This is a genomic window from Nocardia sp. NPDC101769, from assembly GCF_044766925.1.
In the GTDB taxonomy this organism is placed as follows: domain Bacteria; phylum Actinomycetota; class Actinomycetes; order Mycobacteriales; family Mycobacteriaceae; genus Nocardia.
Map to the genome: position 1 here is coordinate 645,968 of NZ_JBIWMX010000001.1, position 46,231 is coordinate 692,198.

The following is a 46,231-nucleotide window of genomic DNA, read 5'->3' on the forward strand; positions in this document are numbered from 1 at the left end:
CTGGTCGAGCGGCATTCGCTCGGCATGGTCGATGACGCGCAGTTCCAGCGGTACGGACGCGGAATTCTCCGGTCCCTGCCCGATTGAGCGCCGGGCAGATCGAGTGAGGAGGTTTGGGGTCGAGCCCCCGAACCCGACCGGCTTATTCGTCCGGCTGCAGAGCGATGCGCCGCCACGGGCTGGTGGGACGCATCCACAGCCGCAGCAATTCCATCCGCCGGTCCACGCCACCGGATTTCAGTTCCGCGAGGTCCTCGCACGCCTGCCAGTAGGTCCACCCGGCCAGGTAGGCGTCGCCGAATTGCCGCCAGTTCCGGTATTTCCGCTGGGCCGGGGGCAGCGCGCGCATGAGGTAATCCCAGGCGACATCGGCGTCGAGGTAGCCCGCGGTGTAGGCCATGCGGGCGACGGCGACGACGCGGGCCAGATCCCAGGCCTGGATATCGGTGGGCAGCGGGCGGACCAGATGGTCGGTGAGCCCGAGTTTGATGGCCTGCGACCAGATGTCGTAATCGCGGACCAGCGCCTCCGGATTCTCCATGCCGCGGAATGAGCCGACCTGCCGCAGGAACGCGCGGTGCCGATCGGCGCGCTCGCCGAAGCGATCCCGTTCAGGGGAGTTGATTGCCGCCATGACAAGTGGATGCACGAGCGCGTACAGCGGGCCGTGCATGCCGTCCAGCAGTTGTTCCATCGAGGCCATGGCCTCGGTGCCGTCGGTGATGCCCCAGGCGCCGGTGAGGGTATCGATGGCAAGTTCGCGGCGATCACCGAGGGGATGGTCGCGTTCGGGGCCGAGCAGCAGGGCGTCGTGGAAGGCGTCCCAGCGGGAGGAGTAGAAGCCGCCGAGCGAGAGGGCGCGCAGTTCGTCGTCGGAGACCTGCGCACCGGACCAGTGATCGTCCTCGCGCTGGTCGAGCTCCGGGTATGGAAAAGTCGTCAGCGTGGGCACGTCGCGGGCAGACATACCCCGATTGTTCCCCATCGATCTTGGAGTGGCCCACTATTCGCCGATCACGTGTGCCGCACCGGCCGCGTCGGGCGCGAATAATCGGCAAACCATTCGGTTTGGAATTCCGGCGGCCACAGCGCGGCATTCCCGCCGGCGCCACGCGACGCACTCACGCAATTGTCTGAATTTTGCCCTGTCACAGCGGGTAATCGAGCGCTAACCTCTGGGGGCATGAGTGGGAACATCACCCTCCTCCGCGGGCTGAGTCCGGCCGCCACGGAGCAGGAAATCTACGCCGCCGCACAGGAATACGTGCGCAAAGTCGGCGGGGTGTCGGGATTGACGACGGCCACCAAGGCCGCGGTGGACAAGGCAGTGGCCGCCATTGCCGCGGCCACCACGCAATTGCTGGCGGAATTACCGGAGCGACGGGCCTCCGAAGGCGAGCCGCCCACCCGGCGACGCGCCGCCCGGGACACCGTCGCGGAGGAAGCGAGCTGACGCTCGCGAACTCATACGCCGTAGACCGCCACGCAGTCGAGCGCGACCTCCAGTCGCGTACCACGCTGGTCGAGAGAGTGACCGAGTAGTTCTTCTATGCGCTGAATCCGGTATCGCACCGTGTTCTTGTGCACACCGAGCAGTTTCGCGGCCGCGTCCGGGCTGCGGCGGGCTCGCAGGTAGGCATGCAAGGTTTGCCGCAGTCGCGCCGACTGCGCGTCGGGTCCTGCGAGTGCGCCCAGCTCCCGGTCGATGAGCGACCGCATGGCGGTCTCGTCGGATCCCGCCAGATAGGCGACCTCCACCTCCGAGTAGTGCACTGCCCCCGGCATGCCTGGGCGGGCGCGCTCGGCGACCTGCCGGGCGGCGACCGCCTCGCGGTGGCCGGCCCGGAAGCCGGCGGCGTGCGCGGCGGGCACACCGATCGCCACCCGCACGGGCGGGTCCACCGACCACACCGGATCGCCGGGCTCGGGCAGCGCGTCGTCCACGCCGATCCACGCCCACAGCGCGGTCGCACCCGAGGGCACGGTGAGCAGGCTGCCGTTGCCGAGCGCGCCCGCGTAGCGGGCCACGATCCGGTCGAGCCGGCCGACGGCCTCGCCGGTGCCGTCCGGCGGCAGCGGCGCGGCATCCTCGTCCGTCCACAGCACCAGCGCCAGATGCCGCTGCGACAGCCGGTATCCGAGCCTGCCCGAAGCGGTTTCGATATCCACCTCGGCGCCGTCCAGCAGAGCGCGCACGATCTCGGCACGCTGGGTGAGCGCGGCGCGCAAACCCCGTTCCCGCTCGGCCATGTAGGTGTCGGTGAGGGCCTCGACCGAGGTGCTGACCCAGCGCGTGGTGCGGTCGAAAAGCCGTAGCAGCACCGATCTTTCGATGTCCTGCGGCAGCTGCCGCTGTTCGAGCACCTCGGTCATGTAGTCGATGACCGCCTCCTGGCCGAGGTGGTAGACGCGCAGCAGCAGCCGCACGTCGTAGCCGCGGCGGGCGACGGTGCGGGCGAAGGCGTGCGCCTCCTGCGGGACCGGGTATTCGAACAGGTCCTGGGTGAGGCCGCTGAGTACGGCGACCGCGTGGGCCCGGCTGCTGGCGGCCAGGTCGCGGCGCATATCGCGGTCACGCATCTCCGGGATGCGGGCGATGATGGCGTCGTCGAGCCGGGTGACGACCTGTTCCAGGGTTTCGGCCGGGAGAGTTTCCGCGACGAAATCGGCGATCCAGAGCCGGATCTCCGCCGGGTTCGCGGGCGTCGCCACAGGCACTCCTCCGAGGTTGTACTCAGAGCACAAACCCGGCCGGAACAATTGACCTGATTTGCCAAGCATGGGCTCACGAAATTGTGTCACGATCATAGTCCAGTGAGCTGGGGCACAGCTCGCCGTCGCAACGTAGCGCACGTGGGGAGAGGCACATCGTGACCAATACCGAACCCGCCGCGGGCACCGCTCGCAAGACCGGGACCCGCAAGCCGGCCGGGACCGCCGTCAAGGCCACCCCGAAACCGGGAGCCACCTCGAAACCGGAGGCGGCCCCGGCACCCGCCACCGAACTCGAGGTCCGCAATCCGGCGACCGGTGTACTCGCGGGCACGGTGCCGATCGATTCGGCCGAGACGGTCGCCACCAAGGTCGCCGCCCTGCGCGCGCATCAGCCCGCCTGGGAGGCCCTGGGCCCCGACGGACGCAAGGAATGGCTGCTCAGGCTGCAGGACTGGCTGGTGGACAACACCGATCGCCTGGCCGACGTGCTGCAGTCCGAGACCGGTAAGGCCCGCGTGGACTCGCTCATCGACCCGGCGTTCTCGGTCGACCTGACCGGCTACTACGCCCGCCGCGCCGCGAAATTCCTTGCCGACGAACACCCTTCGCCGCACAGCCCGCTGGCCCGGGTCAAGCAGCTGACCACCGTGTTCCGGCCCTACCAGGTGGTCGGTGTGATCACGCCGTGGAATTTCCCGCTGGCCATGCCGGTCATCGATGTGATCCCGGCGCTGGCCGCGGGCGCTGCGGTCATCCTGAAACCCTCCGAGGTGACACCGCTTTCGGCGGTCGAGCTGGCGCGCGGCTGGCGCGAGATCGGCGCGCCGCCGGTGTTCGAGGTGGTCACCGGCGCGGGCGAGACGGGCGCGGCCGTGGTCGGCACCGCCGACTACATCCAGTTCACCGGTTCCACCGCCACCGGCCGCAAGATCGCCGCGGCCTGCACCGAGCGGATGATCCCGTACAGCCTGGAACTCGGCGGCAAGGACCCGGCTATCGTGCTGGCCGACGCCGACCTGGATCGCGCCGCGCACGGCATCGCCTTCGGCGGGCTGTTCAACGCCGGGCAGGTGTGCATCTCGGTCGAGCGCGTGTACGTGGAAGCGCCCGTCTACGACGAGTTCCTGGCGAAGCTGACCGCCGCCGTCAAGGAGGTCCGCCAGGGCGTGGACGGCCGCCGGCCCGAGTACGACATGGGCGCGCTCGCCAACGAGAATCAGGCGCAGATCGTGCAGCGGCACGTCGAGGAGGCCGTCAAGGCGGGTGCGCGCGTCACGACCGGCGGCAAGCGGACCGGCGTCGGCACCCTCTTCGAGCCGACCGTGCTCGCCGACGTGGACCACACCATGACCTGCATGACCGAGGAGACCTTCGGGCCGACGCTGCCGGTCATGAAGGTGGCCGACGAGGCCGAAGCGATTCGCATGGCCAATGATTCGATCTACGGCCTGTCCGCCTCGGTGTGGTCCGGCGACAAGGATCGCGCCGAACGCGTTGCGCGCCAGCTGAACGCGGGCGCGGTGAACATCAACGACGTATTCGCGAATATGTTCAGCTTCGCGCTACCCATGGGCGGCTGGGGCCTGTCCGGCACCGGCGCGCGCTGGGGCGGGGCCAACGGTGTGCGCAAGTACTGCCGTCAGCAGGCCATCACCAAGCCGATCCTGCCCACCCAGACCAAAGAGCCGCTGTGGTTCCCGTATTCGCCGGCCAAGCTGACCGTCGCCATGGGCGCCATGCGGGCCGCCGGCACCCGCGGACTGCGGCGGATCAACCTGCCCGCCATCATCAAGACCGTACGGGGGATGTGATGACCGACTTCGGAACGATCGCCGGCAAGGTCGTGGTGATCACCGGCGGTGCGCGCGGCATCGGCCTGGCCACCGCGACCGCCCTGCAGGCCCTCGGCGCCAAGATCGCCATCGGCGATATCGACGAGACCACAGTCAAGGAGTCCGGCGCCGCACGGGGTTTCGACGTCTACGACCGGCTGGACGTCACCGACCACCAGTCCTTCGACGCCTTCCTCGACGAGGTGGAGCGCCGCCTCGGCCCGATCGACGTGCTCGTCAACAATGCCGGGATCATGCCCACCGGCCGCGTGGTGGACGAACCGGATCAGATCACCCGCCGCATTCTCGACATCAATGTGTACGGCGTGATCCTCGGCTCCAAGCTGGCCATCGGGCGCATGCTGCCGCGCGGGCGCGGGCACGTCATCAATATTGCCTCGCTCGCCGGCGAGACCCACATTCCGGGCCTGGCCACCTACAACGCCAGCAAGCACGCGGTGCTGGGCTTCACCGACACCCTCCGCGAGGAGTACCGGGGCACCGGGCTGCGCTTCTCCTCAGTGCTGCCGACGCTCACCAAAACCGAACTGGGATCCGGGGTTACGGCGCCCAAGCTGCTGCGCCCGGCCGAACCGGAGGAGATCGCCGACGCCATCACCAAGCTGATCGTGGAGCCGCGCTCCAAGGTCCGGGTCACGGCGATGGCGGGCATCATCTCGCAGATGGTGGGTCTGCTGCCGCAGTCGGTGGGCGATGCCATCGGGCGCGCGCTGGGCGCGCAGAGCGCGTTCCTGGACGATGTCGACTCCGACGCGCGCAAGGCCTACGAGCACCGAGTGCGCGAGTAGTTCGCCGTAGGGTCGGCGGCATGGGTAGCAGGAGTGCGGTTTTCGCCGGATTGTCGACACTGGATCTCGCCTATGCCGTCGACCGGTACCCCGCCGAGGACTCCAAGATCCAGGCCGCCGACCTGTTTCTCGGCGCGGGCGGACCGGCCGCCAATGCGGCGGTGACCTACGCCTTCCTGTCCGGCGCGACACCGGCCCTGGTGACCGCGCTGGGCAAACATCCACTGGCGGAACTGATTCGCGGCGATCTGCAGCGACACGGGGTCACCGCCGTGGACCTCACGCCCGACGGCGATCAGCAGCCGCCGGTGTCCTCGATCATCGTCGCCACCGAAGCGGCCACCCGGACCATCGTGTCGCTGGACGGATCCCGGATCCACCCGGCCCTCGACGAGACGGCGGCCGAGGCACTCGACACGGCCACGGTACTGCTGGTGGACGGCCACTATCCCGAGCCCGCGTTACGGCTGGCGACGGCGGCGCGGGCGGCGGGCGTGCCGGTGGTGCTGGATGCCGGGCGCTGGCGTCCGGTGCACGGCGCGCTGCTGCCGGTCGTCGATATCGCCATCTGCTCGAGTGCCTTCACTCCGCCTGGGGTACAGGCCGATTCGGCCGGTGCGGTGTTCGACTACGTGCACGCGGCAGGACCGCGGCTGGTGGCGATCACCGGTGGCGGTGGCCCGATCCGATACTCGATGCCCGGCGGACGCGGAGAGATCCCCGTCCCCGCAACGTCAGCGGTGGACACCCTCGGGGCGGGCGACATCCTGCACGGCGCGTTCTGCCACTTTCACGAGCGTGGCGCGGGTTTCCCGGTCGCGCTGCGGCGCGCGGCCGCGGTGGCGACGGCCTCCTGTGGCTTCGCCGGCACCCGGGAGTGGATGCGGCACTTCGATATTCGGATGAATGGATAGCGCGTTCAGTCGATGCCGTAGCCGCGTCCGGCCTTGCGCAGCACCAGATCGGCACGGGTGCGGGTGGATTCGACGAGCGCGGCATTGCGGAGGTCGCTGTCCGCCACCTTGGTCCGCGCGGCCTCGGGGGTGCGACCGCCGCGAATGTGGCGGCGCAGCAGGCGCTGTTCGATGATCGGGCGCGGCACGTCCAGGTACCAGGTCTCGTCGAGCAGCGGGCGCACGGCCGCCCAGGCCGGGTGGGCGCGGTCGTCGAGCAACAGGTAGTTGCCCTCGGTCACCACGATGGATTGGCGGTCGAACACGACGCCGCCGGGGACCGGTTCGTGGATCTCGCGATCGTAGGTGGGCCAGGACACCGGCATGCCCGGCGCGGTGTCACGGATGGTGCGCAGCAAAGCCACATAGCCGTCGGTGTCGAAGGTATCGGGTTCGCCCTTGCGATCGAGGAATCCGGCGGCGCGCAGCTGGGCGTTGGTGAGATGGAATCCGTCCATGGGCGCGACTTCGGCGATCGTAGCGCCGGAGGCCAGATTCAGTTCGTCGCGAATGCCGCGGGCGAGGGTGGATTTGCCTGCACCGGGCGGACCCGTGATACCGAGCAGAAACCGACCGGACTGCCCGTCGGCTCGGCGGCGAACACCAGCCGCCAACTCCGCCAACGAGGTTTCGACACTGCCACGTATCGCCACCCCTACGAGCCTACGGGGAATCGATGCCCGCCTTCGGGAATGGCACGCACCAGCGCCTGCAGGTCCTCCTCCAACATCCGCGAGAGCCGGTAGGTGAGCACGAACGCCAGCACGCCGCCGACGCTGATCAGCCGCAGCGGCACGATCACCAGCGACAGATCGGCGGTCGAGACGAAGGTCACGCTGGCCACCGCCAACAGCGGCACCGACGCGGCCGCGGCGAGATAGAAATTGCTGCGCCGGGCCAGCGTCGACAGCTGCCGCCGATCGGCGGGCCCCACCGAACCACGCGCCAGCAACTGCGGATACAGCGACCGCACCGCGTACACCATGATCAGGAAGAACGGATAGGCCAGCGCGATGGTCGCGCACACCACCTGCGCGGTGAAGAAGTGCGCGAAGGCATTGTGCGGCAACTGCGCCCCCGTACGGGACAGGGCCAGCGGCCACGCCACCCCGGCGATCAGCCACATGGCGAACGGCACCCACACCGCCCGCTCCCCCATCAGCAGTGTGTCGGCGCGGGCGCGGGCCAGCTGGGCCGGGGTGTACCGATGCCCGCGGGCCAATCGGTAGGAGACGGTCAGCGGCCGCCGCGCCAGCCACAACAGCATCAGCGCGGCCAGCGGGAAGGCGACCAGATTGTTCACCAGCGCCACCTGCTCGAACCGCTGCTGATCCACCAGCGGCAGCTCATCCACGATGAGACTCTGGTTGATCCGGACGTTGTACCAGCTGGCCACGGCATTCGGCAGGCCCACGCACAGCATCGCGATCGGTACCGGCCAGCCGCGCAACCGGGCCCACAGCGTGTGCGGCGGCGGATCCACCAGGTCCCGCGCCCGCGGATCGAGGCACAGGTTCAGCTGCCCGGCCAGCTGGCCGCCGGTCTGCCAGCGGCGCGCCGGCTCGGGTCGCAGGCATTCCAGCAGCACCCGCCGCAGCGCGGCCGGGGTGTCGGCAGGCAGGGCGTCCAAGGCCGCCGTGGGCACGCCCGCCATCCGCCGGGTCAGCATGGCCTGCACCGCCGCGGCATCGGTTCCGGCGTCGGAATCGTCGAATGGCAGTGCGCCGGTGAGCATTTCCCACAGCACAAGTCCGAGCGAGTAGATGTCGCCGCGGGTGTCCGGCAGCGGCGCGGCCGGATCCAGCAGCGCGGCCAGCGCCTCGGGCGACCGATACCGCAGCGCCCCAGCATCATTCGCGCCCGCGCCGATGAACGACCCACTCCAGTACACCGGCCCCAGCGCGAAATCCGCGAGCTTGGGCACCCCTTCCGCCGTGAAGAGCACATTGCCGGGCCGGATGTCGCGATGCAGCACCCCCTGCCGCAACCCGTAGTCGAGCGCCTCCGCCAGCCGCCGCCCCACCCACGCCACGGTTTCCGGCCAGCTCAGCCCGGCGATCTCCGCCCGCACCCGGGACCCGGCCGGCCGGCTCTCACCCTTGGCCTCCATCGCCGCGTCGATGGCCCGCAGCAGCAGTCCGCCATCGGCGCTGTCGCGTCCGGCCGTCGCGGATTCCTGCCGCAGCCGGGCCAGGATGCCGTCGACGGTACCGCCGGGCAGATACTGCATGTACAGCAGCCGCAACGGTTTACCGGTGCTGCCGTCGGCGATCAGGCGCTGGTCGAAGACCCGGACGATGTGCTGGTGGTCGAGCTGCGCGACGGTGTCGCTGTCACTGTCCGCGCCCGCCTCCACCCGCACCGCGACCAGCCGCTGCATGGATCGCTGCCGGGCCAGGAACATACGGCTGTGTTCGCGGCCGCCGAGATCGGTGAGCAGGTCGAAATCCTCGAGGCGGCGGCCGATTCCGATGCCCTCGGGCAGCACGGGCGGCGGGGGCGGCAGGGCGTCGCCGGTGAAGCGGCGGCGGATCTCGGCGGCCGCCTCCGGGTACTCGGCGGTGAAGCTGTCCACGTCCACCGGCCGGAAGCGGCTGCGGGCCAGGTATTCCTGGCATACCAGGTCGGCGAAGTCCGGGCTGGTCCCCACCTCCGGGAATTCCCTGCGGTACTCCGCGAGCCGCTTCTCCATTCCGGCGCGCCGCCAGCGCTGCCGCATATCCACCCGCACCAGATCGGTGAGGACCGCGAGCCGCACCTCGTGCCCGTCGGGCAGGTAGCCGGCCAGGCTCGGCGGTTCGTGGCGGTCGCCGCGCAGGGTGGATTCCCAGTCGGCAGCGAAGCGCGCGAGAGCTTGCGCCGCGCGTTCGCTCACGGTTCGGTCCCCGCGCCGTTTCCGGGCGCCCGCGACGAAGGGGTCGACGACACCACCCGCTCCAGCGCCGCCAGGTCGGCCTCCAGCGCCCGGAACATGGCGTAGATCAGGACGAAGGCCGCGATCCCGCCGACGCTGAGCACCCGCACCGCGACGATCACCTGCGGAATGTCGTCCGGCGGGAGGAACGTCACGCCCGCCACCGCCAGCAACGGGACCGACGCCGCGACCGACAGATAGGTGGTGCAGCGGTGGCCCAGCCGGTGCAGCCATACCGCGTCCTCGGCGCTGATGTCGCCGTGCCGCAGGAACATCGGATAGATGCACCGCACCAGATAGAAGGCCACCAGGAAGAACGGATACGCCACGGCGATGGCCCCGCACACCACCAGCGACACTATGAAGTGCACCATGCCGCGGGCCGGTAGGTCGGTGGCCGTCATGCGCAGCACGAATGGGAAGGTGACGCCCGCGATCACCCACAGCGAGAACACCACCAGGGAGATGCGTTCCCCGGCCAGCAGCACGTCCGCGCGGGCTCTGCGGAGCGTCTCCGGGTCGTATTCGCGGCCCAGGCGCACCCCGCGCGGCACAAAGATCAGGGACCGGCACAGATAGGCGATGACGGCCGTCCCGAGCGGGAAGAACACCAGGTTCACCGTGGTCGTGGTGACCGTGAAGGTGTGCATGGCCGACTCGGTGAGGTGGTTGATGATGAAGGCCCGGTTGTGCGCGATGTTGTACAGCGACGCCAGCGCGTTCGGCACCACGATGGCCAGCGTGACCAGCGGAATCATCCACGGCCGCAACCGCATCCGCCAGCTGTGCGGGGGCGGGTCGACCAGGTCGCGGGCACGTTCGTCCAGGCACATGTCGAGCTGTTTGGCCAGGATCGCACCGCTGCTCCAGCGCTGTTCGCGAGCGGGCTCCAGACAGGTGAGCAGCACCCGGCGCAGCGCGGCGGGGCAGTCGGGCGGCACCCGGTCGATGGCGGCGTCATCGACGCCGCCGCGCCGCCGCGCCAGCATGCCCTCGAGGGTGGTGCGGTCGCCGTGGTCGCCGGGCCCGGCGGTGGTGTCGTCGAAGGGCTTCGCCCCCGTGAGCAGCTCCCACAGCACCACGCCGAGGGAAAAGATGTCAGCGCGGGTGTCCAGGTCGCCGGCGCCGGTGGCGGAGCCGGGATGGCACGCGTCCAGCTGTTCCGGGGACATGTAGGACAGCGAGCCGCCGAAGTACGCGACCGGGCTGGCGCTGTCGATATTCCGGCTGAAGCTGATGTTGAAGTCGGCCAGCTTCGGTACCGCCTCGGCGGTGAGCAGCACATTCGCGGGCTTCACGTCCCGGTGCAGGACCCCGTGCCCGTCCGCGTAGTCCAGTGCCTCGGCCAGTCGGCGGCCCAGCCATGCAACGGTTTCCGGCCAGGACAGCCCGGCCAGCTCGGCGCGCACACTGGAGTCGGTGGGCCGGATCTCGCCCTTTTCCTCCATCGCCGCGTCGACCGCGTCCAGCAGCAGTTGCCCGCTGCGTTGCTCGGGCGGGGTGGCCCGCACCCAGCGCAGCACGCCGAGCAAGGTGCCGCCGGGCAGGAACTGCATGTACAGCAGTCGCAGGCGCCGCCCGGATTCGGTGCGCAGGTCCGACATCAGCCGCTGGTCGAAGACGCGCACGATGTAGTCGTGGTCGAGCTGGGCCAGGGTCTGAGGTTCGGTGCCGTGGTCGGCGGAGATCTTCACCGCCACCAGCCGCTGCAGGGAGCGCTGCCGGGCCAGGAAGACCCGCGCGAACGCCCCGGAACCGAGACTGGTCAGCAGGTCGAAATCATCGATGCGCTGGCCGATTTCGATGCGATCGAGCAGTTCCCCGGTCTCGGGCGTGGTGATCCCGGCGGTGTCCCGAGTGTGCTCGATCGGTGCGCCGACCAGCTGCGAGGGATCCTCGTACAACGTCACCTCACCCGGTTCGGGCACCCGGGTGGTGTCGCCGTCCGCGGGAAGCCCGGCCCGGGCGGTCGCCTCGAGCTGCGTCCGGTCGGAGCGTTCGAGCCCGAAGTCAGCCCGCGTGGACTCGTCCAGCCCGGCCCGCCGCGTGCTCTGGTCCTCATCGTCGGCATTCAGCAGTTCCCGCAGCTCGGCCGCCTGATACGGATATTCGCGCAGGCAGTCGCGCGGATCCACACGCTCGCCGCTGTGCCGGCGGATGACGAACTCCTCGTACACCAGCCCGGCGGGCAGATCCCGGTCCGCGAGTTCGGGGAATTCGGCGCAGTACTCGCGCAGCCGTTTGGGCGGGGAGACCTCGGTCCCGGCGGGGCGGCGCAGCCAGCGGTGGCGGATGTCCACCCGGATGAGCTCGATCAGCGCACCCCGTCGCAGCGTGGTGGCGTCGGGCAGATAGTCGGAGATTCGGGGCGGCGCCGCAGCGGAGTCCCACGCCGCCGTGAAGGCGGCGACCGCACTCGATTCCGTTTTTGCCGAGTAACCACCGGAACGGTGGTCGGAACCAGAAGCCATGTCCGCACCCCTCTGGCTCGACACGGATGTCGTCGATCCGCACTGTCGATCCGAGGATGTCGTGGATTCTAGGATTGCGACAAAGAACCCGCCACACCCGACACCATCATCCCCGACCGCTAGCCGGAATGATAACTTGCGGCTCACGAGCGGATCACCCGATTTCGACACTAGGCGACGGGGGAAGACCAGCATGTACGACGAGGGCATGGACCTACCGGCTGAAATCGCCACAGCCGGCACCACCGAGGAGGTAGCGGTGGCACGCGCCACGGCCGATTCCGACACCCCATCCGACCGACCCCCCGTGGACCTGACCACGGCCACCGGCATCGCCGGGGCCGTCCAGAACGGCTCGATCTCCCCCGAGGACGCGGTCGCCGCGGCGCTGGACCGGATTCGCGCCCGCGATCGGAAATTGAACGCCTTCAGTCTCGTTCGCGAGGAAGCGGCCCGCGCCGAGGCCCGGGCGGTGGCCGAACGACCGGACCTGGACATGCTGCCGCTGGCCGGCGTGCCGATCGCGGTGAAGAACAATATCGACGTCGCCGGCGAGGTCACCCGGGGCGGCTCGCTGGCCGGTTCCGACACCCCCGCCACCGGCGATCACCCGGTGGTGCGACGGCTGCGGGGCGCGGGCGCGATCGTCGTGGGCCTCACCACGGTTCCCGAATTCGGGCTCTGGGGTGTCACCGACGGCCCGGGCAGCATCACCCGCAACCCGTGGAACACCCGCTACTCCGCAGGCGGCTCGTCGGGTGGTTCCGGCGCGGCGGTCGGCTCCGGCCTGGTCCCGATCGCGCACGGCAATGACGGGCTCGGCTCGGTCCGCATTCCGGCCGCCTGCTGCGGCGTCGTCGGCCTCAAGCCCGGCCGCGGCCTGGTGCCCGCCGAGGTAGGACTGGACTCGTGGGGCGGGATGACCGAGAACGGGGTCCTCGCAACGACGGTCGCGGATACCGCACTCATGCTCTCGGTGCTCGCGGACCGCCCCGACCTGGCCGATCTGGAGACACCCTCGACCCTGCGCATCGGCCTGGCCACCGGGGTTCCGACGCCACACGGCCGTATCGACCTGGCCTGGACCGCCGCCGCCGACAAGGCCGCCGCGGCCGCCTCCCGGGCGGGCCACATCATCGGCGTCGCCGAACTCCCATACCAGGGCTCGACTTTCGCGCTGCTGCTGCGCTGGCTCGGCAATGCCGCCCGCGAGGCCGCGACCGTCCCGCACCCGGATCGTCTGCAGCGCCGCACCCGCATACACATCGCCCTCGGCAGAGCGGTGCTGAAGTCCGGACTGCTGCGCCCCTCTCAGGTCGATCGCGTGGAGGCCCGGCTGCTCGACTACTTCGAGCGCTACGACGTGGTCATCACGCCCACCCTGGCGACCCCCGCCCCGCGCGCCCGCCGCTGGCATTCCCGCCCCTGGCTGGCGAATGTCCTTGCGAACACGAAGTTCTCGCCGTTCACGCCACTGTGGAACCTGGTCGGCTGGCCCGCGCTGTCGCTGCCCATGGGCCTGCACCCTCGCACCGGCACCCCGGTCGCGGCGCAGATCGCCGGCCCGCCCGGCAGCGAGTCGACCATCCTCCGGCTGGCCGCGCAGATCGAGGCCACCCACCCGTGGCAACGGGTCGCTCCCTGAGGACGTCCCGGCACAGGTCCCGGATACAGCACAGCGCCGCGTCACTGGGTGACGCGGCGCTGTTCGTCTGTCTCGTGTTCTGTCTCGATCCCGTACTCCCGGAAGGACCGCGGCAACCTCCGACCCTCTGCCGCCGCCCGCTTCGACCGGGCCGGGGGGCTGAGGCCTACTGGGCCGCGACCGGTTCCTTCTCGGCGAAGCCGCCGTCGAGCACCCGGACGGCGAACTCGAGGATGGTGGGGCGGTCGTCGTCGGCGCGCCAGGCCACCGCCAGTTCGCAGGGGGCCAGGCCGGTGACCGGGCGGGCGGTGAGGCCGGGCCAGCGGTACATGGGGACATTGTTCTCGGCCAGCAGGCACACGCCCAGGCCGAGGCTGACCGCTTCGAGGCGCTCCTCGGCGGTGGCCGCTTCCGCGCCGATCTTGGCCTGACGGCCGCCGCGGGCGTCCGCACCGAGCCAGAAGTCCCGTGCCGCACCGGCTTCGGCGGGCATGGCGATGAAGGGTTCGTCGATCAGGTCGGCAAAGTCGATATGCTCCTGGCCGGCCAGGGCGTGGTTCTCGGGCAGCAGCACCCAGCGCGGTTCGGTGCGCAGCACCTGCCAGCGGTAGCGGCTGGTGTCGGGCACCGGCAGCCACATGAGCGCGAGGTCGGCCTGGCGGCCGGCCAGCCCGCTGGACGGGTCAGTCCAGGACGCGGAGTGCAGGGCGAGCCGGTGGCCGCTGGCGCTCTCCAGGTCGGTGATCAGGCCGCGCCCGATGGAGGACTGGATGCCCACGCGCAGCACCTCACCGGCCTCCTGCAGGGCGACATTGGTGACTTCCCACAGTTCCAGAATCTTCCGCGCGCCTTCGAGGAGTTCCTTGCCGGCGACGGTCAGGGCCACGCTGCGCTGGTTGCGGTCGAACAGCACGACGTCGAGCTGGCGCTCCAGCTGACGGATCTGTCGTGACAGGGTGGGTTGTGCGATGTGCAGCCGCTGAGCGGCGTTGGTGAAATGCAGTTCCTCAGCGACGGCGACGAAATACCGCAGGTCGCGCAAATGCGGGTCCATAGCCCCTTGCTATCAGAATCGGTCTTGATTTTCCAGCCGTATCTGACCCAAAAGTTTGCAACTGGATCAGAAAACAGCCGTCAGGTTTGTTACAGACAGCATAGGACCCCGGCGAAACATTCTGTTAACCGGATCCGCGAATTCCTGGCCATTCACCGGCACTCCCCCGCCCGCCCCCGAGCGGACACTTGACCAGCAGTTACACATAACATCGGCCTCACGCCCGATTCCCGCCCGAGCCGAGCGCTGACATCCAGCAACGGACACCCTCCCCGGCCCGCGCCCCAAACCAGCCGACTGAGTGAATTTCGTCACATCAATGCCGAAAGCCGCTCCCAGTAACCGGTAGCGGCCTTGGTTTCGATCCTCGAAGGGGGTCCGGGGCGAAGCCCTGAAATCTCGAGGATTACGGGGCGAAGCCCCTGAGAGCTACGCGGGTTGTCACTCCCCGCCGTAGACCTTCGGGTCCAGGGTGCCGATGTACGGCAGATCGCGATAGCGCTCGGCGTAGTCGAGGCCGTAACCCACCACGAACTCGTTCGGGATGTCGAAGCCCACGGCCATCACATCCACCTGGGTGCGCAGCGCATCGGGCTTGCGCAGCAGCGTCACCACCTCGAGCGACGCCGGGTTGCGGCTGGACAGGTTGCGCAGCAGCCACGACAGCGTCAGCCCGGAGTCGATGATGTCCTCGACGATCAGCACATTGCGCCCGGCGATGTCCTTGTCCAGGTCCTTCATGATGCGCACCACGCCCGAGGACGAGGTGGAGGATCCGTAGGACGAGACGGCCATGAACTCCATCTGCGTCGGCACGGTGAGCTTCTTGGCCAGGTCGGTCATGAAGAAGATGGCGCCCTTGAGTACGCCCACCAGCAGCAGGTCGCCCTCGGGGGCATCGGCGGGATAGCGCTTGGCGACCAGTTCGGCCAGTTCCTCGACCTTGTCGGCGATCTGTTCCTCGCTGATCAGCACCGACGCGATGTCGTCCCCGTACACGTCCGCTGGTTTCCCTTCAGTGATGGCGACCCGAATCCGGGTTCACTCCGAACCGAGTATGAGCCTGCCATGTTCACGCGCGGCAACCAACCTCGTCCCACTGGGCGAACCGCCCACCGCGACCCCGCCCTGCCCCCGCCACCGCGTGACCAGCGCTTCGACCGCCCGTAAATTGCTGTCCGTCAATGATTTTGCGCCACGCTCGAGCAACCATTCGCGGATGACGCGACGGCGGACCGCGGGCGCGGCAGTGGCGAGCATCTCGATTCGCAGCCCGTCACCGTCCCGGGCGACTGCCAGCAACTCACCGGCGAGCGCGTCCAGCACCTCCCCGTCTTCCCGCAGGTGCGCTGCCGTGCGCGCGAGCGCGGCGGCCACGCCGCCGCCGAGCACGTCCTCGAGCAGAGGCAGCACTTCGTGTCGCAGGCGTACCCGGGTGAATTCCGGCGCGCTGTTGTGCGGGTCTTCCCAGGGCGTGATCCCGAGATCCGCGCACAGTTCGCGAGCGACACTCCGCCGAACCCCCAGGAGCGGCCGCCCCCACGGCGCATCGAATTCCGGCATCCCCCGAATGGACCGCGCCCCCGACCCACGCCCCAGCCCGAGCAGCACCGTCTCGGCCTGATCGTCCAGCGTGTGCCCGAGCAGCACCGGCAATCCCTGCCGCGCCTCGTCCAGCGCCGCGTACCGGGCGCGCCGGGCCGCCGCTTCCGGACCACCCGGGTACCTGGCCTTGCACGCGCGGTCGCTGAGGCCCGCAGGGCGGCCGATGTCCGAGTTGCGATCGGCGGTGTCGAGACCCGTCCCGGCGCGCTCGACCACCACGGTCAGTACCCGCGCCGACCGGCAGCCCAGCCGCGACGCCAGCGCGGCCGCCGCCGCGGCCACCTCCGCCGACCCCGGCTGCAAACCGTGATCGACCGTCAGGGCGTCCACCACATCCGCCTCCGCACAGGCGGCGGCCGTCAGCGCGACCGAATCCGCCCCACCGGACAGGGCCACGGCGACCACGCCGTCGGGTGCGTACCGTCCCAGCCATTCCCGCACGGCGCGCCGCATCTCCAGTGCGGCGGGCGTCTCGGGCAGCCGGGGCCGATCGTTCACGCCCTGATCGTCGCACGCGGGCCCGTGGACACGGTGCAGAGGCAACGGCTCAGCCGAGGACGCGGGCGACCCAGCGCTGCGGTTCGCCGATTTCGTCTGTGCGGGGCAGGGTTTCGGGATCGGTCCAGATGGTGTTGAACCGCGCCATGCCGACGGTGTCGACGACCTCGTCGACGAAGGCCTTGCCGCGCACGTACTGGGCGACCTTGGCGTCCATGCCGAGCAGTGCCCGCAGCAGCCGCTGGATGGGGTTGGCGGGGCGCTTGCGGCGCTGATCGAAGGCAGCGCGGATGCGGGCGACCGAGGGCACCACAGCGGGTCCGACGGCGTCCATGACGTGGTCCGCGTGGCCCTCCAGCAGCGTGCCGAGCATGAGCAGGCGGTCGAGGGCTTCGCGTTGCGGTGCGGCCTGGGTGGCGCGCAGCAGCCCGATGACGCCGCCGGCCGGGTCGTCGCTGCCGCGGCGGCGCTCCTTCACCGCGTCGGCGAGCCGGGCCAGCATGTCGGCGAGGGGCTCGTCGCCCGCCTCACCGAGCACCTCGACATTGCGGCGCATATAGCCGGCGATCCAAGGGGCGGAAGAGAATTGGACACGGTGGGTGACCTCGTGCAGGCACACCCAGAGCCGGAAGTCGCTGGGCTGCACGCCGAGTGCTCGTTCCACCGCCATAATGTTGGGCGCGACCAGCAGCAGCGTGCCCTCGGGCCCGGTGAACGGGTCGTACTGGCCGAGGATGGCCGTCGACAGGAACGCCAGCATGGCCCCGGCCTGCAGTCCGGCCGGTTTGCCGACGAGTTTGCCCTTCTCCCCGGGTTCCACGCCGCTGCCGGTGAGCTGGGCCATGGATTCGGCGGCGGCGTGGATCCAGCCGGGCCGGTCCACGATCAGCGCGTCCGGTACCACCGACCCGTCGTCGAGGCCGCTGACCTCGCGGACCGGGCCCTCGGCACGGACCGAGGCGGCGGCGAGTTCGGCGACCGCGTGTTCGGCCGAGTAGCGGGATGTCCGCGGCCCGGCGGGCACCAGCGCGGCGCCGGTGCGGGCGGCCACGTTCCAGTCCACGACACCGGTCAGGGTGGTCCGGGTGCGAGCAGGGGCCGCAGGGTTTTCCGATCCGGTCATGTTCATCCACCCGTCAGGAGCAGCCACAGTTGCGCAGTGCGTTGGCGACGGCATCCAGCGCGGGTCGGCTCGCCTCCGGCGGCCGATCGTTCGACATCAAGGCGAACGTCAGGACCCGTCCGTCGCGGTCCAGCACATAACCCACCAACGCACTCGAGACGGACAGAGTTCCGGTTTTGGCCCGGATCCACCCCGCTCCGTCGCGATCCCGGTCGACATAGCGGGTCGCCAGCGAGCCGGTGCCTCCCGCCACCGGCAGGAAGTCCAGCAGCGGCGCGAGCGGGGAGCCGGTGGTGGTGACCGCGGCCGGGTCGGCGGTCGAATTGCCTTGCGGACCAGCGCCGTTGGGCAGCGCGGCCACGGTCAGCACCCGGTTGAGCAGGCGCGGGGGAATGTGGTCGTCGGTAGAAAGTCCGCTGTTGTCGGCCATTTTCAGGCCGGTCAGATCGAATCCGGCGGCCTGCAGCACGGTCGTCATGGCGGTCACCGCGCCCGTGAACGAGGCTTCCTGCCCGCTCGCCACCGCGATCTCGCGGCCGATGGCCTCGGCCAGCACATTGTCGGAGTGCACCATGGCCTGCAGCATGCGTTCCCGCAGCGGCGCGGACTGCACGGCGGCCAGCTGGTTCGCGCCGGCCGGGGCGGTGCCCGGCTTCACCTTGGCGGGATCGACGCCCAGTTCGGCGGCCAGCTTCCGGCCCGCGTCGAGGGCGGGAGTCGGTGTGCGGGGCGAATATTCGACCAGCGGGTCCAGGCGGCCGCCGTCGATCATGACCGGGTCCAGCGGCGCGATGGAGCCGCCCGCGATATCGGCGTTGTCCCAGCCGGACGCGAAGTTCGGGCCCGCGTAGGCGGAGGTGTCGACCACGATGGAGTCCACCCGCTGCCCGGCGCTCTTGATCTGCGCGACCAGGTCCTGCAGCCGGGGCGCATCCGGGTAGTAGCCCTTGCCGTCCGGCTGCGCGGTGATGGTCGGGTCGCCGCCGCCGACCAGCACGATCTCACCGGGAGCCGAGCCGGTCACCACCTTCGTGGTGATCCGGTGATCATCGGGCAGGGCGAGCAGTCCGGCCGCGGTGGTGAGGATCTTGGCGGTGGAGGAGGGGATCATGCCCTTGTCCGGGTCCATGGTCCACAGCACCTTGCCGGTGTCCCCGTCGGAGACCGAGGCGGCGAAGATCCCGAGATCCGGATTGCCGACCACCGGTCCGAGCGCGGCGGCCAGCCCGTTCGCGGAGGCGGCGGGCGCGGTCACCGGGGCGGGCGCGACCTGCGGGATCGGCTTCACCGGCGCAGGCGGATCGGCGATCGTCAACCCCCCGTGCCGGAATTCCTCCGTCCACGGCTTCAGGATCACGGCCACCGCCCCGGCCGCCACCACGACGACGACCAGCAGCAATGACACCACGATCCAGGTTCTGCGCCGCCGCTTGGCCTCCAGACCACCGATGTTCTGCTTGTTCCGACCAAACACCTGCCGCTGTCTCCTGTATCTGATTGCGCCGCCCTCGGCGTCGCAGGTTCGCGGCCCGGCTCGGTTCCGCACTCCTCCGCTCAGTCGCTGCGCTCCGTCGCTCCAGAACCGAGCCGGGCCGCGAACTGCCCCGCATTCACACACTATCCTCGTTGCGCAGTCGTTCCCTTGAACGAGCTGGCGAGTCGGCAGCCATACCGCCCACCGAAAAAGGAGATGACGTGGAGTTCGACGTCACGATCGAGATCCCACGGGGTCAGCGCAACAAGTACGAGGTCGATCACGAGACCGGACGCGTTCGGCTGGACCGCTACCTGTACACGCCGATGATGTACCCGGCCGACTACGGCTACATCGAGAACACCCTCGGAGGCGACGGCGATCCGCTGGATTGCATGGTGTTGCTGCCCGAGCCCGTGTTCCCGGGTGTGCTGGTCGAGGCCCGCCCCGTCGGCGTGCTCATCATGAGCGACGAGGCCGGCACCGACGAGAAGCTCGTGGCGGTGCCCGCCGGCGACAAGCGCTGGGCCCACATCCAGGATGTCGAGGACATCCCGGAGTTCCAGCGCAAGGAGATCGCGCACTTCTTCGAGCGCTACAAGGACCTGGAGCCCGGCAAGTGGGTCAAGGTCGAGGGCTGGGAAGGCCGCGAGAAGGCCGAGAAGCTGGTCGACGAGGCCTACGCTCGCCTGAAGGAGCAGGGCGGCCACTGAGCTCCCGATGACGAGGGGCGGCGCGGATTCCGCGCCGCCCCTTTCGTTTTCCCGAATCCCCGTCCTACTCGGCAGTGGCCGCGAGCCCGGCGGTCGTGCGCAGCGGGACTTCCTTCCAGAAGACCACCAGCACGAACGCCAGCAAGGTGACGGCGGACGTGGTCAGGAAGACCGTCGACAGCGATTCCGCGAATCCGACCTTGAACGGGTGTGCGAGTACGGGATCGAGCTTCTGGATCACCGAGCTGTCGTTCAGTACCCCCTGCGCGGCAGAGGTGTCGTGGTTCAGAAACCCTTGCGACAGTGCCATATCCGCGGGATTCCCGTCGTGGGCGCCGGCGGCGACGGCGTCCTGGAACTTGCGGTCCCTGCCCGCTTCCATCAGCTGTGCGCGGATATCGGGCCCGAGTCGATCGAACAGGATCGACAGGAACACCGCGGCGCCGAGCGTGCCGCCGATCTGCCGGAAGAAGGTGGCGGCGGCCGTGGAGACACCCATGTCCTTGGGCGGCAACGCATTCTGCAGCGCCACGATGAGCGGCTGCATGAGATTGCCGAGCCCGAAGCCCACGCACAGCATGAACAGCATCACGATCCAGAACGCCGTATCGGCCTTCAGGTAGTGCAGCAGGAACAACCCGATGGTGATCATGGCCGAGCCCAGCAGCGTGTACACGCGGTAGTGCCCGGTGCGCGAGATCAATTGCCCCGACACCACCGAGCCGATCATCATGCCCAGCACCATGGGGATCATCTGCAGCCCGCCCAGCATCGGGCTCGCACCCCGGTCGGCCTGCAAATACTGTGGCAGCAGCAGGATTCCGCCGAACATGCCCGCGCCCACCACGAACGAGATGACCACGCCGAGCGCGAAGGTGCGGTTGGCGAAGATGCGCAGCGGGACGAGCGCGGCCTCCCCCAGCGTGGCTTCCACCAGGATGAAGGCGATCACCCCGAGCGCGCCGATCAGGTAGCAGGTGATGGATCGTGCACTGTTCCAACCCCATTCGCGCCCCTGCTGGGCCACGATGAGCAGCGGGCTCACGGCGATGATGAGGGCCAGCGCACCCCAGTAGTCCACGCGGTCACGGGATTTCTCGCGTGGCGGTAGGCGCAGCACCCGGGTCACCACGGCCAGGGTGAACAGGCCGATGGGCACGTTCACCAGGAACACCCAGCGCCAGCCCGCGATTCCGAGAATGCTGTGCTGTCCCGCGAACAGCCCGCCCAGCACCGGCCCGATCACACTCGAGGTACCGAACACGGCCAGGAAATACCCTTGGTACCTGGATCTTTCGCGCGGGCTCACGATATCGCCCACGATGGTCAGCGCCAGCGACATGAGCCCGCCCGCGCCCAGCCCCTGCAGCGCCCGGAAGGCGGCCAGCTCGTACATGGATTGCGCGAAGGTGCACAGCAGTGAGCCGGTCACGAAGATGGTGATCGAGGCGAGGTAGAAGGGCTTGCGCCCGTACATGTCCGAGAGCTTGCCGTACAGCGGGGTGGCCAGGGTGGCGGTGATCAGATACGCGGTGGTCGCCCAGGCCTGCAGCGAATACCCGTTCAGATCGTCGGCGATGGTGCGGATGGCGGTGGACACGATGGTCTGATCGAGCGCCGCGAGCAGGATGCCCAGCAGCAGGCCGCTGAGGATCACCAGTATTTCGCGATGAGTGAAGCCGCCCTCACCGGTCGACTCGCTCACCTCGGATGTAGCCATGGCCAAACCTCCGGTCCCCCGCCCAGAACGATAGGCCGGGAACCGGAGGCATGGAGTCCTTTTCCGGGACGGAACCCCTCGAGCCATACGGGGTTTCAGGGGCGCGGCCCCTGGTAGCTACGAGAGTTGTTATTTCCCCTTGAACTCCGGGGGGCGCTTCTCGAAGACCGCCTGGATGGCCTCGGTGAGGTCCTCGGACGGCAGGAACGCCGAGTTCCAGGCCGACACGTAGCGGAGGCCGTCGGCGATCTTGCCGCGCTTGGGCTGGTCGAGCACGTCCTTGATGCCCTGCACCACCAGCGGCGGGTTGGCGGCGATCTCGCGCGCCATGGCGTGGGCGGCGTCCAGCACGGCCTGCTGGTCGGCGTACACGTCGTTGATCAGGCCGATCTTCTCGGCGCGGGCCGCGTCGATGTCCTTGCCGGTGTAGGCGAGCTCGCGCACGTGCCCCTCGCCGATGATGCCCGGCAGCCGGTGCAGCGAGCCGATGTCGGCGACGATGGCCACCTTGGCCTCGCGCAGGCTGAACTTGGCGTCGGCACTGGCCAGGCGGACATCCGCGGCGGCGATGAGGTCCAGTCCGCCGCCGATGCACCAGCCGGAGATCGCCGCGATGACCGGCTTGACGCAGTCGGCGACCGCGGTGACCGAGTCCTGCATGCTGCGCACGTGCTTGAGGAAGTCGGTGCGCGGCCCGGCGAGCGCCTTGTCGGCCAGCAGCGGCCCGAACAGCGGGCTCATGGCCGGCAGGTCCAGGCCGTAGGAGAAGTGCTTGCCGGATCCGGTGAGCACGATGGCGCGGATGTCCGGGTCGGCGTCGAGTTCGCTGAAGATCAGCGGCAGCTCGCGCCAGAAGTCGGGGCCCATGGCATTGCCCTTGCCGGGACCGGTGAGCGTCACCTGGGCGATGTGGTCCTTGCTTTCGACCTCGAAAGCCATCCATTCGGTCATCGGTCCAGCGTATCGGGGGTGCCGGGGGTGTGTCGGGCCGGTGTAAATCCTGTGCTAAATCTGCTGCGTCCCAGTGTCTTCGGAGCGCTTTCCGGCGGACGATTAGCGGGTCCGCACAACTCGCCCGTCCCGTGTGTGAGGTCTGGATGTTGATGCATCACGGAATCGGCCTCGACCGCTTCAATACGCTCCCCCGCCGCCGCGCGATTCATGCCCTGTACGAATGCTGCTGCAATGTCACCTGGGCCCAGAAGATCGCCGACGGCCGCCCGTACCCGGGCCACGCCGCACTCCAGACGGCCGCCGCGGCGGAGCTGCACGCCCTGTCCGCGATCGACCTGGAAAGGGTCTTCGATTCCTGTGCGCACCAGCGGGTTTCGCAGCGCACCGTCGAGGAGCTGGCCCCGATCGTGCGCGACCGCCTCACCGAGCTGCTGGGCCCGGAGGAGGGCTATCCCGACTATTGATCCCCGGCGCATCCACTGCAATCGCTCTACCCTGGTTGCCATGCGCAGGTCCCTGCCACCGGTCGCGTCGAAGGTCTCCGACACCTTGATCGCGCGCGGCCATCACGGGGTGATCATCACCCAGCCCAGTCCCACCCACACCGCGCAGGAAGCCGCCGACGCGCTCGGCGTGACCGTCGGGGCGATCACCAAATCGCTGGTCTTCCTGCTCGACGACGATCCGGTGCTGCTGCTGGTGTCCGGTGCGCACCAGGTGCATCTGAGCCGCACCGGGGAGCGCCTCGAGGGCACGCTCTCCCGGGCGCCCGCGGCCATGGTCCGCGAGGTGACCGGGCAGCCCATCGGGGGTGTCGCCCCGCTCGGGCATCCCACCAATCTGCCGACCTACGTCGACACGGCATTGTCGCGGTATCAGGAGCTGTGGGCCGCGGGCGGGCATCCGAACACGCTGTTCCGCACCACCTTCGGGGAATTGGTCCGGATCACCGCGGGCCTGGCCATCGACGTGGACTGAGCACCGCCACCGGCGCGGACTGAGCGATTTCTTACAGGGTGGAATAACCGGGCGCTCGACCACGTAGTTTCGTGACGTGAGCGATTCCCCGACGCCCGGCACCGAGCTACACGTGCCCGACGATCTCAGCGGCATTACCGCGCAGCAGTACCGCGCGGCCATGCGGCACTATCCGGCCGGGGTCACCATCGTCACGCTCGAGTCCGGCCAGGGTCCGGTGGGTTTCACCGCCACCTCGTTCGCCTCGCTCTCCGCGCAGCCGCCGCTCATCTCGTTCAATATCGCCGAGACCTCCTCCAGCATCGAGGCCATACTGCGGGCCGAATCACTGGTCGTGCATTTCCTCGGCGAGCATCAGAAGCACCTGGCCCAGCGATTCAGCCGGACCGCCGAGGAGCGTTTTACCGACCGGTCCCTGTGGACGACGCTCGGCACCGGCGAACCCGTCCTGCACGGCACCCCCATCTGGGTCCGCGCCACGGTCCATCAACTCCTCCCGATCGGTGACCACACCCTGGTCATCGGCCTGGTCACCCAGGTGCACGACAACACCGAGAACTCACCCGCGGTCGGCCCACTGGTGTATTACAACGGCGCGTACCACCGCGCCGAGATCGCCGACTGACTCAGGCCGCGGCCGAGGCCGCTGTGCCGATGCCCAGCGCCGCCAGGATCGCCGCGCTCGCCTGCTCCAGTCGAACCCGGACGCGCGGCCGCCGCAGCAACTCCACCGCCCGCGCGGCCGCCACCGCCAGCAGGATCATTTCGATTGCCGCGACACTGGATTCGATGGCTCCGAGCGTGAGCGTGTTGAGGAATGTCACCTGGGTCAGGAACTGCGGCAGCACCGCGAGGTAGAACAACCCCACCTTCGGATTGAAGACACACGACAGCAATCCGGCAGCGAACGCCGAGCGAAGGGACGCCGGCCTACCCTGCGCCACCGCGACATCCGTCTCGCCGGTCGCCGCGCCCGGCCCGCTCCGATGCGCCAGCAGCGCCCGGACGCCCAGGTACACCAGGTAGATTCCGCCGATCACCTTGAGCGTGCGATATGCGGTCGCCGACTGCTCCAGCAGTGCCGCGACCCCGGCCGCGACCACGGTGGCCCATACGATCCCGCCGAACGCCGAGCCCACCGCGGCCGCGATTCCGGGTCGCGATCCGGTCATCGAGAATCGCAGTACCAGAAAGGTATCCGGCCCCGGCGTGAGTGCGAGCAGCACACACAACCCCACGAAACTCAGTAGCAGCGGAAAACTCATGCCCTCCATGGCAACCCATCACCGCAGCGGGCGCAAGGGTGAGATCGCTGACCCTGCCCCCCGACGAACAGGGCCGGCGACGCGGCGCGGGAATGACGAAGGTCGCCGCCCCTGTCGATCAACGGGGGTCGGCGACCTTCAGGGTTGCGAGTTTCAGTTCCGCGCGCTGAATTCCGCACCCAGCTCACGGAACAGATCGGTGTTCATCGTGAACGCCAGTCGCGCCTCGTCGAGTACGCGATCGACCTCGGGGCCGTCGAGGGGAAGCTGGTCGAGGGCCGCGCGATAGTCGCGCTTGAACGCGGCCGGGTTGGCGATGTCCTCGAAGACGTAGAACCGCACGCCGTCGCCCTTCTTGGGCAGGTTCCACAGCTTCTCGGCGGTCCCGCGAATGACCTGGCCGCCGGAGAGATCGCCCAGGTAGCGAGTGTAGTGGTGGACGACGTACCCGGCCGGCCAATCACCCGCGCACTCCTCGATGCGGGCGGCGTAGGAGGCGGTGGCGGGCAGTGCGGTCAGTTCATCGCGCCAGTTCGCGCCGCCGAGGTGGGCCAGATCGGCCTCCAGCGAGGCCAGCCGCGCCAGTTCGGGCTTGACGAACGGACCCGCAACCGGATCGGAAGCCAGTGCGGCGGAGTGCTTTTCGAGGGCGGCGTAGACGAACCAGAGCTGGGCGGTGTACCGGTAGAAGGCCTCAACCCCGAGCTGCCCGCCGAGCATGTCGCGCATGAACGTGGAGTGCTCCGCCTCGTTGTGCTGCTGCTCGGTCGCGGTGCGAATGAGCGTCGAGAACGGGGTGCTGGTCTCCAACATGGTCGGGCTCCTCGTGGTCAAGTCGGGGGCACCCCACTTTGGCTACCCTAACCTCGACTCCGAACCATACGCCCCAGCAACGATCGCGCGATTCGAACTTTGCGGCCCACCCGATCCAACTTTCGGACGATTTTTCCGAAACAGGTGTGCCGTTCGCCACATGCGCTCAGGGCCGTTGCAGCTGGTGCGCGGTCTCCCGCAGTGCGGTGGCGGCCCGGGCGAAGTAGTCGAACAGCACCTCGAGCTGCTGCGGCCCGTAATCGGCGAACATCTCCGCCATCCGCGTCCGCTGCGGCGCTAGAACGGCGTCGATCCGGCCGTCCGGATCCGGCGCGGGTTCGATCACCACCTTCCGCCGATCGGCCGGATCGGGCACCCGCCGGACATATCCGGCGCGCTCGAGCCGGTCCACGAGCCGGGTGACCGCGCCGGTGGACAGCCCGGTCCGATCGGCCAGCTCACCCGCGGTCATGGATCCGGCCAGCGCGATCAGGTTCAGCCCGAAGAAGTCGGTCGGGCCGAGCCCGAGCGCCTGCGCGGTGACGTGGGCGACCACGGCCTGCGCGGTCAGGTACTCACGAAAGGCGGCGCTGCCCTGTGACAGCGGCGTATATTTATCTGCATCCATGCAACTACTGTTCTTATTCAGATACTTGTCGGATGCAGAAAGAGTAGCGCCATCATGGCCGACAAAACCGCCGGCACCTCCCTGGCCCCCATCCTCATCGCCGCGACCGAGAACGCCGAACCCACGGAAAATCGTTTGCTCACAGACGATCTCGCCATCCGCATGCTGCCCGCCGGGCTGCGCCCGCCGGTGCGCCGACCACGCACCCGGCGCTGGCTGCGCGAGGCGATGAACAGGCAGGATCCCGGCATCTGGAACAGCCTGGCCTGCCGCAAGCGGTACTTCGACGAGCGGACCGCGGCCGTCCTCCGCGACGGCGCCGAAGCCCTGGTCGTGCTCGGCGCGGGCCTCGACACCCGCGCCTGCCGCCTGGCCGCTACATCCGGCAGGACTTTCTCGACGGTTCGAACCTCGACGGATGCGAGTCCGCCTACCGCAGATTCGTTGCCGGGCACGGTATCTGGCGCTTCGGCCGGCACCCCGGCGCGGTGGCCGGACTGCTCGCCGAATACGGCTGGCGCGAGCTCGAACAGGTCGGCGGCGCGGAATACACCGAACGCTTTCTCATGCCCGTCGGCCGGGGTGGCGAGCGGGTTCCGGACCTCGAACGATGCGTCTGGGCCGAGAAGGTCCGACCCCGCCACGCCGAGCCGGTCAAGGTTGACAAGCCCGCGACGCGTCTGCCAATCTCTGCAATCAGGTCATGAGTACCAGCGTGGAGCCCCGGCTTGCTGGTCGGCAACCCTCCGCCGCGGTGGGGTGCTCCGGGTGACGACCGGGCCGACGCCCGACCGGGCGCGGCAAGCGCGGGCTCTCGATCGATTCCGGTTTTCCGATCGCGTGTCCATGGACCCGACGGGACTTCGTGATGACTGCTTTCGCCAACCGGACATGTGCCGCCCTCGCCTCCGTCTCCGGCTGTGACCTGCGGGTTCCGCTGGTCCAGGGCGGGACGGCCGGCTACGCCAACTTCGACTACGCTGCCAGCGCACCCGCATTGCGGCAGGTCACCGACCGGGTCACGGACCTGCTGCCCTACTACGCCAGCGTGCACCGTGGCGCGGGTTACGCCTCCCGGGTCTCCACCGACTGCTACGAGTCGGCCCGAAGTTCGGTCGCCCGTTTCCTGAACGCGGCCGACGATCAGGTGGTGGTCTTCACCCGCAACACCACGGACTCACTGAACCTGCTCGCCGCCTGCGTGCCCGGGGACACCGTGGTGCTGGACGTCGAGCACCACGCCAACCTGCTGCCCTGGACCCGGCGCGGCCGCCGGGTGGTTCCGGTCGAGGACACCATCGAGGAGACCATCCAGCGCCTGGTCGCCGAGCTGTGCTCGAAACCCGCTGCGCTGCTGGCGGTTACGGGCGCCTCCAATGTGACCGGCGAACTGCTGCCCCTGGAGCGGCTGGCCTGGACCGCCCACCAGTGCGGCACCCGCATCCTGGTGGACGCCGCCCAGCTCGCCCCGCATCGCCGAATCGACCTGCGCACCACCGGCATCGACTACCTGGCCTTCTCCGGCCACAAGACCTACGCCCCGTTCGGCGCGGGCGTGCTGGTCGGCCGCCGGGACTGGCTGGACGCGGCCGCGCCCTACCTGGCGGGCGGCGGCGCGGTGCGCTCGGTGAGCACCGACAGCGTCGAATGGGCCCCCGCCCCGCAGCGCCACGAGGCCGGCTCCCCGAACGTACTGGGTGTGGCCGCGCTGGCCGCGGCCTGCGACGCGCTCGCCGAGCTGGACGAGACCACCGTGATCGAGCATGAGCAGTACCTCACCCACCGCCTGCGCTACGGCCTGAAAACCGTTCCGGGCGTGAACTTCCTGCGGATCTGGCGCGACAGCACCGACGCGGTCGGCATTGTCGCCTTCACCGTCGACGGCTTCGAGCCCGGCCAGGTGGCCGCCTACCTCTCCGCCGAGCACGGCATCGGGGTACGCGACGGCCGCTTCTGCGCCCACCCGCTGCTGTCCCGTCTCGGTGTCGATGCCGCCCTGCGCGCCAGCATCGGCCTGGGTACCACCGCCGCCGACGTCGACCGCCTCGTCGACGCCATCGCGACCCTGGTGGCGCACGGCCCGGCCTGGAATTACGCTCGCACCGAAGGACATTGGAACCCGGTCCCCGAGACCCGGCCCTTCGGCAGTTCGGCCGAGGGCGGGGCTGCCTGCGGTTTCTGAACCGGCCGGGAACCGGTCAGGGCACCATGTAGCGGGCCGCGAGCACTTCGACGAGTGGATCGTCCTCGGCCACCGCGTCGAGCGCATCGAGGTCGTCCTGGACGGAGAGCTGCCGGGTGTCCTCCTGATCGGGGTCCGGCGGCCCATCCTCCTCGAGCTGCCGGATCAGCTTCTGCCGCACACGTTCCTTCAGCGAATCGCTCATACCCTGAGCATGCTCCGCCTAAACGGGGGCGATCCAACTACCCCACGGTGTGTTCCGCACAACCGTGAAGACCAGGAGAAATGCCAGGGCCACCCACACCGCGTACCGGGGCAGCACCTGCGGTAGTCGCGGCGGCACCGGATTGCCCCGCCAGCCGCGCACCACCCAGGCGCCCCACCAGGCGATGAAGCCCAGTGTCAACGGGAGCAGCAGCACATTGCTGTGGATGGCGTCGAGGATCCGGCCATCGGTGAGGTTGTGCAGCCCGCGCAACCCTCCGCAGCCGGGGCACCAGTATCCGGTCAGTTCGTAGAACGGGCATACCCCGTAGGCCCCCTGCACATGCGGATCCCGGAAGTGCAGCAGCGCCAGCCCGCCGGCCACCGCCCCACCGGTCAGCAGCGGTAGCCCGACGCCGAGCCACCGCGGCCGGGCGGGCGTTTCCATGACTGCTGCTGCCGTGGTGTCCACGACCATCAACGGTAGCCGCACCGCCACCGCCCTGCCAGGTCGCACCGAACTTCGCACCCGGGAGAAGTCGAGCGTGCTTGGGTATGCTGCCCCGGCAATCGTTTTCGAGTTCGGGGGAATTCCAATCATGTCACAGCCACAAGGTGGCGGCAGGGCACGCGGCGCGATCGCCGTGGCCGGCGCCATCGTCGTGATCATTGCCATCAGAGTCAGCGTCAACCTCGTCGACCGGGCGTTCGGCCTCATCGGCCTGCTGGCCGTCATTCTCATCAGCGGCGGCGTCTGGTTCGCGCTCAAGAAGAAGCGGGAGAACGAGCAGGCCGCCCCGCCCATGTACGCACCCGCGTACACACCGGCGTCGAGCCCCTACGACCGGGCGAACACCCCGGTCCACGGCTACCCGGCACCGGTCGGCTCCTTCCCGCCGCCGACCGGCGCGCCCGATCAGGGCTACCTGCCGCCGAGTGGTCCGGCCGCGCCGGGCTACGTCGCGCCGGGCGGAGCCCAGGGGTTCGCGCCGCAGGGCTATCCGGCTCCGCAACCCCAGCAGGGCTACCCCGCGCCGAACCAGCCCGGCTATACCCCGCAGCCGTCGAATCCGTATGCGCCGCAGGGCTACCCGCCACCGTCCGGCGGCTACCAGCAGCCGGGCCGGCCGCAGCAGGGCAGCTACCAGCAGCCGCCGAACTACCCGCAGACCCACCAGCGCTAGTTCACCGCGCTCGGTTTCCGAACGGCCCGTACCGGATTCGATCCGGGGCGGGCCGTTCGCGTTCCGATGTCAGCGAATCGGCGCGCGCTCCACCACCGGCGCGGTAAGCACCCCTGCGAGCATATCCACGATCTCCCCCCACGCCGCCACGTCCCCGGAGGCCACCCGTCCGGCCTCCACGGCCCGCTCGTGGTCGGCCAGCAATGCGAACAGCACGGTCGGCAATGCGCGTAACCGCCTCAGCCGCAACGGTTTCGGCAGGTCGGTGAGTTCCCGGTCCAGCTGCTGCATGATCACCCGCACCGATGTGCGCCGCGCGGATTCCAGATTGGCCACGTCGGTGACGGCCCGATGGGTGTGGATCTGTTCGAGGAACCGCGCGTAGTGATTGATGCCGTGCCGGTCGCTCAGCTCGAGCATGGGAATCACCAGTGCCTCCAGCAGGTCGTGCACGCCGGTCGCGCCCGTTCCGGCCTGTTCGGCCAGCAGTTCCAGCCGCCGCACCTCCAGGGTGGCCAGCCGGTGTTCGACCACGGCCTCGATGAGCCCGTCGCGGGAGCCGAAGTGGTATTGGATCGCCGAGTTGTTCCGCTGTCCCGCGGCCGCCGCGATATCGCGCAGCGGCACCGCCTGCCCACGCTCGGCGATCAGCTGTTCCGCCGCGAGAATGATGCGCTCGCGCGCTTCTGTCACTGCCATTCGGACACCATCACTGCCACCTGTCGATCCTTGCCACAGTCTGCACCATAGCCGTTCACCAGCGGATAAAGAACTTGTCCTTGACGATTAAGAACAAATGCTTAAGGCTGCTTGTGACTGTCATCACCCCCAGAAGGGACTGAATTCGCGATGATCCTGGACACCTTCCGACTGGACGGCCGCGTCGCCGTCGTGACCGGCGCGGGCCGCGGCATCGGCGCCGCGACCGCGCTCGCCCTCGCCGAAGCCGGTGCGGACGTGGCCATCTCGGCCCGCACCGCCGCCCAGCTCGACGAGGTGGCGGGCAAGATCCACGCGCTCGGCCGCCGCGCCATCACGGTCCCCGCGGACCTGTCGGATCTTTCCGCCGTCACCGCGCTGGCCGAAACCGCCGCCGCCGAACTCGGCCGCATCGACATCGTGGTCAACAATGTCGGCGGCACCATGCCCAATACCTTCCTCACCACCACCCCCGAATTCCTCGAGGAGGCATTCCGTTTCAATGTCTCCACCGCGCACGCCCTCACCCAGGCCGCGGTGCCGCACATGCTGAAGAACGACGGCGGCTCGGTCGTCAATATTTCCTCGATGATGGGCCGCTCCCCCGGCCGCGGCTTCCTCGCCTACGGCACCGCCAAGGCCGCCCTCGCGCACTGGACCCGGCTGGCCGCCGCCGACCTGTCCCCCCGCATCCGGGTGAACGCCATCGCGGTCGGCTCGGTGCTCACCTCCGCTCTGGAAGTCGTTGCGCAGCAACCGGAGATCAAGAAGCAGATGGAGGACGCCACCCCGCTGCACCGGCTCGGCGAGCCCTGGGAGATCGCCGCCGCGATCGTGTACCTGAGCTCCCGCGCGGGCGGCTACATCACCGGCAAGGTGCTCGAGGTGGACGGCGGCATCGCCGCACCCAACCTGGACCTCCCCATCCCCGACCTGTAATCCGCCGCGCCGCAGGAGTTTTCCCATGAAATACCGCGTAGTCCAGTGGAGCACCGGCAATGTCGGCCGCCGTACCCTGCGCTCCATCATCGCCCGCCCCGAACTCGACCTGGTCGGCGTCTGGGTCTCCAGCGCTGCCAAGGCCGGCAAGGATGCGGGCGAGCTGGCCGGTCTCGACCGCGAGATCGGCGTCACCGCAACCCAGGACGCCGAGGCGCTCCTGGCCCTGAAGCCCGACTGCATCGTCCACACCGCCATGGCCGACGACCGCCTGATGGAGGCGGTGGAGGATCTGAAGACCTTCCTCCGCGCCGGCATCAATGTCGTCTCCAGCAGCCCTGTCTTCCTGCAGTTCCCCTACGGCACCCTCCCTGACGAGGCCATCGCCCCGATCGTGGAGGCGGCCAACGAGGGCGGCGCCTCCCTGTGGGTCAACGGCATCGACCCCGGCTGGGCCAATGACTGGTTACCGCTGTTGCTGTCCAGCGGCTCCGAGCGCATAGACAAGATCATCTGCTCGGAGATCATGGACTACTCCACCTACGACAATCCCAAGGTCCTGTTCGACATCATGGGCTTCGGCAGCGCGCTCGACGAGCTGCCCCTGCTGCTCCAGCCCGGCGTCCTCACCCTCGCCTGGGGCAGTGTCATCCGCCAGCTGGCCGCCGCCCTCGACATCGAACTCGATTCCGTCACACAGCATTTCGAGCGCCTCCCCGCACCCGGACCGCTTACGGTCGGCAGCCGCACCATCGCCGAGGGCACCGCGGCGGCCCTCCGATTCCAGGTGCACGGCATCAGCGCCGGCCGCGAGGTCCTCACCCTCGAACACGTCACCCGCCTGCACCCCGAACTCGCCCCCGACTGGCCCCAACCGGCCGGAAAGGGTTGCTACCGAGTCGAAGTAAAGGGCGAACCCGACTACCTCCTCGACCTCCAGCTCTACAGCAACGGCGATCACGCCGAGGCCGGCGTCGTCGGCACCGCGGCCCGCCTGGTCAGCGCCATCCCCGCCGTGGTCCAATCCCGCCCCGGCCTGTTGACCGCCATGGATCTCCCCCTGACCACCGGCCGCGGCCTGGTCTCCTGATCCCCAACGACTGAAGGTGAGGACCGACAACGGTCCTCACCTTTCCTTCGAGCCGCCCGGCGGGGATCATCGTGCACAGCCGGCCGCCGCTGTCATGACGGTCGATCGCCGCCGTTGCGTTCCCGAAAGAGCTTGTATACCGCGACGGCGTCATCGCGCGGCTGGTAGCGCATGGGCAGACGCCGCCGGTCCCAGGGCTTGGCAAGCTCAGCATAGAAAGTGCTGGGTTCGAAGTACTTGTCGTTCCCGCCGGCCAGATACGGCGCGCAATCCTCGCGGGTGGCCAGAAAGACAACCTGATCGGGCGCGCAGTGATACAGCGCCGCCAGACACATCGGGCACGGATGGGCGATGGCGTACACCGTGCATCCGGTCAGGTACTCCGTGCCCAGCTTCCGGCACGCCTCGCGGATGGCGCGAATCTCCGCGTGATCGGTCGGGTCGTGGGACGCCGCGACGCAATTCCTGCCTTCGGCGAGGATTTCACCGTCCTTGACTATGACGGTCCCGAACGGCAGCCCGCCCTCGGCGACGCTGGTGCGAGCGATCTCGATGGTGCGCTGCACGAAATCCCTCGTCGAATCCGGCATCAGCCGACCGATTCCGGGCGGATCACCGCGCCCGCCGCGACGTCTTCCATCCGCGCCGGGCCGGTCCCCTTGGCCGGGTCGGTCTTCCACGGCCAATCGTTGGAATGGAACGGCGCCAGGGTCGGCAGCAACGCTTCCTTGCCCCGTTCGGCCATCTCCCGCTCGATTGCCGCCCGGCCGCCGCCGCCGAGCAGCTCGACGTCCATGAGAAAGTAGTCGCGGAAGAAGACCATGCCCAGAGAACGGTCGGCGACGATGCGGCCGAGCACGTCGAGCATCTTCTCGGGTGTGGTCTCGAATTCCGGTGTCTCGACGAGCAGCAACCGATCACCCATCGTCTCGGTGCCCATGAACTGGACGAGAATGCTGTACAGGATGTTGTTCTGCCGTGCGATGTACAGCGAATTACTGACCGCGTAGGTGCGCTCCCAGTCCGCGCCGAGCTGCTCCTTCCACCCTTCGATGACGTTCATCCAGTGGCCCACCTGGGCGCCCGAGCCGATGCCGATCGACTTGGCCGAATACGGTACGACACCGCGGATGTACGTTTCGACCTCGTCGTAGCTGTAACCGCCCTGTGCCAGGCACTCGTCCATGAAGGTCAGATTGCGTTGCAGAATCGCGCGGAGGACGCAGCGGTCGTCATCGGAGATATCCAGGGCATCGAGGCCTTCGAGGGCCGGCCGATGCTGCGCCCGGTACATCTCGAGCGGGGCTCGCCACAGCTGATTCGCGTACGCATCGGACAGGTACGGTGAGACGATCTCGTAGATGGCCATGGTGCTGTGGCCCACCGACTTGGCCAGCTGGTACACGATCGGCACCGGCGGCGCGTATTCGGGCTCCCGTCCAGGCCGGTAGAGGATCATCTGCCCGCCTTCGCCGGTGAACAGCGCCAGAATGATGGGCACCTGGTCGCGCATGTTCTGCTTGAATTTCGTCAGGGATGTTTCGTAGAGCTGCAGCATGGACTCGTTCAGCGCGAGGACCGCGTGCTCGGCGACGGTACGCGCACTCGCGGGCGGCTCGTCGGCGACGACCGGGCGCATGAATTCCGGGACTGCGCGGCCATTGGATTCGGCCATAATGATCACTCCTCCTTCTCACGGCAACTTCCAGAACACGACGGTCACCAGCCAGAACACCACCGCCCAGAACACCATCACCGCGGCGATCAACAGGGCGCCCCGCATATTGGTCGCGGTGATCGGCGCATCAGGGTCCGGGTGCAGCCAGCGTTCGAGCAACGGATTCACATAGAACGGCATCGTCACGAAGGTCATGACGAAGCTGGACAACAGGTTTCCGATCGCCATGCCCAGCCACAGCGGGAGCCTCGCCGACGCCAGCGCCAAGGTGAGAAGCACGACCGTCGGATACAGGCCGACCCACACCGCGATCGACGTCTTCGTCCGCGACGGCGCCCGGCCCCCATGCTCGTCGAACGCGAACCAGCTGCCGAACGAGTTGTCGATCGTGCGCAATCGAAAGTCGCTGAACCGCTTTCCTTCGTCGAGCAGTTGCCGGCGCTCGGCCGAGGTCAGCCATCCGTCCAGGTCAGCGGCGGTGTCGTAGCGGTAGAGCATGGTCCACTCGTCCTGCACGCCCTCGATCGGCCGGAAGATCTCGGCACCCCGGAAGCCCGGAAACTTGTTCTCCGCCAGCCGAAGTCGCTCCTGCCAGGCCAGGAACTCGTCGATGTGCTCAGGCGGGACCCGATGGGTCACCACGGCCGTGACGAGGGTGTCGGGGGACGCGGCACCGCCCGTCACGATCTGCTGCGTGGGTGCGCCGTCGAGGTAGCGCCGCCCTTCGGCGAGCCGGTCCTGACGCGTGGCGCTATTGATCCACGCGCGCAGATTCGGGATCGAGTCGAAGCGGTAGATCACCGACCATTGCGGCTGCAGGGCTGTCGGCGGGTCGACCTCGGCGGCGATGAATCCCGGATAGCGCGACGCCATGCTGTTCAGCCGGTGCTGCCAGGACAGGAAAGCCTTTTCACAGCCGGGCCGGACCGTTTCGCCGATGATGACGGTGGCGGCGTTGATGGCCGACTGCTCGCGGGTCATCGATATCTCCGGCACTCAGCCGGTCGAGGTCAACCGGACCGGCCACAGGGACCTGACGATTCGGTCGGGAGTGAGCGGCAGCTCGCGACATCGGATGCCGGTCGCGTCATATACCGCGTTCGCCAGCGCCGGTGCGACCGGGTTGATGCAGCACTCGGCAATCCCCTTGGACCGCACCGGGCCCACCGAGTCGGTCGAGCCGACCAGGATCACCTCGGTGCGCGGAGCGTCGGCGTAGGTCGGTATGCGGTAGTTGCGCAGCGTCGGATTGGTCATGACGCCGTTTCCGTCGACGAGATAGTTCTCGGTCAGCACGAAGCCGAGGCCTTGGGTCACACCGCCTTCGATCTGACCGCGCACCTGTGCGGGATTGATGACCACCCCGGCGTCGGTGGCCTGCACGCTGTAGAGGATGCGGATCTCACCGGTCACCCGATGCACCGCGACTCGGAAAGCCTGCGTGTTGTACGTAAGGCTGCGCGGCGAGCCGTACGCCTTGCGCGATTCGGTCAACCGCGCACCCCGGCGGCGGGCGGCCACTGCCAATTCGGTCAATGCGACGCGGGTGTCGCCACAGCGCACAGCATCGTCATCCATGGCGCACGATGCCAGGTCCACCCCGGTATGCGTGGCGGCGAAGCGCAGAATCCGGTCGCGCAACGCGGCGGCCGTCCGCTGCACCGCATTACCGGCGACGAACAGCCCCGCGCTCGCGAATGCTCCGGTGTCGAAACCGGTGCGGTCGGTGTCGGACTGCACGAGCCGGATCCGTGCCGGAGTGGTGCCCAGCTCGGCCGCGGCGATCTGAACGTGGGCCGTCGGTGTCCCCTCACCGAATTCCACAGTGCCCACGGCGATCTCATAGATTCCGTCGTCGCCGAGGGTGGCCAGCCCGACCGATGCGTGTTCGGTCGGCGGTGCGGTTTCGTGCATCGACGTGGCTGTGCCGGTACCGATCTGCCAGTCCTCCCCCAGCGCCTGCCCGTCGGGATGGGCACGCAGAGCGGCGTCGACACGGTCGATGCACGCGGCCAGTCCGTCCTCCGTGAACGCTACGTCGTTGGCCTCGTCCTCGATCGACAGCAACGCGTCACCGGGCCGAACGATGTTGCGGCGGCGCAACTCCAGCGGATCCATGCCGAGGGCGACGGCCAGCTCATGCATTGCCGACTCCACCGCGAATACCGGCTGAGTCATGCCGTAGCCGCGCAGTGCGCCACTGGGCACGGTGTTGGTGTAGACCGAATAGCCGTCGAATTTCTTGTTGGGACAACGGTACATCGCAATCGCGCCGCCTCCGGCGAACAACGTCTCGCCGGCGTGGTTGCCGTAGGCGCCGGTATTGGAGATGTTCCGGAACTCGAAGGCAGTCAGTGTTCCGTCGGACCGTGCCCCCAGTTTCACCGTGATCTTCATCGGATGTCTCGGTGAAGCAGTGGTGAACTCCTCCTCGCGAGTGTATTCCAGACACGTCGGGCGGCCGGTGTCCAGCGTTGCCAGCGCCACGAGATCTTCGCTGATCACTTCCTGCTTACCGCCGAAGGCGCCGCCGACGCGCTTGCAGAACACCCGAATCTGATCGGGACGCAGGTCGAACAGGTGGGCCAGCTTCCCCTTGGCGATCCATGGCGATTGCGAACTGGTTCGCACATGCAGCCGGCCCGCTTCCATCCAGGCGATCGATCCGTGCGTCTCCAAATGGGCGTGCTGCACCCGCGGTGAGAAGTACGTACCTTCGTGAACGACGTCGGCTTCGGCGAATCCCTCTGCGACATCACCTATTTCGCCGTGCAACTCGACGAGGATGTTGTGCACCGGATCCCGCACGAACGGGTCGTCGGATCCATGCAGCTGCGGCGCACCGGATTGCATCGCCTGCTCGGGATCGAACACCGCCCGCAGCACCTCGTACTCGACGGCGACCTTGCGGCAGCCCTCTTCTGCGGCGCCGATCGATTCGGCAAGCACCGCGACCACCCGTTGGCCGACGAAGCGCACCACGTTGTCCAGGATGTAGGTGTCGTCGGGGTCGACGAGATGATCCGTGTGGATCGCGGTGGAGAACAGCCTCCGGGGCACGTCTTCCCACGTGTACACGCGGTGCACCCCGGGCACGGCCAGCGCCGCCGACTTGTCGACGGAGACGATGCGCGCATGCGCATGGGGTGAATGCAGCACCTTCAGGTGGAGCATGCCGGGCAGCTCGGTGTCCATCGTGTACTCGGCGCGCCCGGTCACCACGTCGGCCCCGGCCGGCGTACCGACACTGGTTCCGATCGCCCGGCCCGGTGCGGCGACTTCGATGGCAGCCACGCCGTTGATCGCATCCTCGATTGCCCGATAGCCGGTGCAGCGGCACAGGTTTCCTTTCAACGCGCGCGGCAGGTCCTGCTTCTGTTCGTCGGTCAGGGCGGATGCCGTCATGATCATGCCGGCTGTGCAGAAGCCGCACTGGAATCCCGGGGCCTCGAGAAACTGCCGCTGCATCGGGTGCATGTCCTCGGGCGAACCGAGCCCCTCGATTGTCGTGACCTCATGCCCGTCGGCACGGAACGCCGGCGTGATGCAACTGTGCACAGGACGACCGTCGAGCCAGACCGTGCATGCGCCACAATCACCGGCGTCGCACCCCTTTTTCACGCTGAACCAGCCCAGGTGACGCAGAAAGGTCCGCAGGCACTGACCGGGTCGCGGCTCTTGGGAGAACGTCTTCCCGTTGACGATATAGCTCATCGCAAGCCTCCGAATTTCACCGCAAGCCTCCGAGGTCGATCCGGATTTCTTCGGCGTAGTGCTTCGCCAGGTGCTTGCGATGACCCGGTGTGCCATTGGGGTCGGCGAACCAGACATCGGCGCGTATCGCATCGATGCGGTCCTGCAGGGTGTCGCCGTCGGGCACGGTGTCGAACCGCAGCACAACCGGGTGCGTGGTACCGGCCGTGATGGTGAGCAACAGATCATGGGTGCCCAGCGTCTGGGTCCCGACCATGAATATTGTGGAGCGGCCGAGCTTGGTCAGCGTGAATCGCCGGTGCGTGTGGCGCTTGCGCAGAGCATCACCGGGTATGTGCACGCTACGCAGGATTTCCCCGGGCCACAACGCATTTCGATGGTTGCCGAGGACGAAATCCCTCGCCGCGATCGTTCTCTCGGTTCCGTCCGCGGCCCACACGCGATAGGTCGCCCCCAGCGCCACGGTCAGGGTGATCATCGGTCCGGCCGGCAGGGACATGCAGATATTGCCGCCCACCGTCGCGGCATTCCATATCTTGAACGACGCCAGAAAGGCCTCGCAGCTGGTGCGCAGCAAGCTACCGGCCGGCCAGCCGCCCGGCGGTACGAACTCGGACAGCTCCCCGATCGTGCACGTCGCGCCGATCTCGAGGCCCTCGCCATCGGCCACCAGGTGGGGCCAGCCGAGTTCGGTGAGGTCGAGCAGCCGGTGGACGTTCGGCTGCGGCTCGGAGAACAGCCACGTGCCACCGGCCAGCCACGCGTCTCCGCTGTGCCAATCCGCACCCGGCCGACCGGAGGGCGGGCGGATGACGTCGACGACGGTGTTCAGATCCATACGAGTCCTCCGCCGACACGCCGTTAGGCGCCGCTGAACAGACTGACCGTAGAGTTCCGGTTCGATTCTGGGAACGTTCCTACATCGGGTTCACCGATTGATTTGTACGCCAACGAATCATGATCGCGTTTTCCTCAGACTGCATTCAGCGCGAGTTATTGTCAATATGCATGGATGGTCGGTTACCGGGCGACCTCCGCTGCCCAACGATGTGCGGCGCGGATGATGACGAGCCGGCCCGTGCATTCGGGATCAGAGCGGTGTGGGGCCAGTTGTCAGCTCGGCCGCCCAGGCACCGGCGCGGACTTTCGCGTCAGCGTCATAGGGTTCGGGCCATGCCTGGTCAGGGATGAGATCCACTGCGGTGGAGGTGGTTTCGGTGAATCCATGGGTGCCGTCGCCGGAGTCGTTACGCACCAGCGCAGCTGGTGACTAATACCCGGCGTCCACTTTCCGCCGGAAGGCCGCAGTTCGGCGCCGACCGTCCGGCTACACAAGGTCGAGACGATCACCGGCGTATCCGCCCGAGTCACCGCAGACGTACTCGGCCACGCCTACCCGTCGATGACCCGAACACGCGCTATCCGGCCCGCGGTCGAGTCCACCCGACAGCAGCCGATGCGCTGCACCAGGCCGCCAGCGCGAGTGAACAGGTTGGGACATCCATGGGATTCGGATCCCGAAACGACAGCAGGTGGAGAGCGGGAATCGCTCTCCACCTGCTTGTTCGGAGCCGCCTGGGGGAATCGAACCCCCGACCTTTTCATTACGAGTGAGCCCGGAAACGTATTCGGGCGTCCGTACAGGTTCGGCGAATCCAGGTCAGAGGCATTTTCATGTCCAGCCAGTGCCGCGCCGTCCGGCGAATGCATGCGGGTCTTGGCACACTGTCGGCACGCTGAAAATATGCCCTGAACTGCGCACAGGCGGCCATGCTTGTCGCCTGCCAGTGTGAAGGGACCACCACGTTGCCAGTCATGGGACCACCGGCAACAGGTGATGCTCCCAGGGAACATGTTCCAGATTTGCTGTGCGAGCCGAGCATGGCGACAGCAGCCGGACATCCTGTAATGCCGAATGCAGCGCAGTTCTCGTGGCGGCATCGGAAGATCGACTGGTCGTGACCTTCTGACGCAGACCGCCGTGCCGCACGAACCCTATGCTGTGGCGGCCCGACCATTTCATGGGGGTCAGGCCGGATCGGCTTCGGAGAGGTAAGCGGCGAAGGCTTCGGTCACTCGGGGCATTCGGAGCCAGGTGTTGAATGTGGTGAGGCCGGTGATGGCGGCACGGCATTTCCGAAGGTCGGCCGTTGGCCGATCTTCGCTGTACATGCGGGCGATAATGGCCGCGAGTTGCGGGTCCTGCGCTCTGATCTCTTCGATGGGGATGTTCTGGTAGCGCACTGCCCGGCCGGTGGCGGCTGCGATTGCGTCCGCGATCTCGGGTGTGGTCAATTCGTCCGCAGTGATGTCCATCGCACGACCGATCCAGTCCGCCGGCGTGGTGAACGCACGCGCGGCGAACGAGCCGATATCTGCGACCGCGATGAGCTGCTCGGTGGCGTCCGGCGGGGCCGTGGAGGCGAGCATGCCATTGGGTTGAAGGCCCCGCAACGGGCCGAGATAGTTCTCCATGAACCCGACGGGGCGCAGGACGGTGGCAGGTATCTGCGTGCTGCGCAGGTATTCCTCGAGCTGAGCTTTGGGGCGCGCCAACGCATTCACGTCGGGTCGGTCCGCACCCAGGGCCGAGGAGTAGACGACGTGCCTGATGCCCGCTCGCACCGCCGCGTCGACGATCGCCCGCCCGCGACGCGTCTCGTCGTCGGGGCCGATACCCGGGGTTACTTGCGGCGACACGAAGTTGGGTTGGAACAGGAACATGCCTGCCGCTCCGCGCAACGCCTGCTCGATGCCGTCGATGTCGTCGAGTGATCCAGGGACAACCTCGGCGCCCGCGTCTGCGAGGTGGCGTGCATCGTCGCGGTCCGGGTCTCGCACCACCGCTCGCACCGGCCGGTCGGCCGTCAGCAGTGCGTGCACCACGGCGCGGCCCTGACGGCCTGATGCTGCCAATACCGTGACCAGTTCAGACATTTCGGCTCCTGGCTGTTGTAAGCTTTATCCGGGTTCCCGAACCCGGATAAACGATACGGGTTCCGAAACCCGGTTACAAGGAGGGGGTGCGATGGCCACGGCAAGGGCCCCACGTGCCGATGCTCAACGCAACCGTCAACGCGTGCTCGACACCGCGAAACAGATCTTCGCCTCCGAGGGCAAGAGTGCGAGCCTGCTGGACATCGCCGCTCGGGCCGGGGTCGGTGCCGGAACTGTCCATCGGCACTTCCCGACGAAGGAATCCCTGTACGCGGCCGTGCTCACCGCCCGACTCACCGAACTGCTCGATCTGGTGCCGAACCTGCCCAACGACCCTCCAGGTACGCGACTTATGGAGTTCTGGCGCTTAGCGGTTCAGCAGGCGCGTGAGAACGTCGCACTGTGCGAGCTCATCTCAGCTACCGGCGAACACATCGACCTCGCCCCGGACGTCGCACACCGATATCAAGCCACCCTCGACGACCTCGTCAGCCAGGCGCGAGACGCTGACCGACTCCGTGAAAACCTGACCGCAGCAGATATCGCCTCGTTGCTCGCCGCGGCCGCCACCGCCGAATCGCGAGATCACGACGCGCCACCCGGCCATCTAGCCAGTCTGATCGCGGCATCGATCTTCCTCTGACCGTCCCGAGTGATCCCACCGCCTCGTCCTGTCAAACATCCACGACACGACACCCCAAGGATTCGTGCAACGTCCAACTCGGTGAACGCACTAATCTGCCGCATACCGGTCGTTCAGTAACACGGCGTCGACCGATCGACAGTGCGACAACCTGTTCCACTTCTGCGCTGTCGTCGGTGGTCCCACAACTGGCAACGCTGCGGTCCCTCGGCGGTGGCAATCGACACATGCTTCCTCACCAGGACAGCGCCCCGGTGCCACGCTCGACAGACGATCGTTGATTCCGGAACCCGTACACACAGCCCGGCTGTATGCCGTTGCGGTGTTCCGCTGGCCAATCGGGGTTCACCCCCCAGGGGGGCGGGACCACTTGTGAACCGCATGCAGTCGGGTCGCTTAGCACCTCGGCGAATGCGTGCAACACCTCCGGGTTTTCGGGCGGGCTCCCACGATGCACGCAGCGTTTCGGAGTCCGTAAATCCCGGGCCGATCGGGTAGCGGTCCGGCCGCTCCGGGACGGTTCCTGACTGTTGAACGGGGTCAGGAGGGGGCCGGCCCGAATTTTCTGCCGCTCACCGGCCCGGCCTAGCCGCGCTTCTCTACCGCTCCTCGGATCAGACTCCGGGCATCCCCGCCGGAGACAGACTGTGCAGCAAGTATTTTGAATGCCCGGCCGTAGGTGGCTATCTCACGCGGTTGAGTGATGGTCAGCTCTGCGGCTGTCCCTTCGACCATGACGAGGCGGTTGTCGAACATCGCGAAGTTCGTGGAGACCACCAGCGCCTCGGCCGTGGCCGGGATGACTCCGAGGGTGACCCGAGGCATACCGAAGATGGCAGCTAACCGGTCGAGTTGGCCACGCATCACTGCATCGCTTCCAACGGTGGTGTAGAGCGCCTGCTCAGCGATGAGGAAGTGGAACCGGTGGTCACGCTGGTAGAGGATGCGTTGCCGCTCCATACGCTTGCCAACCGCTGCGTCCAGGTCGTTGGGGGCCTGGTGAAACTCCATGCCGCGCCGTAGTTTCGCCTCGGCGTATTCAGCGGTTTGCAGCAAGCCGGGAATGATCTGCGGCTGATAGTCGCGGATCACTGTTGCCTCAGCTTCCAGCTTCAGCGCCTTCTGTTGCCGCCGATGGAGGCCGGTGCCGAGAATGCGCCGCCACTCGACGTACGCGGCGTCGATGGTGTGCAGCGTGGCCAGAAGGTCCGCCAGTTGATCGGCCGCCCCGGTGTGTTCGCAGTAGGCCCGGATGTCGGCGTCGGTGGGCGTGATCCGCCCGTATTCGATTTTCGAGACCTTCGATTCGTGCCAGCCGGCCAAACCCGCGAGCGCACGGCCGGTAAGCCCTGACCTGCGGCGAAGCTCTCGGAGCCGTGCCCCGAGAGCCTCTCGCGCGTCGTAGACGCTGTTCGTCACCGCTGGGCGTACTCGGCGAACGGTGTTGCCAGAGCCCAGAGCCGTTCGCGTACGCCTCGGCTGTAGGCGACCACGCCCGGATCTGTCGTGACTGCCAGCCCGGCTGGCTTCCCTGCGTCGTTCACGAGGTTGTAAGCAACCCGATCGTTGTCGAGCAACCACCAATCATCCGGCGGGACGTCCCCGGCGAGATGCCGGGGAACGTACCGGATGTCTTCCCCTGCTTCGGTGTTCGAGTCGGTGACCGACAGCAACCAACGGTGGTAGTCGGTGAGTGGCACCGTGACCACTCGGACTCTGGTCACTGCCACACCCCGGCCGATTGTCTCCCGGATAAGGTCGTTCCAACGGTTCTTGTGTTCGTCCGGCAACGCAGGCTCTCCGTCGAGGAACCGGCGGAACCGTTCGGACTCCTGCGGCACCGTGTAGGCATCCCTGACCTCCAGGTGAAACGCTTCGCGCTTGCACTCGGCGAACAGACTCACCCAGTCCGGCGGATCAGTGTGCAGGTAGAGCACCGTAGAACGTCCTTTCAGCCCTCGGAACTTCGACGGCCATCTCGTTGGCAGCTAGGTCGAGCTGACCGAGCGTTTCGGTGTCGGTCACCGGCAGCCCGGTCAACGTGAACGTGCCCCGTCCGGTGTCGGACATCGTGGCACCGATGAACGTATCCGGTTCGGCGAATCCCGTAATCAGGTGCGGTATTTCGATGGTTTCAGGCTCGCCTGTCTGCCACCCCTGCACCAAGTAGGTACCGCGATCGGTGAGGTACAGCGACGGGCACTGTCCTATGTCTGACCCGCCTTTGCCGAGGAATGTAAGGCGCATCGTGTTGCCCCCTATCTAGCGATGTGCGCGAGTTTTCCCGCGCAGAACCCATAGTCCCTCGGCCTGTCCAAGTTGGGGCTCAGGTGAAAGATTTTCGGCAAACTCGAGCACACTCGTAGCCGGTGACCTGCCCAGAAACCTAGCGTCAGCTCAGGCGCTCGGGTCCGGGCCTGTAGCGGGTCCGAGCTGCCGCACCAACGGCGGACAGGGGTCGAAATGAACCGGCGGACAAGGCTCTACAGGTTCCCTGGTGGCCTGTTCGAACTCCAGAGCACCGGTGATGAGACCGAGGACTACGCGGGGTTCTACCTCGAGTCCCTCGGATTCGGCGAGGTCGAAAGCAGCCCAGAGGACGAACTACCGCGAGGGGCGGACATGCGCTACAAGCCAACGGCTCTCGGCTACGTCCGGACCGATGTGTCCGGAATAGGCCAGCTCTGGGACGAATCGCAGATTCGGAAGCTCGCGACTCGGCTCGGCTACGACTTCTCCGGCATGGTCGTCTACGACCCGATATCCGGCCGACCACCGCTGGCCCGGCTGAAGGCCCAAGCGACACGGCTCGATGCCGAAGCCGTGATCGTCCCCAGCCCCGCGCATTTCGAGGGCGGGCAAGTGCCTACCTCGCTGGTGCAGCAGGTGGACGTGATCACTGTCGGTCCGGAGGAAACCTACGCCCGCCGCGCGATACCTCCCGCCCGAGACCTCCCACCCATGCGGGCCGACTGGGCGTGAGCGGTGGAGGCGAATACCGGCGCGTGCCTGTACACCGCCTACTACCCTGCACCCGCAGTTCAGGCATTCACTCGGCGTGACCGTGCTGGCCGACCGCCCCGCCGATGTGTCAACCCTCGCCGCGAGCATCTTGGAAACCTTGGTGACCACCACGGGCGCGTGGCGGTTGGAATACATCGAATCCGAGCAACTCGGCCACCCGATCACCCCACCCGGTGACGACCGCACAAGCCACACCGATGCTCGGAAAGCCCACGGAAGGTGGTGATGCGATGGCCGCGCCGTGAATTCAGGACACGGTGACCGTACGTGCGTTACCCACGCACGAGACGACACCCCGGGACGATCGGATGAGAGCAACCGCAAAAACTCACATCCCAACGCCCGCAAGGTGGTTGGTGCTTGCACCCCGGCGGTGTCGTCAACCCCCGAAGGTTCCCCCAGTCGCAGGAGAGGGCTGGGGGAACCTTCGAGGGCAGCAACACAATCGAAGACAGGAGACATCGTGAGATCTGCTGCCGCCCTCGGGGAGCACGCCCGGTGATGCACGCGATCGGCGACCTCGTCCGCGCCCTCTCCCGCACCGGCGCCGACACCGACGAGCGGGCGATGATCGCCGAGGCCCGACGCCTCGGGTTCGCCTGGTCGGCCACCTTGTTCGAGGACGACACCGGCGATCGCTTCCAGGCTTGGCTGGCCGGGCTGATCGTCAGGCAAGAAGTGGACGCGGTGTTCCTGCCCAGCGCCGCACACGCACCGGCCACCCAGATCGAGGCTGTCAGTATCGAGTACTGCGACGTGTGCTGCATGGCCGAACAGCAACGCCACACCATCTGCACCGAGGACGGCCCTGGACCAGAATCCACGCCGCTGATTGTGGCCTACCGGCGGTGAGCCCTTCGCCGCCCGGTGGCCGATCGCCGAACCCATCACCGGTGCGCGAGTGCCTCCCGCGCGACCGCGGACGATCAGCCCCGCAACTACTGCCAATCTCACTGTTTTCGCTGTTCAGGCACCGGAAAGAGCGGTTTCTCGGCGAAAAAACGGCCCGGAGATAAAAAGCCTGACTGGGCCGGGGTCAGGGAGGGCGGGGGGTCGAAGATTCTGGACAATCCACCCCGGGTTCCGGGTCTCTACCCGGACAGGTGACCGCCCTCGCTGACCGATCACGCGATGCCGGGACCCGGTGCGGCTTGTCCGAAACATGCGGAGTCCATCTGCGCACGTCCGGTACTCGCAGCCAACCACCCAGTGCGTTGCACCAGGGTTCGAGACATGTGCCGCTGACGATCTGGTGGGGTGGGGGGCCGACAACCTCTCCCCGGGGGTGTCAGCAGTCTTCGGGAAGCTCTGCCGATTTCGCTTCGTACGGGTTCCACACCATCGGCCGAGATCACCACGCGCCGATCGACTACCCGGTGTCGGTCAGGAAGCTTTCCCTGCTGAACGGCAGGCGTGATGGCGGTCGAACCCGAAGCGGCGCGGCAACGCCCGCGAACACACTGCACACGCCGTCATGAAACGACCGGCCACACGGCACGGCTTGCACAAGGCAGTGGAATCCAACCCCAGATCCGTATGCGGGCTCGCACACGCCGGACACATCGGCACGATCCTTGCGTCAGCGCGAGCCTGCCACTCGGCCACAGTCACCGCGGTCAAGCCGACCCCGCCACCACCGGGGTCAGCACTCACGCCGGTCTCCTGACCAGCCGGTAGCGGTCAAGTCCCGGGGAGTGGTGTAGCTGGGGTGGTCACCGCGTGATCCGAAATATCGGTCAGGCGGTGAGTTCTGCTGGTGCGGTCTCCTCCTGT

46 protein-coding genes, 1 pseudogene and 1 riboswitch (1 of these 48 only partly in view) are annotated in these 46,231 nt (G+C 67.9%); of the genes and pseudogenes, 19 read left to right on the forward strand and 28 right to left on the reverse strand.

Annotated features, from left to right (window positions below; genetic code table 11):
* Positions 1-87, forward strand: the final stretch of a protein-coding gene (locus ACIRRA_RS02715) for a hypothetical protein (protein ID WP_402762106.1). It extends 780 nt beyond the left edge of the window; the window shows 87 of its 867 coding nt (coding positions 781-867); the start codon falls outside the window, past its left edge; its stop codon occupies positions 85-87.
* Between the two features lie 55 nt (positions 88-142).
* On the opposite strand, the gene ACIRRA_RS02720 is transcribed toward ACIRRA_RS02715, so the two are convergent.
* On the reverse strand, positions 143-967 hold the full coding sequence (locus ACIRRA_RS02720; RefSeq protein WP_402762109.1) for a DUF1266 domain-containing protein: 825 nt from the start codon (positions 965-967) through the stop codon (positions 143-145).
* A 216-nt stretch (positions 968-1,183) separates the two neighbouring features.
* Here ACIRRA_RS02720 and ACIRRA_RS02725 point away from each other — a divergent pair, with 216 nt between their 5' ends.
* A complete protein-coding gene (locus ACIRRA_RS02725) occupies positions 1,184-1,453 on the forward strand; it encodes a DUF2277 family protein (protein WP_356998658.1) in 270 nt (89 codons plus the stop codon).
* Between the two features lie 11 nt (positions 1,454-1,464).
* Here ACIRRA_RS02725 and ACIRRA_RS02730 read toward each other — a convergent pair whose 3' ends face one another.
* Entirely contained in the window at positions 1,465-2,712 is a 1,248-nt protein-coding gene (locus ACIRRA_RS02730; RefSeq protein WP_402762112.1) for a PucR family transcriptional regulator, read from the reverse strand.
* 158 nt (positions 2,713-2,870) lie between these two features.
* Here ACIRRA_RS02730 and ACIRRA_RS02735 point away from each other — a divergent pair, with 158 nt between their 5' ends.
* The 3 genes from ACIRRA_RS02735 to ACIRRA_RS02745 are packed head-to-tail and all read left to right on the forward strand — an operon-like array spanning position 2,871 to position 6,270.
* Complete coding sequence (locus ACIRRA_RS02735; protein WP_402762115.1) at positions 2,871-4,526, forward strand: aldehyde dehydrogenase family protein; 1,656 nt, start codon at positions 2,871-2,873, stop codon at positions 4,524-4,526.
* A complete protein-coding gene (locus ACIRRA_RS02740; RefSeq protein WP_402762118.1) occupies positions 4,526-5,356 on the forward strand; it encodes an SDR family oxidoreductase in 831 nt (276 codons plus the stop codon). The genes ACIRRA_RS02735 and ACIRRA_RS02740 overlap by 1 nt, the downstream gene beginning before the upstream one ends.
* Before the next feature lie 20 nt (positions 5,357-5,376).
* On the forward strand, positions 5,377-6,270 hold the full coding sequence (locus ACIRRA_RS02745; protein ID WP_402762121.1) for a PfkB family carbohydrate kinase: 894 nt from the start codon (positions 5,377-5,379) through the stop codon (positions 6,268-6,270).
* A gap of 5 nt (positions 6,271-6,275) precedes the next feature.
* Here ACIRRA_RS02745 and ACIRRA_RS02750 read toward each other — a convergent pair whose 3' ends face one another.
* The 3 genes from ACIRRA_RS02750 to ACIRRA_RS02760 are packed head-to-tail and all read right to left on the reverse strand — an operon-like array spanning position 6,276 to position 11,694.
* Positions 6,276-6,962 (reverse strand): nucleoside/nucleotide kinase family protein, encoded by a 687-nt coding sequence (locus ACIRRA_RS02750; protein WP_402762124.1) that lies wholly within the window; start codon positions 6,960-6,962, stop codon positions 6,276-6,278.
* A gap of 2 nt (positions 6,963-6,964) precedes the next feature.
* Positions 6,965-9,184: a protein kinase gene (locus ACIRRA_RS02755; RefSeq protein ID WP_402762126.1), complete on the reverse strand. Its 2,220-nt coding sequence runs from the start codon at positions 9,182-9,184 to the stop codon at positions 6,965-6,967.
* Positions 9,181-11,694 (reverse strand): serine/threonine-protein kinase, encoded by a 2,514-nt coding sequence (locus ACIRRA_RS02760; RefSeq protein WP_402762128.1) that lies wholly within the window; start codon positions 11,692-11,694, stop codon positions 9,181-9,183. Before ACIRRA_RS02760 ends, ACIRRA_RS02755 begins: the two co-directional genes overlap by 4 nt.
* A 193-nt stretch (positions 11,695-11,887) precedes the next feature.
* Here ACIRRA_RS02760 and ACIRRA_RS02765 point away from each other — a divergent pair, with 193 nt between their 5' ends.
* Positions 11,888-13,339 carry an amidase gene (locus ACIRRA_RS02765; RefSeq protein ID WP_402762130.1) on the forward strand — a complete coding sequence of 484 codons (1,452 nt, stop codon included), beginning with the start codon at positions 11,888-11,890 and terminating at the stop codon, positions 13,337-13,339.
* A 166-nt stretch (positions 13,340-13,505) separates the two neighbouring features.
* Here ACIRRA_RS02765 and ACIRRA_RS02770 read toward each other — a convergent pair whose 3' ends face one another.
* The 5 genes from ACIRRA_RS02770 to dacB all read right to left on the reverse strand — a co-directional run bounded on the left by ACIRRA_RS02770 (position 13,506) and on the right by dacB (position 19,093).
* Positions 13,506-14,393: a LysR family transcriptional regulator gene (locus ACIRRA_RS02770; RefSeq protein ID WP_402762132.1), complete on the reverse strand. Its 888-nt coding sequence runs from the start codon at positions 14,391-14,393 to the stop codon at positions 13,506-13,508.
* 441 nt (positions 14,394-14,834) lie between these two features.
* Entirely contained in the window at positions 14,835-15,392 is a 558-nt protein-coding gene (gene hpt / locus ACIRRA_RS02775) for a hypoxanthine phosphoribosyltransferase (protein ID WP_354831477.1), read from the reverse strand.
* Between the two features lie 42 nt (positions 15,393-15,434).
* A complete protein-coding gene (locus ACIRRA_RS02780; RefSeq protein WP_402762275.1) occupies positions 15,435-16,451 on the reverse strand; it encodes an ATP-binding protein in 1,017 nt (338 codons plus the stop codon).
* Positions 16,452-16,545: 94 nt separating this feature from the next.
* Positions 16,546-17,619: a zinc-dependent metalloprotease gene (locus ACIRRA_RS02785; RefSeq protein ID WP_402762135.1), complete on the reverse strand. Its 1,074-nt coding sequence runs from the start codon at positions 17,617-17,619 to the stop codon at positions 16,546-16,548.
* Between the two features lie 13 nt (positions 17,620-17,632).
* Positions 17,633-19,093: a D-alanyl-D-alanine carboxypeptidase/D-alanyl-D-alanine-endopeptidase gene (gene dacB / locus ACIRRA_RS02790; RefSeq protein ID WP_402762138.1), complete on the reverse strand. Its 1,461-nt coding sequence runs from the start codon at positions 19,091-19,093 to the stop codon at positions 17,633-17,635.
* Positions 19,094-19,314: 221 nt separating this feature from the next.
* Here dacB and ppa point away from each other — a divergent pair, with 221 nt between their 5' ends.
* Positions 19,315-19,806, forward strand: coding sequence for an inorganic diphosphatase (ppa, locus tag ACIRRA_RS02795; protein WP_356998626.1), 492 nt, complete (start codon positions 19,315-19,317; stop codon positions 19,804-19,806).
* Positions 19,807-19,870: 64 nt separating this feature from the next.
* Here the strand turns inward: ppa and ACIRRA_RS02800 are convergent, their stop codons facing one another.
* Together ACIRRA_RS02800 and ACIRRA_RS02805 are read right to left on the reverse strand one after the other, a co-directional pair.
* Entirely contained in the window at positions 19,871-21,526 is a 1,656-nt protein-coding gene (locus tag ACIRRA_RS02800; protein ID WP_402762142.1) for an MDR family MFS transporter, read from the reverse strand.
* A 129-nt stretch (positions 21,527-21,655) separates the two neighbouring features.
* Positions 21,656-22,477 carry a crotonase/enoyl-CoA hydratase family protein gene (locus ACIRRA_RS02805; protein ID WP_402762145.1) on the reverse strand — a complete coding sequence of 274 codons (822 nt, stop codon included), beginning with the start codon at positions 22,475-22,477 and terminating at the stop codon, positions 21,656-21,658.
* Positions 22,478-22,623: 146 nt separating this feature from the next.
* On the opposite strand from ACIRRA_RS02805, the gene ACIRRA_RS02810 reads away from it, so the two are divergent.
* The 3 genes from ACIRRA_RS02810 (at position 22,624) to ACIRRA_RS02820 (ending at position 24,083) form a co-directional block, all read left to right on the forward strand.
* Positions 22,624-22,944, forward strand: coding sequence for a 2-oxo-4-hydroxy-4-carboxy-5-ureidoimidazoline decarboxylase (locus ACIRRA_RS02810; RefSeq protein ID WP_402762147.1), 321 nt, complete (start codon positions 22,624-22,626; stop codon positions 22,942-22,944).
* A gap of 40 nt (positions 22,945-22,984) precedes the next feature.
* Entirely contained in the window at positions 22,985-23,458 is a 474-nt protein-coding gene (locus ACIRRA_RS02815) for a YbaK/EbsC family protein (protein ID WP_356998617.1), read from the forward strand.
* A 76-nt stretch (positions 23,459-23,534) separates the two neighbouring features.
* A complete protein-coding gene (locus tag ACIRRA_RS02820; RefSeq protein WP_402762149.1) occupies positions 23,535-24,083 on the forward strand; it encodes a flavin reductase family protein in 549 nt (182 codons plus the stop codon).
* A 1-nt stretch (position 24,084) separates the two neighbouring features.
* Here the strand turns inward: ACIRRA_RS02820 and ACIRRA_RS02825 are convergent, their stop codons facing one another.
* From ACIRRA_RS02825 to ACIRRA_RS02835, 3 genes are all read right to left on the reverse strand, one after another.
* Entirely contained in the window at positions 24,085-24,723 is a 639-nt protein-coding gene (locus ACIRRA_RS02825; RefSeq protein WP_402762152.1) for a LysE family translocator, read from the reverse strand.
* Between the two features lie 153 nt (positions 24,724-24,876).
* On the reverse strand, positions 24,877-25,536 hold the full coding sequence (locus ACIRRA_RS02830; protein ID WP_402762155.1) for a heme oxygenase (biliverdin-producing): 660 nt from the start codon (positions 25,534-25,536) through the stop codon (positions 24,877-24,879).
* A 166-nt stretch (positions 25,537-25,702) separates the two neighbouring features.
* Complete coding sequence (locus ACIRRA_RS02835; protein WP_402762158.1) at positions 25,703-26,164, reverse strand: MarR family winged helix-turn-helix transcriptional regulator; 462 nt, start codon at positions 26,162-26,164, stop codon at positions 25,703-25,705.
* Positions 26,165-26,218: 54 nt separating this feature from the next.
* Between ACIRRA_RS02835 and ACIRRA_RS02840 the strand changes: the two are divergent.
* Together ACIRRA_RS02840 and ACIRRA_RS02845 are read left to right on the forward strand one after the other, a co-directional pair.
* Positions 26,219-26,491, forward strand: a pseudogene (locus tag ACIRRA_RS02840) (class I SAM-dependent methyltransferase); the annotation flags it as partial.
* A gap of 372 nt (positions 26,492-26,863) precedes the next feature.
* Positions 26,864-26,977: riboswitch (SAM riboswitch) on the forward strand.
* A 55-nt stretch (positions 26,978-27,032) separates the two neighbouring features.
* Entirely contained in the window at positions 27,033-28,346 is a 1,314-nt protein-coding gene (locus tag ACIRRA_RS02845; protein WP_402762161.1) for an aminotransferase class V-fold PLP-dependent enzyme, read from the forward strand.
* A gap of 16 nt (positions 28,347-28,362) precedes the next feature.
* Here the strand turns inward: ACIRRA_RS02845 and ACIRRA_RS02850 are convergent, their stop codons facing one another.
* Both ACIRRA_RS02850 and ACIRRA_RS02855 read right to left on the reverse strand, forming a co-directional pair.
* Positions 28,363-28,551 carry a hypothetical protein gene (locus ACIRRA_RS02850; protein WP_356998604.1) on the reverse strand — a complete coding sequence of 63 codons (189 nt, stop codon included), beginning with the start codon at positions 28,549-28,551 and terminating at the stop codon, positions 28,363-28,365.
* A gap of 18 nt (positions 28,552-28,569) precedes the next feature.
* Positions 28,570-29,022: a DUF2752 domain-containing protein gene (locus ACIRRA_RS02855; RefSeq protein ID WP_402762164.1), complete on the reverse strand. Its 453-nt coding sequence runs from the start codon at positions 29,020-29,022 to the stop codon at positions 28,570-28,572.
* 127 nt (positions 29,023-29,149) lie between these two features.
* On the opposite strand from ACIRRA_RS02855, the gene ACIRRA_RS02860 reads away from it, so the two are divergent.
* A complete protein-coding gene (locus ACIRRA_RS02860) occupies positions 29,150-29,734 on the forward strand; it encodes a hypothetical protein (protein WP_402762167.1) in 585 nt (194 codons plus the stop codon).
* A gap of 69 nt (positions 29,735-29,803) precedes the next feature.
* Here ACIRRA_RS02860 and ACIRRA_RS02865 read toward each other — a convergent pair whose 3' ends face one another.
* Entirely contained in the window at positions 29,804-30,433 is a 630-nt protein-coding gene (locus ACIRRA_RS02865; protein ID WP_402762170.1) for a TetR family transcriptional regulator, read from the reverse strand.
* Positions 30,434-30,583: 150 nt separating this feature from the next.
* Between ACIRRA_RS02865 and ACIRRA_RS02870 the strand changes: the two genes are divergently transcribed.
* Together ACIRRA_RS02870 and ACIRRA_RS02875 are read left to right on the forward strand one after the other, a co-directional pair.
* Positions 30,584-31,372, forward strand: a complete 789-nt coding sequence (locus ACIRRA_RS02870) for an SDR family oxidoreductase (RefSeq protein WP_356998596.1) — start codon at positions 30,584-30,586, stop codon at positions 31,370-31,372.
* A gap of 25 nt (positions 31,373-31,397) precedes the next feature.
* Positions 31,398-32,462 carry a diacylglycerol kinase gene (locus ACIRRA_RS02875; protein WP_402762172.1) on the forward strand — a complete coding sequence of 355 codons (1,065 nt, stop codon included), beginning with the start codon at positions 31,398-31,400 and terminating at the stop codon, positions 32,460-32,462.
* Between the two features lie 92 nt (positions 32,463-32,554).
* On the opposite strand, the gene ACIRRA_RS02880 is transcribed toward ACIRRA_RS02875, so the two are convergent.
* From ACIRRA_RS02880 to ACIRRA_RS02910, 7 genes are all read right to left on the reverse strand, one after another.
* On the reverse strand, positions 32,555-33,052 hold the full coding sequence (locus tag ACIRRA_RS02880; protein WP_402762175.1) for a nucleoside deaminase: 498 nt from the start codon (positions 33,050-33,052) through the stop codon (positions 32,555-32,557).
* The gene (locus ACIRRA_RS02885) at positions 33,052-34,137 is read right to left on the reverse strand and encodes a hypothetical protein (RefSeq protein ID WP_402762177.1); all 1,086 of its coding nucleotides are present in this window, start codon (positions 34,135-34,137) and stop codon (positions 33,052-33,054) included. Before ACIRRA_RS02885 ends, ACIRRA_RS02880 begins: the two co-directional genes overlap by 1 nt.
* Before the next feature lie 18 nt (positions 34,138-34,155).
* The gene (locus tag ACIRRA_RS02890) at positions 34,156-35,121 is read right to left on the reverse strand and encodes an antibiotic biosynthesis monooxygenase (protein ID WP_402762179.1); all 966 of its coding nucleotides are present in this window, start codon (positions 35,119-35,121) and stop codon (positions 34,156-34,158) included.
* A gap of 15 nt (positions 35,122-35,136) precedes the next feature.
* Positions 35,137-37,854, reverse strand: a complete 2,718-nt coding sequence (locus tag ACIRRA_RS02895; RefSeq protein WP_402762181.1) for a molybdopterin-dependent oxidoreductase — start codon at positions 37,852-37,854, stop codon at positions 35,137-35,139.
* A 16-nt stretch (positions 37,855-37,870) separates the two neighbouring features.
* Positions 37,871-38,692: an FAD binding domain-containing protein gene (locus tag ACIRRA_RS02900; protein ID WP_402762184.1), complete on the reverse strand. Its 822-nt coding sequence runs from the start codon at positions 38,690-38,692 to the stop codon at positions 37,871-37,873.
* Between the two features lie 252 nt (positions 38,693-38,944).
* Positions 38,945-39,109: a hypothetical protein gene (locus ACIRRA_RS02905; RefSeq protein WP_402762187.1), complete on the reverse strand. Its 165-nt coding sequence runs from the start codon at positions 39,107-39,109 to the stop codon at positions 38,945-38,947.
* A 773-nt stretch (positions 39,110-39,882) separates the two neighbouring features.
* On the reverse strand, positions 39,883-40,791 hold the full coding sequence (locus tag ACIRRA_RS02910; RefSeq protein ID WP_402762190.1) for an NmrA/HSCARG family protein: 909 nt from the start codon (positions 40,789-40,791) through the stop codon (positions 39,883-39,885).
* Between the two features lie 91 nt (positions 40,792-40,882).
* Between ACIRRA_RS02910 and ACIRRA_RS02915 the strand changes: the two genes are divergently transcribed.
* The gene (locus ACIRRA_RS02915) at positions 40,883-41,434 is read left to right on the forward strand and encodes a TetR/AcrR family transcriptional regulator (protein ID WP_402762193.1); all 552 of its coding nucleotides are present in this window, start codon (positions 40,883-40,885) and stop codon (positions 41,432-41,434) included.
* A gap of 585 nt (positions 41,435-42,019) precedes the next feature.
* Here the strand turns inward: ACIRRA_RS02915 and ACIRRA_RS02920 are convergent.
* Genes ACIRRA_RS02920 through ACIRRA_RS02930 form a run of 3 tightly spaced genes read right to left on the reverse strand, consistent with a single transcriptional unit; the run spans position 42,020 to position 43,681 of the window.
* Complete coding sequence (locus ACIRRA_RS02920; protein ID WP_402762196.1) at positions 42,020-42,853, reverse strand: helix-turn-helix domain-containing protein; 834 nt, start codon at positions 42,851-42,853, stop codon at positions 42,020-42,022.
* On the reverse strand, positions 42,850-43,371 hold the full coding sequence (locus ACIRRA_RS02925; RefSeq protein ID WP_402762199.1) for a DUF6879 family protein: 522 nt from the start codon (positions 43,369-43,371) through the stop codon (positions 42,850-42,852). The genes ACIRRA_RS02920 and ACIRRA_RS02925 overlap by 4 nt, the downstream gene beginning before the upstream one ends.
* Positions 43,352-43,681 carry a hypothetical protein gene (locus ACIRRA_RS02930; protein ID WP_402762202.1) on the reverse strand — a complete coding sequence of 110 codons (330 nt, stop codon included), beginning with the start codon at positions 43,679-43,681 and terminating at the stop codon, positions 43,352-43,354. Before ACIRRA_RS02930 ends, ACIRRA_RS02925 begins: the two co-directional genes overlap by 20 nt.
* Positions 43,682-43,897: 216 nt before the next feature.
* Between ACIRRA_RS02930 and ACIRRA_RS02935 the strand changes: the two genes are divergently transcribed.
* From ACIRRA_RS02935 to ACIRRA_RS02945, 3 genes are all read left to right on the forward strand, one after another.
* Positions 43,898-44,416 carry a hypothetical protein gene (locus ACIRRA_RS02935; protein ID WP_402762204.1) on the forward strand — a complete coding sequence of 173 codons (519 nt, stop codon included), beginning with the start codon at positions 43,898-43,900 and terminating at the stop codon, positions 44,414-44,416.
* A gap of 76 nt (positions 44,417-44,492) precedes the next feature.
* Positions 44,493-44,684, forward strand: a complete 192-nt coding sequence (locus ACIRRA_RS02940; RefSeq protein WP_402762207.1) for a hypothetical protein — start codon at positions 44,493-44,495, stop codon at positions 44,682-44,684.
* Between the two features lie 272 nt (positions 44,685-44,956).
* On the forward strand, positions 44,957-45,310 hold the full coding sequence (locus ACIRRA_RS02945; protein WP_402762210.1) for a hypothetical protein: 354 nt from the start codon (positions 44,957-44,959) through the stop codon (positions 45,308-45,310).
* Positions 45,311-46,231 lie beyond the last annotated feature (921 nt).

Bases quoted from the DNA above. Each gene is read 5' to 3' on its own strand.
- ACIRRA_RS02720 (WP_402762109.1), bottom strand. From the start codon at position 967: ATGTCTGCCCGCGACGTGCCCACGCTGACGACTTTTCCATACCCGGAG.
- ACIRRA_RS02725 (WP_356998658.1), top strand. From the start codon at position 1,184: ATGAGTGGGAACATCACCCTCCTCCGCGGGCTGAGTCCGGCCGCCACG.
- ACIRRA_RS02740 (WP_402762118.1), top strand. From the start codon at position 4,526: ATGACCGACTTCGGAACGATCGCCGGCAAGGTCGTGGTGATCACCGGC.
- ACIRRA_RS02745 (WP_402762121.1), top strand. From the start codon at position 5,377: ATGGGTAGCAGGAGTGCGGTTTTCGCCGGATTGTCGACACTGGATCTC.
- ACIRRA_RS02760 (WP_402762128.1), bottom strand. From the start codon at position 11,694: ATGGCTTCTGGTTCCGACCACCGTTCCGGTGGTTACTCGGCAAAAACG.
- ACIRRA_RS02765 (WP_402762130.1), top strand. From the start codon at position 11,888: ATGTACGACGAGGGCATGGACCTACCGGCTGAAATCGCCACAGCCGGC.
- ACIRRA_RS02770 (WP_402762132.1), bottom strand. From the start codon at position 14,393: ATGGACCCGCATTTGCGCGACCTGCGGTATTTCGTCGCCGTCGCTGAG.
- ACIRRA_RS02780 (WP_402762275.1), bottom strand. From the start codon at position 16,451: ATGCGGCGCGCCGTGCGGGAATGGCTGGGACGGTACGCACCCGACGGC.
- ACIRRA_RS02785 (WP_402762135.1), bottom strand. From the start codon at position 17,619: ATGACCGGATCGGAAAACCCTGCGGCCCCTGCTCGCACCCGGACCACC.
- ACIRRA_RS02800 (WP_402762142.1), bottom strand. From the start codon at position 21,526: ATGGCTACATCCGAGGTGAGCGAGTCGACCGGTGAGGGCGGCTTCACT.
- ACIRRA_RS02805 (WP_402762145.1), bottom strand. From the start codon at position 22,477: ATGACCGAATGGATGGCTTTCGAGGTCGAAAGCAAGGACCACATCGCC.
- ACIRRA_RS02810 (WP_402762147.1), top strand. From the start codon at position 22,624: ATGTTGATGCATCACGGAATCGGCCTCGACCGCTTCAATACGCTCCCC.
- ACIRRA_RS02815 (WP_356998617.1), top strand. From the start codon at position 22,985: ATGCGCAGGTCCCTGCCACCGGTCGCGTCGAAGGTCTCCGACACCTTG.
- ACIRRA_RS02825 (WP_402762152.1), bottom strand. From the start codon at position 24,723: ATGAGTTTTCCGCTGCTACTGAGTTTCGTGGGGTTGTGTGTGCTGCTC.
- ACIRRA_RS02830 (WP_402762155.1), bottom strand. From the start codon at position 25,536: ATGTTGGAGACCAGCACCCCGTTCTCGACGCTCATTCGCACCGCGACC.
- ACIRRA_RS02835 (WP_402762158.1), bottom strand. From the start codon at position 26,164: ATGGATGCAGATAAATATACGCCGCTGTCACAGGGCAGCGCCGCCTTT.
- ACIRRA_RS02845 (WP_402762161.1), top strand. From the start codon at position 27,033: ATGACTGCTTTCGCCAACCGGACATGTGCCGCCCTCGCCTCCGTCTCC.
- ACIRRA_RS02850 (WP_356998604.1), bottom strand. From the start codon at position 28,551: ATGAGCGATTCGCTGAAGGAACGTGTGCGGCAGAAGCTGATCCGGCAG.
- ACIRRA_RS02860 (WP_402762167.1), top strand. From the start codon at position 29,150: ATGTCACAGCCACAAGGTGGCGGCAGGGCACGCGGCGCGATCGCCGTG.
- ACIRRA_RS02865 (WP_402762170.1), bottom strand. From the start codon at position 30,433: ATGGCAGTGACAGAAGCGCGCGAGCGCATCATTCTCGCGGCGGAACAG.
- ACIRRA_RS02870 (WP_356998596.1), top strand. From the start codon at position 30,584: ATGATCCTGGACACCTTCCGACTGGACGGCCGCGTCGCCGTCGTGACC.
- ACIRRA_RS02875 (WP_402762172.1), top strand. From the start codon at position 31,398: ATGAAATACCGCGTAGTCCAGTGGAGCACCGGCAATGTCGGCCGCCGT.
- ACIRRA_RS02880 (WP_402762175.1), bottom strand. From the start codon at position 33,052: ATGCCGGATTCGACGAGGGATTTCGTGCAGCGCACCATCGAGATCGCT.
- ACIRRA_RS02885 (WP_402762177.1), bottom strand. From the start codon at position 34,137: ATGGCCGAATCCAATGGCCGCGCAGTCCCGGAATTCATGCGCCCGGTC.
- ACIRRA_RS02890 (WP_402762179.1), bottom strand. From the start codon at position 35,121: ATGACCCGCGAGCAGTCGGCCATCAACGCCGCCACCGTCATCATCGGC.
- ACIRRA_RS02895 (WP_402762181.1), bottom strand. From the start codon at position 37,854: ATGAGCTATATCGTCAACGGGAAGACGTTCTCCCAAGAGCCGCGACCC.
- ACIRRA_RS02900 (WP_402762184.1), bottom strand. From the start codon at position 38,692: ATGGATCTGAACACCGTCGTCGACGTCATCCGCCCGCCCTCCGGTCGG.
- ACIRRA_RS02910 (WP_402762190.1), bottom strand. From the start codon at position 40,791: ATGTCTGAACTGGTCACGGTATTGGCAGCATCAGGCCGTCAGGGCCGC.
- ACIRRA_RS02915 (WP_402762193.1), top strand. From the start codon at position 40,883: ATGGCCACGGCAAGGGCCCCACGTGCCGATGCTCAACGCAACCGTCAA.
- ACIRRA_RS02930 (WP_402762202.1), bottom strand. From the start codon at position 43,681: ATGCGCCTTACATTCCTCGGCAAAGGCGGGTCAGACATAGGACAGTGC.
- ACIRRA_RS02935 (WP_402762204.1), top strand. From the start codon at position 43,898: ATGAACCGGCGGACAAGGCTCTACAGGTTCCCTGGTGGCCTGTTCGAA.